A 57,671-nucleotide genomic window follows, 5' to 3' on the forward strand; every position below is an offset into this window, starting at 1 on the left:
CAGCGGCGGCCTGCTGGTACTGCCCGCCGATCACCTGCTGATCGCCCGGCGTACCCGCAGCGATCGTGAAGTCATGGCCATCGCCCGCACCGTATGCGAGCAATGCCGCCTGTGTACCGAACTGTGCCCGCGCCACCTGATTGGCCATGAACTGCCGCCGCATCTGCTGGTGCGAGCGGTGAATTATCAGCAGGTGGCAACGCCCGAGATCCTGTTAAGCGCCCTGACCTGTTCGGAGTGCAGCCTGTGTGAAAGCTACGCCTGCCCGGTGGACATCTCGCCGATGCGCATCAACCGACTGCTGAAGGAACAATTGCGCCAGCAGGGTGCACGCTACAGCGGCGAACTGCGCGATGCCGATCCGATGGCGCAATACCGCATGGTGCCCACGGCGCGGCTGGTAACACGCCTGGAGCTCACCCCGTGGGCACACGCCGCGCCGTTCAGTGCGCAAGATTATCAACCAGCGCAGGTATTGCTGCCGTTACGCCAACACATCGGCGCGGCGGCGATCCCGACGGTGGCTATTGGGCAAACGGTGGCACACGGCCAGTGCATTGCCCACATTGCCGAAGGCGCGCTCGGCGCCCCCATCCACGCCAGCATCAGCGGTACCGTGACCGACATCAGCACCACCGCCATCACCCTCGCCAAAGGATAAGCCATGTCACAAGCCATTGGAATTGTTGAACTAAGCAGTATTGCCAAGGGCATAGAGGTCTGTGACCTGATGCTGAAAAGCGCCAACGTTGAGCTGTTGGTGAGTAAAACGCTCTGCCCCGGCAAGTACCTGCTGATGGTGGGGGGCGATGTAGGGGCAGTAACGCAATCGGTGCAAAGCGGCACCCAGCACAGCGGCCATCTGTTGGTCGACAGCATCGTACTGCCCAATCTCCACCCTTCAGTGCTGCCCGCGCTGAACGGGCTAAACCCGGTGGAAAACCGCCAGGCCGTTGGCGTGGTGGAAACCTGGAGCGCCGTGGCCTGCATCACCGCCGCCGATCGGGCGGTGAAAGCGGCGCATATCACGCTGGTGCGCATCCATATGGCGTTTGGCATTGGCGGCAAATGCTATCAGGTGATGTGCGGCGATATTGCCGACGTCAACAATGCGGTGGAAGTCGCCAGCCAGAGCGCGGGCGAAAACGGCCTGCTGATATACAGCACCGTGATCCCGCGCCCACATGAGGCGCTGTGGCGCCAGTTGATTCAGGGGGCATGATGGAACAACCAACGGCAACCGAACGGGTGATTCAGGAATACGTACCGGGGAAACAGATCACCCTGGCCCATCTGATCGCCAACCCTAACAAGGCACTCTATAAAAAACTCGGCCTGAGCGACGCCAGCAATGCCATCGGCATTCTGACCATCACCCCCAGCGAAGCGTCGATCATCGCCAGCGACATCGCCACCAAATCCGGCGCGGTAGAGATTGGTTTTATCGATCGCTTCACCGGTGCGGTGGTGTTCGCCGGCGATGTGTCGGCGGTGGAATATGCGCTGAAACAGGTGATCTACACCCTGGGCGACATGATGAAGTTCACCGCTTGTAACCTGACCCGGACCTGACGCCATGAAGCGCATCATGCTGATCGGCCCCAGTCAGTGCGGTAAAACCTCGCTGATCCAACGTTTGCAAGGGGAAACGCTGAACTACCAAAAAACCCAGGCCATTGTCTGGCAGGACTGCGCGATCGACACCCCCGGCGAATACCTGGAAAACCGCTGCCTGTATAGCGCCCTGCTCGCCAGCGCCTGCGAGGCAGATGTCATCGGCCTGGTGCAGAACCTGGATGCGGAACAGAGCTGGTTTGCCCCGATGTTCGCACAGGTTTTCACCCAACCGGTGATCGGCATTATCAGCAAGGCTGACACCCTCACCCATTCGAATCAATTGGCCTGGGCGACAGACCGTCTGTATCAGGCCGGTGTACCGAACGTGTTTATTACCTCGGCGCAGACCGGTGCCGGAATGGCCGATCTGATCCGTTTTTTAAATCCCGATGGAGAGTCGTATGCCCGGTAAAATTATGGCGATTAACGCTGGCAGTTCTTCACTGAAGTTTCAGCTCTTTTCCCAACCCGCAGAGCAAGTGATCTGCCAGGGGCTGATTGAGCGCATCGGCATGCAGGACGCCGTTTTCACCCTGCGCGCCGGGGAACACCAATGGCGCAACACCCTGCCGATCGCGGATTGCCATCAGGCCGCCGTGCATCTGCTTAATGCGCTGATCGAACATCATATTGTCACTTCGCTCACGGAAATCTGCGGCGTTGGCCACCGGGTGGCGCACGGCGGCGAAGCCTTCTGCGATTCGGTGGTAATTACGCCGGAGGTGCTGGATAAAATCGAACAACTCGGCGCGCTGGCGCCGCTGCACAACCCGGTCAATGCTCAGGCGATCCGCGTTTTCCAGCAGGCACTGCCCCACGCCCGTTGCGTTGCGGTGTTTGACACCGCCTTCCACCAAACGCTGAGCGATATCCATTACCTCTACCCGCTGCCCTGGCGCTATTACGCGGAGCTTGGCATCCGCCGTTATGGCTTCCACGGCACCAGCCACAAATATGTCAGCATGGTGTGTGCGCAACGGCTCGGCCGCCCGCTGGAACAGCTGCGCATTATTTCCTGCCATTTGGGCAATGGTTCCAGCATTTGCGCCATTCGCGATGGCCGCTCGGTCAATACCTCCATGGGCTTTACCCCACAGGCCGGGGTGATGATGGGCACCCGCAGCGGCGATATCGATCCTTCCATCCTGCCGTTTATCCAGCAGGCGGAAGGGAAAAGCGCGCAGGAGATCAACCTGTTGATCAACAATCAGTCCGGCTTGCTGGGCGTATCCGGCGTATCACACGATTACCGTGATGTCGAACAGGCTGCCGCCACCGGCAACCCCAGAGCGCAACTGGCGCTCAAGCTGTTCGCTGAACGCATCCGGGCGGTGATCGGCAGCTATATCGTGCAACTGGGCGGCATCGACGTATTGATCTTCACCGGCGGCATCGGCGAGAACGCCCGCAATGCGCGCCAGCAGATCTGCCATCAGCTAGGCTTTCTCGGCATCGAACTGGATGAGGAGAAGAACAATGCCAATCAGCCGTTTATCCAGCGCGACGGGGCACCGGTGCAGATCGCGATCGTGAACACCAACGAAGAGCTGATGATCGCCCGCGACGTGGTGCGCGTAGCGCTCAATAACCCACAGCCGCAATCCGCCTGATAACCTGATGAGAGCGACGATGAAAAGTGGAAAAGTTTGGCTGGTCGGTGCCGGGCCTGGGGATGCCGCGCTGATCACCGTTAAGGGCCTGCACTGTATTCAGCAGGCGCAGGCGCTGGTTTACGATCGTCTGGTGAGCGCCGATCTGTTGCAGGAAGCTCCCAGCAATTGTGAAATGATTAACGTTGGCAAAAACCCCGATCACCATCTGGTGCCACAGCCGCAGATCAATCAACTGCTGATTGACTGTGCGCGGCGTGGCCTGAACGTGGTGCGCCTGAAGGGCGGCGATCCTTACGTGTTCGGGCGCGGTGCCGAAGAGGCCGAAGCGCTGGCGCAGGCACAGATCCCATTTGAAGTGATCCCCGGTATCAGTTCGGCCATCGGCGGGCTGGCCTATGCCGGCATCCCGGTCACCCACCGAGATTATGCTTCGGGTTTTCACGTGATTACCGGCCACCTGCGCCAAGGGAATCAGCCGCAGGATTGGGCCACGCTGGCCAAGCTGGAGGGCACCTTGGTGATCCTGATGGGTATGACGCAGTTGGCCAGCATCTGCCAGCAGTTGATCGCCGGGGGCAAAGCGGCTACTACTCCGGCAGCGGTGGTGATGTATGCCAGCCACCAACAGCAGCGAATCGCGGCCGGTACGCTGGCGACCCTGGTCGATCAGGTTACCGCGCAGGGCTTAACCGCGCCGGCGTTGATCGTGGTCGGCCAAGTGGTCAACCTGCGTGAAGTGCTGGCGTTTATGCCTGAGCAGTTCTCTCTCCCCACAGCGGTATTAACATCTCATGAGTGAACATGGCGGTAACGTGCTGGCAATGGCGCTGAAAACCGGCCTGGATCCGGCAGATATTCTCGATTTCAGCGCTAATATTAATCCGCTGGGTATGCCCGCCAGCCTGAAAGCGGCGATTGTTGCGCAGCTCAACAGCGCCGAATGCTACCCCGATGTCGAATACCGCCAGTTACATGCCGCCTTGGCGCGGGCGCACCATTGCCAGCCAGAAAATATTATCGCGGGCAACGGCGCGACTGAGCTGATTTACGCCGTGGTGAATCGCTTGCGCCCGCGCACGGCGCTGCTGTTGACGCCGGGTTTTGCCGAATATCGCCGGGCGCTACGGCGGGCAAAATGCCGTATTCAGCATTATCCGTTAGAGGAAGAGAACGGGTTTCAGCCCGATGAACGCTTGCTACAGGTGCTGGTCGAACTGCGCCCCGATTGCCTGTTTTTGGCTACCCCCAATAACCCGACGGGGCTGATGCCCGATCCCGTGCTGCTGCAAGCTATCCTCACCTGCTGCCAACAGCATGACATTGCGCTGATCGTCGATGAAGCCTTTATCGATTTTCTGCCAGGAATGCCGGGGTTTATTCCACAGATCGCCGACTATTCGCAATTGTATATCCTGCGCTCGCTGACCAAGTTTTTTGCCATTCCTGGGCTGCGGCTCGGCTATCTGGTCAGCAGCGATCTGGCGGGTATCCGGCAGATGAAGCAGGCACGGGAGCCTTGGACGATTAACACCTTTGCCGCCTTGGCGGGGGAGATCATCCTCGACGATCGCCACTATATTCAGCAAACCCATCAGTGGCTGGCGCAGCAGCGCCCATGGCTATTTGATGCGTTGGCGGCCATCCCGCAGTTGCGCGTTTGGGCAGGTGCGGCAAACTATCTTTTCCTACGCTGCCTGCGCCCGGAATTCGATCTGCAACAGGCGCTGTTGCAACAGCAGATTCTGATCCGCCACTGTGCCAACTACCCCGGCCTTTCTGCCGATTACTATCGGGTGGCAATAAAGGGCGAAGCCGCCAACCGCAGGCTGATCGTGGCATTGCGGCAGGTTTTTGCCGATGGCTGAGGCACGCTGCCCCGCGTCTTGCGGTGAACTGCTTCAGGGCTGGATCCTCGGCGGTGAAAAACTGGTTTCCTGCCCGGTAAACTGGTTCAGCCACGTTACGGTAAACGACGGGCAACCGGGCAACCACGAGCGCCCGCTGATGCGCCAAATGCTGATAAGCGTGCTGGAACACTTTGGCCACCCCGGCAGCGCTGCGCGCGGTTTGCGCATTGATTTCACCTCCAGCATCCCGGTAGCAAAAGGGTTGGCCAGTAGCACCGCCGATATCGCCGCCACCGCGCAGGCTACCGCTCGCCATCTTGGCCAGTCGCTGGATGAACCCACGCTCGCCAAGCTGTGCGTGCAACTGGAACCCACCGACAGCACGCTGTTCCGCAAGCTGACATTATTCGATCACCAAACGGCCGCTACCCAGATCCCCAGTGATTGGTTACCACCGCTGGATATTCTGCTACTGGAAAGCCCGTATACCCTGAACACCGCCGACTATCATCGCCGCGATCGCCAGCAGGCGCTGTTGGAAAATGCCGCCATGCTGGAGCGAGCTTGGGCGCTATTTTCCTTAGCGATAAAAACGCATAATTGCGGCAAATTGGGGGAAGCCACCACCCTCAGCGCACGCGCCAGCCAGCGGTTGCTGCCCAAACCGCTGTTCGATGAGTTATTAGAGATCAGCGAAAGCTGCGGGATTTACGGCCTGAACGTGGCGCACAGCGGCAGCGTGGTGGGGTTGCTGTTTGATGCCGAGCGGCACGATAGCGAAAAACTGTGCTGGCAACTGCAACAGCGGCAGATTGGCCGGGAATATCCCAAACAGCATCGGCTTAGGTTGATTGCTGGCGGGGTGCGTTAGAACACGGCTAATGCGGCAAGGTTGCCGTTTCATACACCAAACCCTCACGCTTACCCAACCTCGGGTAGCTGTAGGATTTGGTTGGGAAACGAAACGGGCAGTTATGCCGCCGAAGCTATCAGAACAGGCCGCTGAGTAAACCAATCCCCAGTAAAGATGAACCGCTACCAATCACCCCAGCCCACCAGCGGTTAGTGCTGGAAAGCGTCAGCAGATAACCGCTCCCCAAGCCAACCAGATGCAGCCCCGCAGTCGCCATCACCATGCCGGAAAGTGCCGCGGCCGAGTGAGAAAGTTCAGCTCCATGCGCCAAGCCGTGGAAAATGGCAAAAGCGCCAATGATCAACGCGCCGGTTACCGCAGACAACTTCAGCCGCAGCGCCACCATCACGCCCACCACCAGCAGCGAGGCGGCGACAAGGTATTCGGTAGCCGCCACCGTCACGCCCGCCATACCGATCAGCGCACCCGCCAACAGCAACCCGGCAAACGCCAGCGGCGCAAGCCACCATTTCCGGGTGTTCATGGCGCTCCAGACGCCCACCAGAATCATCGCCACCAGGTGATCCATCCCGGTCAGCGGATGGATAAAGCCTTCGGTGAAGCTTAAAACGTGATGAGTACCACCATCATTCCCAACGTGGGCGCAAGCCAGCATCGGGAACAACGCCAGTACGGATACAGCCACAGCTTTGACATTAATACGCATAGTAATCACCTGTTGTTCATCCTATAAGAAACCATAAAAATTGACTCACCCCTAACGTGCTGCGGCGATCAACGCCTGCCCCAGTGCCAAACCACCATCACCGGCAGGCCACTGCGACGGCAGCAACACCTGTAAACCTTCCAGCTGTTGCACCAGCAGTTGGCGCAACAGTTGGTTATGCAAGACCCCGCCCGACAGCGCGACGGTGTGAATATCATGCTGCTGTGCCGCCCGCCGGGCCAAGGCAGCAAAACCCTGCGCCAGCGCCCAATGGAAGGCATAAGCACGCCGGGCTGGTGTAGACCGATAGCTCAGCCACTGTGGCCAAAAAGAGGCTAAATCCAGTTGTTGGCCGCACAGCGGCAGAGAAACCGGCGGCTGATGGTGCGGGCTTTGCTGCGCCAGCGCTTCCAACAGGCACGCGGCCTCCCCCTCCCAGGAGATCTGCGGCGGAACGATTTGCAGCGCGGCAGCCACCGCATCAAACAGGCGCCCGGTAGAAGACGCCAAAGGTGCATTGATCTGGCGCTCAATCGCTCGCGCCAGCACGTTGCCCTGTGGCTGCGGGATACTTGCTGCTTCCGGCATAGCCTGCCAGCCAGGGACAAAGCGCAACAGATGCGCCAGCAGGTTGCGCCACGGCTGCTGCGCTGCCAAATCGCCCCCCGGCAGCGCCACCGCAGGCAACCCGCCCAAATGTTCACAATGCTGATAATCCACCAGCAGGCATTCTCCACCCCACAGTTGCCCGTTAATACCGTAACCCAAACCGTCCAGCGCCAGCCCGATCACCTTGCCACCGTCACGCGGCCAGGCATGCTCCGCCAGGCAACTGACCAGGTGGGCATGGTGGTGAAGCGTCTCCACGCAGGGAAGCGCTAAACGTTCTGCCAACGCTTTGCCCTGCTGATGGCTGAGATAACCGGGGTGGGCATCAACGGCGATCGCCTGCGGCGCTACGCCGTAGATCTCACCAAACAGCGTAATCAGTTGCTGTTGCTGCTGGCGGGTAGCGTCATCGGCCAGCGAGCCAAGGTGTTGGCTGACCACGGCGCGATCGCCCCACAGCAGGCAAAAAGTGTTCTTGGTATCGGCACCCAGCGCCAGCACCGGTGGCTGCGCGCTAAAACCGGGTGGCAATGGCAACGCATCAGGGACATAGCCGCGCGCACGCCGCAGCATTTCAGTGCCATGCTGGTTCAGCCGCAGCACCGTATCGTCGGCACGCTGGACGATCTCGCGGTTATGCAGCAGCCAAGCATCGGCAATGCCTGCCAGCTCCTCAAGCGCCTGTTGATTGGTCAGTGCCGGGGGAAGGCCAGAAAGATTGCCGGAGGTCATCACCAGCGGGCGGGCAACCTGCTGGAGCAACAGATGCTGCAGCGGATTGGCAGGCAGCATAACGCCCACCTCGTTCAGCTCGGGGGCAATTTCCCGGCACAGCGGGCTGTCGGGGTGCGCTGGCACCAGCACCACCGGTGCCGCCGGGCTGCGCAGCAGTTTGAGCAACGGCGCAGTATCTGCCACCTGAACACAGGCTACCAACCAATTGGCATCCGGCATCATTACCGCCAGCGGCTTGGCCGGGCGACGCTTACGCAAGCGCAGGCGCTGCACCGCCGCTGAATTAGTGGCATCGCAGGCCAGATGAAAACCGCCGATGCCCTTGATCGCCAGGATTTCCCCCGCCATCAGCGCCCGCGTGGCCCGTTGCAGCGCGTCATCCGCGCTGGCCGTCACGTTGCCGCTGGCATCGCTCAGCCACAGCTGCGGGCCGCAGACCGGGCAGGCATTGGGCTGCGCGTGGAACCGGCGGTCGGCCGGATCGTCATACTCCGCCTGGCACGCCGGGCACAGCGGGAAAGGCTGCATGGAGGTATTGGGGCGATCGTAAGGCATCTGGCGAATGATGGTAAAACGCGGGCCACAGTGGGTGCAGTTGATAAACGGGTAGCGATAGCGCCGGTTGTGCGGCAAATTCAGTTCTGCCAGGCAAGCGTCACAGGTGGCCGCATCGGCGACAATATGGGTATCAATCTGCCCTGCGCCACTGCTGGCGATGGTGAAGTGCTGTGGTTCCTGTGGCCAATGCAGAGGCTGCTGGCTGACGCTGTCGATCCGCGCCAGCGGCGGGCATTGCAGCGGCAAGGCGCGCAGAAAATCCGCCACCTTGGGCGATTGCCACAGACGGACGATCACCCCAGCGCCGTCGTTGCTGACGTCGCCACGCAGCTCGAACCGCCGCGCCAGCAGCCAGACGTAGGGGCGAAACCCTACCCCTTGTACCTTGCCTTTCACCCGCAGACTGAGGCCATTAGTGTTGGTAGTTGTAGTATCAATATGCGCCATGATATCTAACTACCACTACAACAGGTGGGCACCGGTGTTGACGCCATTGAAGGCGCTTTCACGGTGCTACCTGATAAACGCCAAATCTTGAGCGTCCGGAAAACATGCTTATTCAAACCAACAAACAAAATAGAGCCCTTTATCAAAGAGAACGGGTTAAGCATTAAGCGATATCCCCCTCACCCTAGCCCTCTCCCTACAGGGAGAGGGAACTGGTTGGCTAACAAATCCGCGGTAGCGGCTCGTCCAATGGCAGATCCAAGCGGCGCGAAACGCCGAACAGCCCCACCACATTCACCTGCTGGCGCTCCAGCGTGTGGCCAATCACCGCCGCATCGCGCCCCAGCGGGTGCTGACGCAGTGCGGCCAACACCTCGGCTTCGGCTGCAGGTGCCACCACCAGCACCAACTTGCCCTCATTGGCAAAATTAAGCGCATCCAGCCCCAATAACTCGCACATCCCGCGCACTGCGGGTTTTAGCGGCAACGCCGCCTCAACGATCTCCATGCCGCAGCCGCTGGCGGCGGCAAACTCATGCAACACCGCCGTCACGCCGCCGCGCGTGGCATCCCGCAGCGCCCGCACACCGGCGATATGTAACAACGGCGCAATCAGCGGTGCCAGCAGAGCGCAATCGCTGGCCAGTTCACTTTCCAACCCCAGCCCTTCACGCAGGTTGAGAATGGTTGCACCGTGATCGCCGAGCGTGCCGCTGACGATAATGCTGTCGCCCTCGCGGATCTGATGGACACCCCAATCGACGCCGGCCGGAATCGCGCCAAAGCCGGTGGTATTGATAAAAATCTTGTCTGCCGCGCCACGGGGGACCACTTTGGTATCACCGGTGACGATCTGCATCCCGGCCTGCTGCGCCGTAGCGGCCATCGACTGCACGACACGCGCCAGCATGGCAAATGGCAACCCTTCCTCCAGGATCAGGCCGCAGCTCAGGTAGCGCGGCTGCGCGCCGCTGACCGCCACGTCGTTAGCGGTGCCGCACACCGCCAGCTTGCCGATGTCGCCACCGGGAAAGAAAATCGGGTCGATCACATAGCTGTCGGTGGATACCGCCAGCCGATCCCCGGCGCTACAAAGCTCGCTCAGCGCAATGCGCGCCTGATCTTCCCGCGCGTTCAGGGCTGGATTGGCAAAGGCTTGCAAGAACAGCTCTTCGATCAGGCTTTGCATCGCCCGCCCGCCGCTGCCGTGTGCCAGCGTGATTTCACGCTCATCGTTCGGTTGAAGCATCAGGCCGTCTCCCTGCGATACTGATAGTAAGCCGCACAGGCCCCTTCCGATGACACCATCAAAGCCCCAAAGGCGTTGCTGAGCGTACACTCTTTGCCAAACAGCGGGCAGGCGTCCGGCTTGCAGCGCCCGGTCAGCACATCGCCGCAGCGCGAACGCGGATCGTCCGCCACGCGCTGCGCCTGGGGCTGAAAGCGCCGCTCGGCGTCAAACTCGGCATAGTCCGGTGTTAACTGCACGCCGGAGTGGGCAATCTCCCCCAAGCCGCGCCATTCGCTGCTCGCTTTCAGGCAAAAGACTTCCGCCAGCGCCTGCTGTGCCAAACGGTTACCCTGCTCTGGCACAATGCGCCGGTATTGGTTCTCTACCGCGCTGCGGCCAGCACACAGTTGCTCCAGCAACATCGACAGCCCCTGCAGAATATCCAGCGGTTCAAACCCGGTGACCACCAGCGGTTTACGGTATTGCTCGGCGATAAAACCGTAAGGCGCATTGCCGATCACCATGCTGACGTGGCCGGGGGCCAGAAAACCGTCAATCCGCACATCGGGCTGCTGCAACAGGCTGCGCAAGGTGGGGATCAGGGTAATGTGCTGGCAGAACAGGCTAAAGTTGCTCAGCTTACGCTGCCGCGCCTGTTGCAGGGTCAAGGCGCTGGCGGGCATGGTGGTTTCAAAACCCAGCCCGAAAAACACCACTTCGCGCTGCGGGTGGTCTACCGCCAGCTGCAGGGCATCCAGCGGTGAATAGACAACGCGGATATCGGCGCCGTGCCGCCGGGCATCCAGCAGCGATCCGTTGCGCCCGCGCACGCGCATGGCGTCGCCATAAGTGCAGAAAATCACTTCCGGGTGCGCGGCAATCTCCAGGCAGCTATCAATGCGCCCCATCGGCAAGACGCAGACCGGGCAACCCGGCCCGTGGACAAACTCCAGGTTATCCGGCAGCAGCCGATCGATGCCAAACTTGAAAATCGCATGGGTATGGCCGCCGCACACCTCCATAATTTGCAGCGGCAAGCGTTGCTGGGCGGGCATTGAGAGCATCAACTGCGCGATGCGTTGCAACAGCGCCATGGTCAGCGCCGGATCGCGGAACTCATCAACGTAGCGCATCGCTGCCCCCCGGCATCGGTGATTCAAGCCCGACGGCGCGCATATGTTCCAGCGCCGCCAGCGTGTCCAGCGCCTCCTGTTCGTCGAGCAGGCTCATAGCAAACCCTACGTGCACCAGCACCCACTGGCCGATCAGCGCCTGCGGCGAATCCTCACACACCAGCGCGATATTGACCCCGAGCGACACGCCACACACGTCGACCGTTGCCAGTTGATGCAAATCTTCGCCAACCGCGATCACTTTACCGGGTACGCCAAGGCACATTATTGCGCCCCCAGCCAGTCGAGCCAGAGATCCATCCCCTCGCCGCCGGTGGCCGAAAGGGCAATCACCTGAATGGTGGGGTTAACCTGACGGGCATAGGCAATGCACCGATCAACGGAGAAATTAACGTAGGGCAGCAGATCGATCTTATTGATCACCATCAGCGTAGCGGCGGCAAACATATGCGGATATTTGAGCGGTTTGTCCTCCCCTTCGGTGACCGACAGCACCGCCACTTTATGCCGTTCCCCCAGATCAAAACTGGCCGGGCATACCAGGTTGCCGACGTTTTCAATAAACAGCAGGCTGTTGTCCTGCAGCGGCAGGCGATGGGCCGCATCGTGCACCATCTGCGCATCCAGGTGGCAGCCTTTACCGGTGTTCACCTGAATCGCCGGAACCCCCGTCGCGCGGATGCGTTCCGCGTCGTTGCTGGTTTGCTGATCGCCCTCGATCACCGCGCACGGCACTTTGCCCGCCAGAGATTGCAGGGTGGCCGTCAGCAGGGAGGTTTTGCCGGAGCCTGGGCTGGAAACCAGGTTCAGCACCAGGATATTCTGCGCGGCAAAGTGTTCACGGTTATGCGCCGCCAGATGGTTATTTTTGCTCAATACGTCCTGTTCAATCTGCAATAACCGGCGCTGCCCCATGCCGGGTGCATGGCTGCCTGCCTCGCCATGGCCATAATGCAGGTCTTGCGAATGTGGTTGTACCTGGGGGGCAAACGGCACCGCTTCAGCGGCAGCATAGTGGTGATGCACATCACCTTGATGGTGATAATGGTGGTGGTGATGGATCGTGACTGTCTGATGGGCATGCCCATGATGATGGTCGTCATCATGGTGGTGATGGTGCTCATCCCCTTCGATCGATGTTTCTCCGTGGCCGCAACCGCAAGTCGTACACATAAGGCTTAACTCCTTAAAATCATTCCACTTCTAATTGTTTTAATCGCAGGCTTTCGCCGCTCTCGATGCGCAAAGCGTGGCCGCCGCAGTGCGGGCAGCCGGCGTCATGCCGCTCAACCGCTACGCTGGTGCTGCAATCCCAGCACCAGGCACGCGCCGGTTGATAGTTCAGATGCAACTGGCAACCCTCTGCCAGCGTCTGGCGGCTGGCGCTGGCGAAGCTGAAGCGCAGGGCCTGTTCTTCAATGCAAGACAAGGCGCCGATCTCCAGCCACACCGCCGTGACCCGCCGGGCACCGTGCTGCCTGGCCTGCTGCTCAATAAGCTCCATGGTGCTCAGGCACAGGCTGATCTCATGCATCGGCTCCGTTCTCCCGTTGCAGGCGGAACAGCGCACGCCGCCGCGGATTGCTCGGGAGGCTGCCGTCTACCACCGGCAGCGATAGCGCCATGCGCGCGCTGTTTTCCGCCAGTGCCAGCGCCTGATCGGCCCGCAGTGAACTTTCCAGCGGCGACATCAACGAGCAGGCCAGATATTGCCCGCAGCCATCGATCTCGCCCAAGGTAAAGCTGACGTTGCCACAGGGCAGCGCCAGCGCCAGCTTTTCGCCGACCTGGCGCGGTTGCCACTGCTGCTGCGGGCCGGGGAGCACCAACAGGCTGAGCATCCAGGGCGTGAGCATGCAGCCGATCCACTGCTGTTCAAACAGCTGAAACCCACAGGCACGTATCGGGATTTGCGAATGGAAAAAGGGCAAATCGCGCATACCGTCGGCGGCGACGGCCTGAAACGCCGCTTCCAGCAGCGGAGCTGGGGTAGTTGGAAAACCGCTAAACGCATCGTGCATCGGCGGCCTCCTTGAGCATGACCGGCACACCGCTGGATTGCAGCGCCACCAGCACCTGCGCCAAAGCCGGTTCAAGCGCCTGAGTGACCCGCGGGCTGAGGCCAATGCCCGGCTCCAGCGAGGCGGGCACCACGCCCACCAGCGTTAAGCGCCGTGGGAACTCCTCGGTCAGGCGCAGCGCCATCAGCACGTCCGACAGCCCCAACTGATGCGGCGACACCTTGCGGGTAAACAGCGCGGGGATCTGTTCATCGTGCAACACCACCACGCTGCCCGCTGCATCGCCGGTCAGCACCGCATCGGCCACGATCAGATGATCGCGATCGGCCATCACTTCCATCAGTTCCATGCCAGAGGTGCCACCATCCAGCACCTCCACATAGGCAGGTAACACAAAGCGCTGTTCCAGCGCCTCAATGATGCGCACGCCGACCGCCTCATCGCTCAACAACAGATTACCGATACCTAGTACCAGAATACGCATTACAGCACCTTGACCCTGGTCACTTCATTGCCGGTGGTGTCTACAATATGCACAGCACAGGACATGCAGGGATCGAAGGAGTGAATGGTTCTTACCACCTCCAGCGGCTTGGCCGGATCGGCCACCGGTGTACCCACCAGTGAGCGTTCGTAAGGACCAGGTTCGTCATTATGGTTGCGTGGCCCGGCATTCCAGGTGGAAGGCACCACCGCCTGATAATTGGCGATCTTGCCGTCTTTGATCACCACCCAGTGGGACAACGAACCGCGCGGTGCCTCGATAAACCCGACGCCGCGAATTTCCCCAGTCAGCGGGATATTGGGGCGGATAAAGGTTTCGTGATCGCCTTTGCCGATGTTTTCTACCAGTGCCTGCCACTGTTGGCCGAGAGTTTCATGCAGCACGCAGGCATGCACCGTGCGCCCGACGATCCGCCCCAGGGTGGATGGCAGCTGTTCGGCGGTTAACGCCTGGCCGGTCAAGGTTTGGTAGGCGCCGTTGACGCGGCCGAAGTATTTCTGCGTCGGCTGATGTTCGGCCTGCAGGCTGCACATCAGCCAGCCCAACGGCCCCATCTCCACCGCTTTGCCGTAGAAGGTCGGTGATTTTACCCAGGAATATTTACCGTCTTCCTGCCAGCCGGTGTAGTTCGGGCGCGTCAGCCCTTCCCAAGGTGCTAGCGGCTGGTCGTCCTGATACCAGGCATGTTTGCCGCTTTCCTGAATGCCGTTCACCAGATAAGCATCGCGCTGGTTGGCGATCGGGCGGAACTTGCCGTTCTCCAAGAAGCCCCCCGGCAGCAGGTAGGTGTCGCCTTTGCGATCGGTCGGCAACTCCGGCAAGCACAGATAGCAATCCGCACCTTTACCCAGCGCCAGCCAGCCCGGATAGTGTGCGGCGATCACCGCGCTATCCACCAGGTAAACCTGCTCGATAAAGTCGCCGAGGCGATCGATAAAGGTTTTCAGGTACATCAGGCGTTCAAGGTTTAGCACGCTAGGGGCATCCAGGTTGATCGGGTTAGCCACCCCACCCACCGCCAGGTTCTGGATATGCGGCGTTTTGCCCCCCAGAATAGCGACCACCCGGTTGGCATCACGCTGGCACTCCAGCGCTTGCAGGTAGTGTGCAACGGCGATCAGGTTCACCTCCGGCGGCAGCGCCATGGCCGGGTGCCCCCAGTAGCCGTTGGCAAAAATGCCAAGCTGGCCGCTGGCCACCAGATCTTTAATCTTCTGCTGCACGCGGCTGAATTCGGCGGCGCTGTTGAGCGGCCAGCTCGACAGGCCACTCAGCAGATCGGCCGCTTTTTGCGGATCGGCCTGCAAGGCAGAGGTGACATCGACCCAATCCAGCGCCGAGAGCTGATAGAAATGTACGATGTGATCGTGAATGCTGTGGGCGGCCAGAATGATGTTGCGGATATACTGCGCATTGACCGGCACTTCCATGCCCAGCGCATTTTCCACTGCCCGCACCGACGCCAGGGCATGGGTGGTGGTACAGACGCCACAGATACGCTGGACGATCATCCAGGCATCGCGCGGATCGTTACCTTGCACAATCTCTTCCATGCCGCGCCACATGGTGCCAGAAGACCAGGCTTTCACCACCTTGCCGTCTTCAATCTCGCAGTCAATCCGTAAATGCCCTTCAATGCGGGTCACGGGATCAATGGTGATGCGTTGGCTCATGCTCTACCTCTATCTGGTTGTTTTCATGCTTGTGTTGCTGCGCAGGCAGCACCGGTAACAACCTGATCAACAGGATGTACGCACACACTTCTATCGCCACGAAGCCGATGGAGATCAGCAGTTCGCTGGCAGTCGGGAAATAGCCGTAACCGTTACCGGGGTTATAGGCCAACAGTGAGTAGTTCAGCCGCCACAAGGCCGCACCACAGATCATGCTCAGCGCACCGATAAACAGCAGGCGTGAATCTCTGCGATTTCGTTGCCAGCGGAACAGCAGCAACGGCAACAGCATCAGGCCGATTTCCAGCCAGAAAAACAGGGCAAAACGATCGAACTGCCACAGGTAGCCGGTCTTATGGCGATAAATCAGCTCGCCAAAGCGCAGCACGATAAACAGCAGCAAAATGACATCGATGATGTAGCTCATGCGGGTAAACAGCGGCGTTTCCCGCGCGCCCTTGCCCAATAACCCCGCCTGCACCAGTGAGCCTTCGAAGATGACAATCGAGAACCCCAGAATGCCCGCGGTCAGCAGCGAGAACAGCGGCAGCATTTCATAGCTCTGCCACAGCGGATGCACCTTGATACCTGCGGCAATCATCAACGATCCCATCGACGACTGGTGCATCGCGGGCAGCAGTGCGCCCAGGGCGATAATCAGGAACATGGCCTTATTCAGCCACTTCAGCGATACCTTCCAGCCCAGGCGTTCAAACAGCGCCGGCGCAAACTCCAGTGCCACCACGCCGATGTAGATCGTCATACAGACCGCCGTTTCAAACAGCACGGAGGAGGTGTTGAAGTGGCCGGGAATGTAGAAGTAAGGCAGGTTCCAGTAGCGGCCGACGTCAATGGTGATCGACAACCCACCCAGCGTATAGCCGAACAGGCTGGCCAATAGCGCCGGGCGCACCAGCGGATGGTATTCGCCACGGTTAAACACATACACCGCCCAGGCCAGCGCCCAGCCGCCACAGGCCAGACCGGTGCCCACCAACAGATCGAAGGCAATCCAGATCCCCCACGGGTAACCGCCGTTCAGATCGGTCACCGATCCCAGCCCCAGCACCAAACGCTTCAGGATCAGCAAGGCGCAGAGCACCACAAACGGGGCCAACAGCATTACCGGCCAACTCACCAGCCGCCCGCCAAGGGGCTGCGTTTTATGCGTCGTCATGTTCGTCTTCCTTCTCATCCTGACGCGCTTTACGCGTGTTGCGGTGCGCCAGAAAGGTGATGCCGGTCAGTGCGGCCAGCGGCAGCACCATGCCGCTGTACAGCGAGTGCTGCACATGTTCGGAGCGCGCGCCGGTCGACAGAGGCTCCAGCGGCGGCAGGCCCAGCTTCTCGAAAGGCACCCCGGTCAGCACCAGCACCTGCGTCCCGCCCCCCTCTTCTTCGCCATACAGGTGCGGCTGGTAGTGCGGGATCGTATGCTCATAGCGATCATCCCCTTGCAGCGTCTGCCGCGGGAAGCGGTAGCTTACGCCGGGCTTGAGCGCCAGGCGCCGTTTCGCCTCGGCCAGCAGTTGCTCGCGGGTGCCGAAGATCACCGCTCCGGTCGGGCACACTTCCACACAGCCGGGCAATCCGCCCTGATCCAGGCGTTCAATGCCTTTCTGGTTGCACAGTTCGCACTTGTGGATTTGGCCGAACGGGTTGTCGTAGTCGTATTTCGGCACGTTGAACGGGCAGCCGACCATGCAATAGCGGCAGCCGGTGCAGACATTGGGGTTGTAATGCACGATGCCGGTTTTCGGGTGCTTGGTCAGCGCCTGCACCGGGCACACCGAAACACAGTTGGGATCGACACAGTGCATGCACTGCTTTTTGATATAGGCATAGCCATCTTCTAATCGATCTTTATGCTGGCCGTTACCGCTGCTCCACACCTGAATGATGTTGTTGGTGTAGGGGCTGAGCTTGTCGTTGTTCGACCAGGTGGCTTCAGTGCCCGCGTAGGCATAGGTTTCGCCATGCGCTTGGTAATCGGTATGGTTGATCTGCTGGCATTTGCTCACGCAGGCCTGGCAGCCGACGCACAGGGTCGAGTCATACAGCATGCCCAGCGAATCGGGGATCGGGGCTTTGTTCTCGGCACCCGCCGCCGCCGGGGGCACCCCGCCCACCATGATCGCGCTGCAAGAGGCCAGTTTTAGAAAATTACGTCGATTCACGGCTTACTCCTTGCGCGGCGGTTGATCGTCATCTTTGCGCTGCTGTTTCTGCTGCCGCCCCAGTTCCCTTACCGTCATCAGGCTGACACCGGCCACCAGCCCGACGACGCCCCCCAGCAGGCCAACCGCCGAGGCGCTGACGTGCCCGCCTTCGGCATTCTGTACCGCCGGTTTAGCGTAACGCGGGGTGGGGTTTTCAACGTTTGCCAGTTGCGCAATGCCCTTGGTAAAGCCGATCCCCTGCTCATTGCAGCCGTAGCAAGGGTGACCTATGCCCACTGGCCAGATACCGCCGCCGACGTCGCAGAATTCCAACGTCGAGCAGTTGCCGTAGGTTTCCGGCCCTTTACAACCAAGATGGTAAAGGCACCAGCCTTGGCGGTGCCCGTCGTCACCGAACTCTTTGGCAAAACGCCCGGCGTCAAAGTGCGGGCGACGTTCGCAGTTCTCGTGGATCAGGCGGCCATAGGCAAAGTCGGGGCGGTTTTTCGCGTCCAGCTTCGGTGGCCGTTGGTAGGTGATGATGTGTGCCACCGTGGCCAGGAAGTTATGCGGGTTGGGTGGGCAACCGGGAATATTGATCACCGTTTTGCCCGGCAGCACCTCCTGCAGGCTGACCGCGCCGGTCGGGTTAGCGCCGCTGGCGGCAACGCCGCCCCAGGCCGCGCAGGAACCGATGGCGATCACCGCCGCAGCATGCTCCGCCGCTTTGCGGATGTGCTCGACGATCGGCTGGCCCGCCACCATGCAGTAGATACCACCGTCCTTCATCGGGATCGAGCCATCAACCACCAACACATATTGGCCTTTGTATTGCTCAATCGCGCGGTGCTTGTTCTCTTCCGCCTGTTCGCCAAAAGCGGCGGAGAGCACTTCGTGGTACTCCATGGAGATCACGCTGAGCAACAGGTTTTCGATCGTGGGGTGGGTCGCACGCAGTAATGATTCCGTACAGCCGGTACATTCCTGGGCACCGATCCAGATCACCGGTGGCCGCTGTGGTGCCCCTACCGACTGAGCTATTTCGGCAGCGGCCTTGCTATTGAGCCCCATGGTGGCGGCCAGAGCCGCACAAAGTTTCATAAAGTCACGGCGATTAACGCCATTTTGGAAAAATGACCGACTCTCCCTTAACATTATTATTTGTCCCCTGTATAAAACGCCGATAAATGAACGGGCGGTTAATTTTTTGTTATATGTAGGGTGGGCGGTGTTGATCTCTATCAACCTTTAATGGGTTAATTATTAATATTTTCATAACATGAGAAAAATCGCTTCAGCAAAAAATATTTAGCTTGCATCTCTGCACCGTTATCAGTAATAACTGCAAATAAACAAGAATAACTCTCATTATTGATTCATAACTTTTCCTGGCCGCGTAATAATTATAGAAATTTAACTATCACTTAGCGTAATAGCCTCAATAAGCTTATCAAAGCCATTCACTCTCCATTATTAGATTTGTTGTTTTTTTAGCGTAACGCACAACGCACTAAAAAATAAATTCAATTAAAACAGAATATTAAAAAAAACAGCAATAAGATAATAGCACCGAAAAATTGACCTCAAACAAACATTGGTCACGGTATCAAGGTATAGTAATGGTATTTACACCTCGCGTTATGGGTCGGTGAAAAACACCCTGATAGCGGATTGATAATATTCACTGGTGAAGCCATTAAATCCGCCATGACTCACCAGCCAACACTATTACTCCGTAAAAATATTCACCTCTCTTACGTAAATGACATTAATGCATCAGTCCAGAATTGCCCTAAGCCCAACACCAATGGGTAAATAAAACAGCTTGATTAAAACAGGCTTTAAGAGGGAAGCATTTATGAACGACATCCAGAACAAGGATCTTCTTAATCATCCAATCAGCCGGCGAAAATTACTTGAAACCAGCACGGCTGCCGGTTGCCTGCTGGCGGCGACGTCAGGATTGGTTTTACCGTTCCGTAAAACCACCGCCGCTGAAAACCAGCCTACCAGCGCACCACCGGCAGACAAAGTGGTCTGGAGCTCCTGTACCGTCAACTGCGGCAGCCGCTGCGCCTTGCGCCTGCACGTGCGTGATGATGAGGTGTACTGGGTAGAGAGCGACAATACCGGCAACGACGAATATGGCAACCATCAACTGCGCGCCTGCCTGCGTGGGCGCTCGATCCGCCGCCGCATGAATCACCCGGATCGCCTGAAGTACCCGATGAAACGCGTCGGGAAGCGCGGCGAAGGCAAGTTTGTCCGTATCAGTTGGGATGAGGCGCTGGATACCATCAGCGGCAAGTTGCAACACACCCTGGATGAATACGGCAATGAAGCGGTACACGTTCTGTATGGCACCGGGGTGGACGGCGGCAATATCACCAACTCCAACGTGCCTTACCGGCTGATGAACTCCTGCGGCGGCTTCCTCAGCCGCTATGGCAGCTACAGCACCGCACAAATCACCGCTGCCATGCCCTATCTTTACGGCGCACAGCAGGGCAATAGCCCGGATGATATCGCCAACAGCAAGCTGGTGGTGCTGTTCGGCAACAATCCGGCGGAAACCCGCATGAGTGGCGCTGGCGTAACCTACTATCTGGAACAGGCCAGAGAACGCTCCAACGCGCGCATGATTGTGATCGATCCGCGCTACACCGACACCGCCGCGGGCCGGGAAGATGAATGGATCCCGATCCGCCCAGGCACCGACGCCGCTTTAGTTGCGGGCATCGCCTATGTGCTGATTAGCGAGAACCTGGTAGACCAGGCATTCCTCGATAAATACTGCATTGGCTATGATGAGAAAACCTTGCCCAGCAGTGCGCCGAAAAACGGCCACTACAAAGCCTATATTCTGGGCCAAGGCGAAGACGGCGTAGCAAAAACTCCCGCCTGGGCGGCACGCATTACCGGCATCCCGGCTGCGCGCATTATCCAGTTGGCACGTGAAATCGGTATGACCAAACCGGCATACATCTGCCAGGGGTGGGGGCCGCAGCGCCACGCTAATGGTGAGCAAACCGCGCGCGCCATCGCCATGTTACCGATCCTAACCGGCAACGTCGGGATTAACGGCGGCAACACCGGCTGCCGTGAAGGATCCTTTGATCTGGGTGTGGAATGGTTTGACATGCTGACCAACCCGGTGCAGACCAAGATTTCTGTTTACACCTGGACCGACGCCATTGAACGCGGCACGCAGATGACCGCCAAACGCGACGGTATTCGCGGCAAAGACAAGCTGGACGTACCGATCAAGTTCATCTGGTGTTATGCCAGCAATACGCTGATCAACCAGCATGGCGATATCAGCCGCACGCACCAAATCCTGCAGGACGACAGCAAGTGCGAAATGATCGTCGGCATTGAGCACTTTATGACCTCTTCCGCCAAGTATTGCGATATTCTGCTGCCCGATCTGATGCCAACCGAGCAGGAAGACCTGATCCCCCATGAGTCGGCCGGGAATATGGGCTATGTGATCCTCGGCCAGCCTGCCACCTCACGCAAATTTGAACGCCGCCCGATTTACGAGATCCTGTCGGAAGTAGCCAAGCGTTTGGGTAAAGAGGCCGAACAGACCTTCACCGAAGGCCGTAATCAACAGGAGTGGATCCAATACCTTTGTGAGAAAACCCGTGAACGCAACCCGGATATGCCGAGTTACGAGCAACTGAAAACGGTGGGGATCTACAAGCGCAAATGCCCGCAGGAACACGTGGTGGCGTTCCGCGAGTTCCGCGAAGATCCGCAGGCCAATCCGCTGAAAACACCGTCGGGCAAGATTGAAATCTACTCCGAACGGCTGGCGGAGATTGCCGCTACCTGGGAGCTGGCGGCCGAAGACGTGATCCACCCGCTGCCGGTGTATGCCGCCGGTTTTGAAAGCTGGGAAGATCCAGCCCGCAGCCAGTTCCCGCTGCAGCTGTTCGGTTACCATTACAAGGCCAGAACCCACTCCAGCTACGGTAATATTGACGTGCTGCAGCAGGCCTGCCCGCAGGAGGTGTGGATCAACCCGCTGGATGCGCAAGCGCGCGGCATCCTGCATGGCGATCGGGTCCGGGTATTCAACAACCGCGGCGAAACCAGGATCCAGGCCAAGGTCACCCCGCGGATTATGCCCGGCGTCACCGCCATGGGCCAAGGAGCATGGCTGGTGGCCGACATGTTTGGCGACAGGGTCGACCACGGCGGCAGCGTGAATATTCTCACCAATCAGCGCCCTTCTCCGCTGGCCAAAGGCAACCCGCAGCACACCAATCTGGTCGAAATCGCCAAATTGTAAGGGGATTTGGGGCTGAACTGCATGGCTCAGCCCCTGTGTTTTCTGCTTGCTATATTTTCATTAATTCGATTTGTAGAAAAGCCGGATGCATCCACAGCCTGAATCTTTCTGCGATGGGTGTGATAGGGTATAAAACCGTCCAGTTTTCGATAACTATCATTATGTCAGTTGCACCGGTGCGTCCCTTCAGAGCGAAAAACCTTCCCGTTCGGGAAAATAACGCACTAGCGTTGGTTATACCTATTTTTATCAGTCCAATATCTAAGCACCCGTGACTCAGTGCTGATGCAATCCGCTTTATTTCCCTGTTGCTGCATAACTCGCCTACCCCCCCTTTCAGCAGGAGGTTTATATCTACTGATTTCTATACATTTCCTGACAATCACTGGGGCAGTAGTTTATTTTTACAAGCGTTAAACTTATCTATTAAATACCCATTTAGGGGTAAAAAAAGATATTTTTATCAAGCTTTCATCTTAATTTTACTCAGAAAATTGAATTTCAGTTATCACACAAAACAAAATATCATCTCCCAATATTTATCCCCCCCCTCTACAATCCATCGCATTAAGAAAGCAGTTACTATCTTAATAAGGCGGTGTTTTTTACATTCACCACAGAAGTACAGCAGGATATATACCCAGTAGAGATTATTCTCATGAAATTATTTTATAGACTAATTTCTTAAGAATGAAATTAAAAGATACGTAGCAAGATAGTGAGCTTAACATTCGCAACATGACCCTGCGTAAGATAGAACCATCACTCATCGCTTAACGTTTTTACTCAATTCTTCAATATATCCATATTAGCCGTAAGTATTTATTGCTTACATAACCCTATGTTACCTACGGCATACCTATGCCACGTAACCACTCCGAATAATCGGAATATTATTATCTCTCTATAAGGAAATTATGATGCGTAAGATTTTATCAACCATGACCCCAGTTGCTCTGTTGCTTTTGGCTACCGCTGGCGGTGCTCAGGCAGCATCTAACGCCCAAATCACCATCACTGGTACCGTTGTTGCTGCAACCTGTGACGTCAGCCTGTCCACCAACAACCTGGATCTGGGCAACCATACGCCAGCTGATTTTACTGCGGTAGCAACGCCAATCCCAGCCAGCCAGAAGGCATTCACCGTAGGTGTCAACAACTGCCAGACTCCTCTGTCCGCTGGCGATACCGCTAACCTGGTGGTAAGCGGCCAAACTCTGGGGGGTAACCCGAATATGTTTAACAGCACGGGCACCAACACCGGTGTGATGCTGCGCCTGGCTTCTGCTCCGGCAGGCACCTATATCACCAACGGTGAAAAACTGCTGGTAGCTACCGCTGGCGCAACTCCAGCACAGAGCGACTTCAACGGCAAAACTCTGAGCCTGCAGGCGGGCCTGGCATCTACCACCACTACCGGGGTGAATATCGGTGCTATCAACGCGCCGATCCTGTTCAGCTTTGCCTACAACTGATTTATCCCAGGGGGCGGTTCATGCCCCCTCATCCTCGCACTTAGGAATTGTTATATGTCCCGTATCTTCCCATTGTTCTCAATATTGTTTGCTGGATTTCCCCTGCTTGCCGTGGCCCAAACGGGTGGCTTTGGTATCAACGCAACCCGCCTGATTTATCCTCAGGGCGCTGACAGTATCAGTGTAACAGTGCGTAATACCATGGCCACACAACCGTACCTGGTGCAGGCCAGAATCAGCGGTTCGCAGGACGGGGCTCAGCCCGCTCCGTTTCAGACCAGGCCACCTCTGTTCCGCCTGGAGCCCAACAGCGTCAATCAGGTTCGCATTGTAGCGCAAGGGGCAACCTTACCGACCGATCGTGAGTCAGTGTTCTATTTCCATGCCAGCGCGATTCCCGCCAGCACGGCTCCCCAAGCGAATAACCAGCAGGCTGGGGTACATGGCGCGGCACAATTTGGCGTCGGGAACATCATAAAAATGTTCTACCGCCCAAACAATCTGCCTTCTTCATCCCTGGCAGCACAGCAGAATCTGCAGTTTTCCCGCGCTAAAGGGGGAATTCAGGTCAGTAATAACTCACCGTATTTTGTCAGCTTTGCCGAGATCAGCATCGGTGGGCAGGCACTCAAACTGGATACGCCTGCGGCCTTGATGCTGGCACCGTTCAGTAGCCATACCTACGCGACCAGCAAGACACAGGGCGCTGTGCAGTGGAAAACCATTAACGATGAAGGGGGAATCAGTGCGTTCAATCATAACCTGCAATAAAAGAACTCTTCTGCTGACAATCTGGGCGCTGTCGGCCCTGATTGGCCAGCCTGTTCAGGCAGTAACGCTCAATTTTTCCGCTATACTCAATCCAGGAACATGCACTTTCAGCCTGGATAAAAGTACGCTGGCGCTGGACTCTGTTCATCTGTCACAGTTTGCACCTGCAACCTTGCAGGCCGCCCAGCCTTTTACCCTCACCGTGCAGGATTGCAGCGGAACCGATGCCAGCCTGGCTCCGGTTGTTAACGTCAGCGGTGACGGCATCACACGCGATAGTAAATGGTTATTCCGTAGCAGCGACTCCAGCGCGTCCGGTGTTGGCGTCATGCTGGTGAAAACGGATGTCCCACCGGCTTATGGCAGTACAGAAGTCAAAAATGGAGACAATATCCCGCTGGCAGCAGCAGGGGTAAATCCCCCCGATCAGAACATCAGGTTTTATGCCGGAATCACCTGCGGCAGCCTGGCATGCACCAGCGACCCTATAACGCCGGGCACCTTGACGGCACGCATTCTGTTTAACCTGGCCTATCGCTGAGGCTGATATGTTCCTGATTGACCTCTATCGTCCGGTCGCGATTACCGGCTTATGTCTGCTGATCTCAGCCCCCACCCTGGCAGCACAGAATCCTGCCGGGGGGATCAGCCTGAACCAGACGCGAGTGATCTTTTTATCCACCGATAAAGCGCAGACCTTGGCGGTGAAGAACACCTCCAAGCAAAACTATCTGATCCAAAGCCGGGTACAACAGGCACCCGACGATAGCACTGCCGCGCCTTTTATCGTGACGCCGCCGATGTTTTCACTGCAACCCGACAACCAGCAATTGCTGCGGATTATCCCGCAGGGCGCTGCCCTGCCTGCCGATCGCGAGTCGCTGTTTTACCTTGCAGTGATCGCCATACCCGCTTCCGGCAAAGAGCTCCCCTCGGCACGGGTGTCCATGGGGGTGCGTTTTGTTATCAAGCTGTTTTATCGTCCGGCCGATCTCAAAATGACACCAGCCAACACCACTTGCAGCCTGCGGTTCAGCCCCGGTGTTAACGGCGTGCGTATCGAGAACCCGACGCCCTACTTCCAGACGTTGGGTCACCTGAAATTCAACGGCAAGCCGGTCAATCTCGATATTCAACCATCGATGCTGGCCCCGATGAGTACACAGAATTACACGGCTCAAGGGCAAGTCACACAGGCCGAATGGCAGACCGTGACTGATTACGGTGGCTTATCCACCCCGTGCCAACAGACCCTCTCTTCGCTATAGGAAACATCATAATGAACGCTTTACTTCGTTGGCATTTTATCGGCTGGGCCTTGTGCTTGTTCTCGATCGCTGCTGGCACGGCACACGCCCAGGCAGCTTCTGCGACACCTCAAGGGATCTCCTTTCAGGTGCTGCGCGTGATTTATCTTGAGAGCGATAAGAAAGGGGTCACCCTGACGGCCAGCAACAGCAACCCTTACCCCTATCTGATGCAGTCCTGGATCCAGCCTGTCGACACCGCCACCGGCAATGTGGCCGAGGGAAAGCATCCGGCTATGCCATTTATTGTCACCCCACCGCTTGCGCGCCTCGAAGCCAATAGCGATCTGACGCTGCGTATTCGCCGTAATGCCGTGGTGCTACCGGCCGATCGTGAATCCGTCTTCTTTATCTCGATGAAGGCGATCCCCGCCCAGGCGGCACCGGAACAACGCACGGAAGATAAGCAGATGGTCTTGACGGTCACCAACAATATGAAGGTGTTTTACCGCCCGGAAGGGCTGGTTAAGCGCGCCGTGGCCGATATGGCCCCCAAGCTGAAGTTCCGCCGTGACGGCAACCAGTTGATTGCTGAAAACCCCACCCCGTATTGGCTGACATTCTCACACCTGAAGGTAGGAACAGCGGCACTGGATAAAGCGCAATTACGCCTGATGGTTCCCCCTAAGGGCCAACAGCATTACACCCTGCCAAACACGGCCTCTGGCAACGTGACATGGCAACTGATTGATGAAGACGGTTGGAGTACCCCAGTCGAACAGCGCCCTCTATAAGTTTTTTGCAGTGACGTACGGACAATACCCTGACTTTCGTTATGGACGCGATAATTAATGACAACACGACATACTGATCTCACCTTGTTGCCAGTGCTGGCAGGAGCAACTCTCTTGGTAAGTGGTAGCCCCGCCGTGGCCCAAGACTATTTTGACCCAGGGCTACTTTCCTTAGGGGGGACTAACGCAGCGGCTGTGGATCTGAGCGCTTTTGGCACATCGGGGAAAACACCGCCAGGCACCTATACCGTCTCTTTGTTTATCAACCAGATAGATCAGGGGCAGCACACCCTGGTCTTCGAAGCGAATGCCCATGGTGATATTCAGCCACAACTCACGCCAGACTTCCTGCACAAACTGGGGGTGAATACGCAGGTTTTGCCGACCTTTGCCGGGCTAGCACCGGAAAACCCCGTCGACGACCTTGCGGCATTGATTCCTGAGGCAAAAATCCAGTTCGACTTAGCCCAACTCCGCCTGGATATCAGCATCCCGCAGGTGGCAATGCAGCCCAACGCGCAAGGGTCGGTTGATCCTGCCTTATGGGAGCATGGCGTGCCTGCGTTGTTATTCAACTATAACCTGAATGGCGGGCGCAACTGGCAGAGTGAACAGCAAGGTATGGGAAGCAACACCCAGACCAACCTGTTTGCCAACGTGCAAGGTGGTGCTAACTGGCAAGCCTGGCGCCTGCGCAGCAACATGACCTATTCACGCAATACCAATAGCCAGAGCAACGTGGCGGGGCAGACGACTCAGAGCACGCAATTTAGCAGCACTTACCTGCAGCGCGATATCCAGCCCTGGCGTTCGGAAATTCTGCTGGGGGAAAACAACACCGAAAGCGACGTGTTTGACAGCATCCCGTTTCGTGGGGTCAAGCTTAATTCCAGTGACGACATGCTGCCCACCAGCCTGCGCGGCTTTGCGCCGATCATCAGCGGCATTGCGCAAACCAACGCACGCGTCACGGTAAGCCAGAACGGTAACGTCGTCTATCAGACCTATGTGGCTCCAGGGCCATTCCGTATCAATGATCTGTTCCAGACCGGCCAAGCGGGTGACTTGCTCCTCACCATTCACGAGGCCGATGGCACCGTCCGCACCCAGACGCTGGCCTTCTCATCGCTCCCGGTGATGCGGCGGCAAGGCAGCCTGAAGTATGAAGTGACGGCAGGCCGCTACAACGGTGGCATTACGGTCGACTCGCAGCAGGCAGAGTTTGTGCTCGGCACCGCCATCTACGGCCTGCCACATGATATCACCCTGTATGGTGGCACACTGTTAGCCAAAGATTACACCTCCGTTGTGGCAGGTAGCGGCTTCTCCCTGGGCAACTTTGGCGCACTGTCGGCAGATATCACCGCCTCTAACACCAAACTGCATGGACAGGACGATCATCAGCAAGGGTATTCGTACCGCCTGCGTTATGCCAAAAGTATGCTGAGCACCGGTACAGCCGTGGATCTCACCGCCTACCGCTATTCAACGCGCAACTATTACAGTTTCTCTGACTTCAACAATCAGGGCTTCCAGCTCAGTGACGGCCAGGTGCCGTGGGCCTTGGAACGTCAGCGCTCCAATCTCCAGGTGCGGCTCAGCCAGCAACTGGATTCATGGGGCTCACTGTATCTGTCCGCTTCTCGTAACGATTTCTGGGGCAATGACAAGGTGCTGAACACGGTGTCGGCGGGTTACAACGGCAGCTACCGCGGTGTGAGTTACGGCCTGGCCTACAGCATTGACCGGCTGAACGGGGATGGCAGTTGGCCAGAGAACCGCCAGCTATCGCTGAACATGCAGGTGCCACTGAATCTGTTTGGTTCGTCACCGGCTCTACGTAACACCTATGCCAGTTACCAGATGACCCACGACAATCATGGGCAGGTGCAGCAGCAGGCCGGGATTAATGGCAGTGCGCTCGACAACCGCCTCTCCTACAGCGTGATGCAGGGTTGGTCTAACGGGCAAGGCAACAATAGCAGCACGCTGAATACCGGCTATCAAGGCAGCAAAGGCTCAGCCAGCATGGGCTATAGCTACGACAACCAGAATCGCTCACTGAACATGAGCGGTAACGGGGGCGTCGTCGTGCATCCAGAAGGGGTGACATTCAGCCAGATGCTGGGCAACTCCGTTGCTGTCGTCAGCGCACCGGGCGCCAAAGGCACCAGCGTGATGAATGGCGACATCCGTACCGACAGTCGCGGCTATGCGGTAGTGCCCTATCTGTCGAGTTATCAGCTCAACAGCGTCGGCCTGAACCCGGCCACCTTGCCGGACGATGTGGATGTGACGCAATCGAGCCTGAACGTGTACCCAACCAAGGGCGCAGTAGTAATGGCCAACTTTGCCACACAGGTGGGTTATCAGGTGCTGATGACGCTGCAGTTGGCTGGCAACACCCCGGTGCCGTTCGGGGCGCTGGTGGCCGTAGAAAACACGGCGGCCAACAAACCGAATACCGGCATTGTCGGCGAAGCGGGCCAGGTATACCTGAGCGGCCTGCCGGAACAAGGGAAACTCAAGGTGACATGGGGCAAAGAGGCAAACCAACAGTGCCAGGCCTCTTTCAACCTGAAAAACGCTTCAGCGCCATCAGCCAATAACCCGATACATATGCTGACCGTAGCCTGCCAGGGGCAATAACCCCGAAGGCCGCCAGAATCACTATAAAAAAGGAATATGACAAATATGAAAAACCTGCAAACACTGCCATCAATTCAGAAGAGCAATCACCACCGGGGTACTCTGCGCCTATTGACGGCGTTGACGTTATTATTGGTGTCTGTCCCCTCGTCCAGAGCCATCGATATCATCACTATCGGCAAAGGAAGCGGCATTGTTTGGGAGGGATACCCCTTTAGTGCAAATATGTCAGGTACTATCGGTAATGCCAGGTTGAACAATATCTATGGCATAGCCGCAATATCCAACAGCCCAAACGTCTGCATGGATGCTGCGAAACTTGAAGAAATTGGGGGTTATATGGCATTACCGATCGCTCCAGGGGTAGGGCTGATCCCCAGGGCGAGCGTAAGCGCGAGCTACCTTGTTGCCCCTTCCAGCACTCGGGAAACGCTAACCGGTATGATAGGGTTACCCCGCACAGAGGGGAGCACCAGTTCAGGGGCTTTCATCACGAATCCAACGATAAATCCTACCTCTGGATCCAGGCAGTGGTGTTTACCTCCACGGCCGAACAATGTGACTAATTTTTATCCCGTCAACTCTCTACGAACTGTGCAAATCACAGGCTCTTGGGCAATGGTGGCTAATGGCAGCCAAACCAGCCAGCAAGTCACCATTCCAGCCATGTACGCCGCAAGTCTTCAGGCAGGCTCTGCTGCCGCAGATCGTTCTCAACAGATTTTACCCAGCGCGATCACTCTGCGTATCTCTACTCTGATCTGCACCGTGGCGACCACCACCAATATCAACTTTGGTGGCGTACAGCGTAATAGCCAGGCGGGGAGTGAGCTGGCGCGCCTGACTTATCCAATGATGGTCTCCTGTTCGCAGGATTCGGACCGCATTGACGCCAATATCAACGTCCAGTTCCGTGCTGGCAGCGGCCTGTATTCAGCCACCCCAACCCGGTTGGCGCTGACCCAGGGCGGCGGCTATATCACCGGGGAAATCAACAATGGCGTTACTGGCAGCGGTGATTGCAACGGCACCACCGGCATTCCGTTTGATAATACCCAGCTTAAAGTGGGCAATATCGCCAGCAGCGAATCGACAAAAGTGATTAATAATCAGGTTACCTGGCGTTTGTGCTCAGGGGGTGCCAGCCTGCCGCTGGGGCCTGTTGATGCCTCAACGGATATGCTGGTCACGTTTAACTAAGCACCTGCTTATTCTGCTACTAGCAGCGTAACGGAAATATCTCGATATCAATTAGCCTGGAAAATACGGTATTGTTTCTCCGTTTTTTCCAGGTTTTTTCTGGTAGAAATAAGGAACATCTGCAGATTAAAACCATTAACAATATAAAAAGAATGGAGTCGTATCAGAATGAGTGAGAATACGGAAAATACCATCGCAACACTCAGTACCCATAATATCAATAACCCGGCTCAGGGTTGGATCAACGGCTTTTTAGGTATGTTGATTTTCAGCGGGTCTTTGCCCGCAACGCGCGTAGCGGTGCTTGAGTTTGACCCGACTTTCCTGACGGCAATCAGAGCAGCCCTTGCGGGCATACTGGCCGTTGCTGCACTGTTGATAATCAAGCAGAAACTACCGCAAAGGCATGAAATCCTGCCACTGGCGTTTGTCGCGCTCGGCGTGGTGATCGGTTTTCCTTTACTGACGGCACTCGCGCTGCAACATACCACATCGGCACATTCCCTGGTCTATATCGGCCTTCTTCCGTTGGCAACCGCCTGTTTTGGCGTGATACGCGGCGGAGAACGACCAAAACCTGCTTTCTGGCTATTTTCCATACTTGGCAGTGTGCTGGTGGCTGGTTTTGCCTTGAGCCAAGGTTCCGGCAGTTCATGGCTTGGTGACGTGCTAATGGTTGCCGCCGTTCTCCTTTGTGGCATGGGCTATGCCGAAGGTGCAGTACTTACGCGTAAACTGGGTGGATGGCAGGTGATTTCTTGGGCCCTGGTAATCTCTTTACCGCTAACGGCGGTAGTTACCGTACTTTCAGCCCCCAGCGCTTGGCCAGTGGTCAGTCACGCAGCCTGGATATCTTTAGCTTATGTCTCGCTGTTCAGCATGTGGATCGGTTTTATTTTCTGGTACCGCGGCCTGGCACAAGGCGGCATTGCTACAGTTGGTCAGTTGCAGTTGCTGCAACCCTTTTTTGGCCTTGCGCTGGCAGGGTTGGTATTACATGAAACCGTTCAGCTTTCGATGATCGCCGTTATGGCCGGTGTATTGGTAGGCGTCTTTGGAGCGAAAAAGTTTTCCTGATTGTCATAATTGAGCGCCAGCGCGGAATACGGTGCTGGCGTTGTTTATTGCGGTGAGCTGATGCCAGAATGAGGCGGTTTAATGTTTGGACAACGCATTTTATTTTTCGCTTACCGTAAGCAAAGCGCTAGTCAACGATTAAACTGCCAGACGGAGGTGTGCAAACTTCTCACGAAGGGCTTTGGGAGAAACTTCGATTTTATCCGATGATTGACCCGTTTCAATCGCAGTAGAAGTCACTACAGAACGAACAATCTGCTCACGGGAAGGTTTGATATAAGATGACACCGCTTTTTTAGTACTACTCATCACAACTCCCATCTGCATGCCATATCACTAGGGCACATCATAAGCTAGAAACGTTGCTGCTGTGCCAGCATTTTACTGGGGCAGCAGAGCTTCCCTAAATCGCCGCTCCTGATACCACAAAAAATCACACTCCCCCACTAACCACACCACATCAAATGCTCTCGCAGGCTGCGCGTCTCTTCCGGCAACTCTGCCAGCACGGTTTTATAGCGTGCCTCTTTGGGGTAGCCGCGCATGGCTTGCAGCAGCAGGCGCAGCGCGCTGTCCCAGACGATCCCCTGCAAATCGCTATACGGCCATAAATCCGGTTCGGCGATAAACGGCACCAGGTAGTCGATCCCTAACTTGACGCTTCTGCCATCGCGCACCTCGTTCCAGCGATCAAACTCGACGTGCTCCGCGTAACGGTTAAGCAGCAGATGCGCCTCCAGGTTAAACAAGGAGTAGTGGAACGGCACCGGGCGCTCCAGCTCCATGGTCTGTTTGCCATCCTGATCGATCTGCGCCGCCATGCGCTGGGTGATCCCCTGCTGGATAATCCGCGCCACCAGCCCTTTATCGCCATAAAACAGCGCGTTTACCGCACGCTGTGCGTCGTACCAGGTGCCGTGGTTGTTGTGCCACACATATTCAGAGTGACCAACCTCGCTGTGATACATCCAGTGGTTAAAATCACGGAACCACTGATGCAGGCCGATAATATCGTCGGTATCCAGCACCCCGGCACTGCTGATCAGACCAATGGTGTCGATCACCATCCACATCAAACGGGTATCGATCAGCCCAGTGCCGCGCCCGGAAACAATGCCCGGGATCGCCTGGCCATAGTTCAGGTGCGGGTTCATCAGGGTATCGGCATGAAGAAACCAGCAACGGATCTGTTCAGCCGCCGCCAGCGCATACTTGCGCTGCTCGGTGAAATACCACGCCAACCCCAGCGTCAGGCAACGCTCACACATGCGGATCACCCGCGTAGTGTCGGTATCATTGTTCTGACACTGCGGATTGGTATGCCCATCGCGCCGGATATAGGGCAAGCCGTTGGGCCGCCGCGGGTTCGGCCACCAGTAGGTTCCCAGGCTGTAATAATCATGAGGATCTCCACTCACCGGCCGCAGCTTCTTATTGACGACCGTTTCCAGCGGCTGGCCGCGCAGCGTGTCGGCTTCGCTGACCAAACGGGCCAGCGCGGCCTGCAACGGGGAAAAAGGCTGCTGCAACCGATGCCGGGCATTTTCCAGACAAGTGACATCCAACGTATATAACTTCATTCTGGTCCTTATATTACTCAACACATTCAGGAACACGCTGCCCGCTCACAGCGTCAAAAATATGAATACCCGCCAGCTTGGGTTGCAGCCACACCGTTTCCCCTTCCTGCACGTCGAGGCGCTGTTTGAATACCGAAGTGAACGCGCCACCGCCGGTGTTGCAGAACAGTTGCATATCCGAACCGGTATTTTCGATCGCCGTAATGGTGGCTTTCAACGCACCGCTGTGTTCGCTTTCATGCACCACGTTGACCTGCTCCGGGCGAATGGCGTAAACCACTTGCTGCCCTGCCCGCACCTGCAGGCCAACCGGCAGGCGCAGCCGGGAATCATCCGCCAAGCGCAGCAGGGTTTCATCGCCCTCCATCACAATTTCCCCTTTCAACTGGTTGATTTCCGGCGAGCCGATAAACCCGGCCACGAACAGATTGGCTGGCCGATCGTACAGCTCCAGCGGGCTGCCGACCTGTTCAATCCGCCCGTCGCGCAGCACCACAATCATCTGCCCCATGGTCATGGCCTCGATCTGATCGTGAGTCACGTAGACCGAGGTGGTTTTCAGGCGGCGATGCAGCTCGCGAATTTCACCACGCACCTGGGTACGCAGTTTGGCATCCAGGTTGGAAAGCGGTTCGTCGAACAAAAACACCTGCGGGTTACGCACAATCGCCCGGCCCATCGCCACCCGCTGACGCTGACCACCGGAAAGATCTTTCGGCAGGCGATCGAGCAGCACGCCGAGCCCGAGCAGGTCTGCCGCTGCTTCCACCTTGCGGTTGATTTCCGCTTTCGGCAGCTTGGCCATTTTCAGTGCAAAGCCCATATTCTCCCGCACCGACATTTGCGGGTAGAGCGCGTAGCTCTGGAACACCATCGCAATATCGCGCAGCTTGGGTTCCACGTCGGTGACGTCTTTTTCATTGATCGCCACCTGCCCGCCGGTGATCTCCTCCAGCCCGGCAATCATACGCAGCAGCGTCGACTTGCCGCAGCCGCTGGGGCCGACCAGCACGCAGAACTCACCGTCAGGAATGGTCAGCGAGACATCTTTGATGACATGCGCATCGCCATATGATTTACAGACATTGCTCAATACAACGGATCCCATGTGTCGCTCCTTATCCTTTCACTGCGCCGGACATAATCCCGCGGTTGAAATGTTTTTGCAGGCCAAGATAAACGATGATGCTGGGCAGCATCGCCAATAACGTGATGGCAATAAAGATGTTCGGGGTGATGCTTTCGTCGGTGCGCAGGGTGCTGAGGATCACCGGGATGGTGTTCAGGCTGTCCTGATTCACTACAATCAACGGCAGCAGATACTGGTCCCAAATCATGATAAAGCCGAAGGTAACCACGGTGCCTAACGCCGGTTTTACCAGCGGCAGGATCACGTGGAAGAAAATCTGCCATTCGTTGGCGCCGTCGATGCGCGCTGCCTCTTCCAGCTCTTTGGGGATGGCGGCCATAAACTCGCTCAAGACGAAAATGGAGAAGGCCCACCCCACCACCGGCATAATCATCCCGAGGTAGCTGTTATACAGCGAGGCATCGATCACCGGCAGCCGCCAGTTGATGATCATATACAGCGGAATGGCGATCACCTCTTCCGGTAACATCATGGTCGAGAGGATCACCAGGCTGACCAACGACACGCCGATAAACTTTTTACGGGCCAGCGCGTAGGCCGCTAGCGCACTAACCGAAACCTGCAGAATAGTGCCGAAAAACACCACTACCATCGAGTTCAGCAGATATTGCCAAACGCCGATCTCCTGCCAGGCAAAGATAAAGTTTTGCAGCGAGAAGGCGTTCGGCCACGGCAGCAATTCACCCGGTTTGACCGGCGCGGCGCTGAATGCGGTGGCAACAATGCCCCAGAACGGGCCAACAAATACCACCAGCAACAGCGCATAGATCATCCAGCGGCCAACGGCGTCCCAACGTTTACTCAGCATAATGGGCTCCTTAATAACGGGTAATGCGCTTTTTCAGCGTGAGATGGCACAGGGTCAGCAACACAGTGAAGGCAAACAGCAGGAACGACACCGCCGAGGCATAGCCGTAATCAAACTGTTCAAAACCGAGCTTGTAGATGTGCGTCATGATCATTTCGGTGGAGTTGGAAGGCCCGCCGCCGGTGGTGGCATACACTTCGGCAAACACGCGGAAACCGCGGATGAAAGACAGCATCAGCACCACCGAAAGCGCCGGGATCATGCCGGGCAGCGTCACGTAGCGCAGGCGGTTCCACCAACTGGCCCCGTCGACATTGGCGGCGTCATACAGATCGCGGCTGATCCCGGCCAACCCGGCGATAAAAATCACCATGTTGTAGGGCACCGCTTTCCAGATGTGCAACAACATGATCACCCACAGCGCCTGATCGGAACTCGCAAGGAACCCCTGATCGGCAACGCCGAACCAGCTCAGCACCTGGTTGATCACGCCGTTTGGCGTCGGGTTAAACAAAATGCGCCACATTTCGGCGACGATCGCCGCACTGGTCACCGCGGGCAGAAAAATGGCGGTGCGAATAAAGCGCAGGTGGCGCGCCGGCCCTTCCAGCAGCATCGCCAGGAAAAAGGCCAGCACCGCCCCGACTACCATGGTCACGATCACATACAGGAAGGTATTGAACACCGCCGAATGCAGGCCGGCATCCGCGAAAGCACGGGTAAAGTTGGCAAACCCCACCCACTCATCTGCTTGATTAAAGTTCACCTTGTAAAAACTCATCACCAAGCCTTGCAGCATCGGGATAAATTTAAACCAGGTGAAAATGACCAGGGCCGGGGCCAGGAAGATCCACGGCACCAGGTTCCGTTTCTGGCGGGAAGTCAGCATGGTTATCATCGCTCTCAAGGAGTTAACAAGGTGCCTTTCTGGCTGTAATGCAGGTCAGTTAAGCAAAAAACCGCATAATTATGCAGCAGATGCTAAAGGTGCAGCCCCCTCTCCCTGTGGGAGAGGGCCGGGGTGAGGGCTTGTAGTACAGTGATCTTCCCCTCACCCTAACCCTCTCCCCGAAGGAGAGGGAACTGGCTAGCCTTAACTGACCGGCATTACCCCTCCTGGCGCCGTTTAAGGTATTACTTCGCCAGCACGTTCTGCTTTTCCAGCTCGGCGTTGACTTTGCCGTTGGTGGCTTGCAGCTCAGCAGCAATGTCACCGTTGCAGTCCGCCAGAATGCGGTTGAAGCCTTCGGCGGTGATCTGGCGGATTGGCGTCCAGTTAGGCACCTGCGGCACATAGCGCCCCTGTTCGGCATACAGCGTGGCAAAGGTGGCCCAGCGCGGATCGCTGTAAACTGCCTGGGTATCCACCCGCTTGTTCACCGGCAAACGCACTACCGGGATATTGCTGCTGCCTTTACCCATGCCGATCTCCTGCCCTTCCTGGGAGATCATGAATTCGATGAACTTGCGGGCCGCCTCCTTCTTCTGGCTGCTCTTCATCAGGAATACCGTGGTGCCCTCTGCCAAGGTGGCCCCGCTTTTCGGCCCCTGTAAAGGCACCACCTCAAAGGCGTCTTTCCCCGGATCTTTATCAAACAGCGCAATATGATAAGGCCCGCTGAAGAACATACCGCTCTGGCCGGAGCGGAAAGACGGGATCACGTCGGCGGTCGTGGCGTTAATCGCCCCCGGCTGCACCACTTTGTCGCACAGCATGCCGCGCATAAACTGCAGCGTTTCCACCGCTGCCGGTTCATCCAGCGAGGCTTTAAACTTGCCCGGCGCAGATTCACGAATAAAATCGCCACCGGCCTGCCAGAGAAACGCACTCATAAACCAACTGGCGTAACCGCGCGTGGTGGAAGCAGGCAGAATAAAGCCGTAGGTATCGGCTTTACCGTTGCCGTCCGGGTCTTGCGTCGTAAAGGCCTGCGCCAGCTTTGCCACATCTTCCCAAGTTTTAGGCTGCGGCATGCCCAGTTTCTCGCGCCAGTCTTTGCGCACAAACAGCGCAAAGGTTTGAGCGGAGGTCGGTACCCCGTAGTATTTGCCATCGGTATAACGGGTGCTTTGCCAAGCGAGCGGATAGATGTTGTCGTGCCCGGCAATGCTTTTCGGGTCGATCTCATCGGCGATACCGAGCTGAATAAACTGCCCAATCGCCACCGCATCGTTAAAAATCAGGTCCGGCAAGGCATTGCCTGCCGCAGCCCGCGCCAGACGCTGTTCAAAGTCGGTGGTGGCGTTGAAATACTCGATTTTGATACCGGTTTTTTTCTCAAAGGTTTCTGCTTCTTTCTTGTAGATGTTCTTTGAGTCGTTGCTGGCACGGATCCAGACATTCAGGGTCTCTTCGGCATAAGCCTGAGTAGCCCCCAAACCGAGTACAGATAACAATAATAAGGATTTAATTTTTATCGCAGACATTTTTATTCACATCCTTTTTAAGAGATTTAATGGTGATGAAAACGGAGTGAACCCAATAAACTCATATTTTAAATAAATACCTAACCATTAAATCGAATGCCATTTTTAAACACAATGCCATAAAAATAGAAATATCGTTTCAAAATCAAAAAACCTGCTACAGATCACATCAAAAAGTGACAACGAAAGTGACAAAATAATTTATTTATTTAAAATCAATAAATTAAAAAAACACTAATATTGGTTAAAAAATAAAATAATGTTGATGGTTATCGCTTTTCGTGATGAATAACACAACTTTTAGGGTTATTTTAAATCTCAGAGTTAAATTTGAAGTACGTCACAAAAAAAATCATGCGCTCTCTTACACTGCGCCACTACCAGCTTGAAACATTATTTCAATTTGATTTTTCCTGAAAAGAAAGAGCATTGAAAATGCATCACGGTATATTTCCTAACTTCGCAGTTAGCGGATATTTATTGCCCAAATAAAATAAATAATCACATCCTCTGATGAATGGAGAAAATTATGCGATCGATAACAATGGCTTTATTGTCCCGTGGCTCTTGGCTAGCATTGGCCGTTGCCGCTGTGCTGCACGTTAACGCCACCCACGCCGCAGAGGCCCATCCGCTGATCCTTAAGCTGGACGATTTACAGTACAGCCAGCAGCAACTGGCCGCGCAAAATCCGGCGTTTATCGGTGCCTACAACGCACTCATCGCCAAGGCAGACAAGGCGCTTGGCAAACCGCTGTATTCGGTCATGGATAAGAGCCTGACGGCGGCCAGCGGTGACAAGCATGATTACTTCAGCTTCCCCCCCTACTGGTGGCCCGATCCCGCTAAAAAAGATGGCCTGCCTTACGTGCGTAAAGATGGCGAAACCAACCCCGCCGCCAACAGCGATGCCACCGATAAGAAACGCCTCAACAGCATGAGTGACGACGTCTGGACGCTGGCGCTGGCCTGGCAGTTCAGCCAAAAGCCGGCCTATGCCGAAAAGGCACGCGATCAGCTCGTCAACTGGTTTATTAACCCGCAGACCCGCATGAACCCGAACCTGCAATATGCGCAGGCGATCCCTGGGATTAACGATGGGCGCGGTATCGGGCTGATCGACAGCCGGGCACTGGTGGAAGTGATCGACGCGGTTGAGCTGCTGCGCCCGGCCAAGGTGCTCAGCGAAGATGATTACCAGAAAATCAAACAGTGGTACGGCGATTTCTACCGCTGGATGACCACCAGCCAGAACGGTTTCGAAGAGGACAACTGGCATAACAACCATGGCACCTATTTCGACCTACAGGCCGCCTCCTTTGCCCTGTTCAGCGGCAACCTTCCTGAAGCGAAGAAACGCCTGCAAATCACCCAACTGCGGCGTATTGCTGCGCATTTTGATCGTGAAGGCCGCCAGATGGCGGAACTTGAGCGCACTCGCCCATGGCATTACAGCAACTTCCACCTTGAGGCTTACAACAAGCTGGGGCGTTTGGGCGAGGTGGCGGGCGTCGACGTGTGGAACTTCGCCCTCGATGACCACAGCCTGCGTAAAGGCTACAGCTACATCGCCGGGTTTGTTAACAGCGAGGCGCAGTGGCCCTGGAAAGACATCGACAAAATGGATGCACAAAAGGCCTTGGTCAATATGGTGAGCGCCGCCCGCGCCTGGCCGGATGACAAACAGTTCAGCGAAAAGGCCCAATGGCTGATGGCAAGTTATCCAGATGATATCACGACGCTTATCACCCCATTAAAACACTGATGCTCGGGAATAGGGATTAACAGCGATGAAGCAGTTCACCACGCAACAACTTATTCTCCTGAAAACACGGGCGGCGCAGCAGCCACAGGTGATTGAGCACGTGAAAGCGCAAAACGCCGTGGTGCTCAACACCCCGGTTCAAGTGCCAGAAACCGCCATAGCCACCTGGAATCTTTACTATTTCTGCCCGGATCACGGCGTGCGGCTGGTATGGGATCGCGATTGCCCCACCCACCATCGCTGCCCGGTGGATGGGCGGCTGTTTAGCGGTGAACCCTATGACGGCGCCTGGTGGCGCGAGATGAACGGCCTGAATGCCAAGGCCTGCCATCAGTTGGGGCTGCTGTGGCAACTGACCGGCGTGGCGGAATATCGGGATAAAGTCACGGCAATCCTGACCGCCTACGCGACGTTCTACCCCGATTACCAGGTGCACGGTAATATTCCTTACAACGGGCCGGGCAAAATGAATGCGCAAACCCTGTGCGAAGCCAACTGTCTGCTGGATTTTGCGTTAGGGTTTGATTACATCGCAGAAACGCTGTCGCCTGAACAGCACGACTACATCGCATCCCGCCTGCTGCGTTGCGGAGCGGAGTTTCTGGTGGCCCACCGCACACCGCAGTTGCACAACCATGAAGTGAAGATCGGCAGCGCTATCGGCGTGCTGGGGTTTATCCTGCAGGATGAGGCCTTGCTGGAGTTTGCCGTTAATCAGCCTTACGGCCTGCGTTACCAGCTTGAGCACGGGCTGTTTGACGAGGGGTTATGGTTTGAAGGCTCGATCCACTACCACTTCTATGCGCTCCAGGGCTTTCTGGCGTTTGAAAAGCTGGCCAAGGGCAGCCGCTGGAGCCTGCTGGATGCCCCCTTCTACCGCAAAATGCTCAGCTTCCCGCTGCAGTTGCTGATGCCGGACGGCAGTTTCCCACGCATTAACGACTGCATCTACGGTCAGGAAAAGCTCGATCACAGCGATGTCTATGAGTTTGCCTGGTACTGTTACCAGGATGAGGTTTACGCGGCGGCGCTACAGGCGATTTACCGTGATACGCCGCGTGCCAATATCGACGCGCTGCTGTACGGCAGCGAACTCCCCTTACAGCCGTTGGAGGCGATCCCGCAGCAGCATCTGCATGCGCCGAGCTGCGGGATCACCATCTGGCGCAACCCGGCCAAACGCCGGGCGCTGCTGGTGAAGCACACGCCCTACGGCGGTGAACATGACCATTACGATCGGCTAAGCCTGCTTCTGTTCAATCAGGGCAAAGAGATCCTGCCCGATCTCGGCACCACCGGCTACGGCGCACGGATGCACTACGCCTACTATAAGAACAGCGCCACCCATAACACGCTGGCGGTGAATCAAACCAACCAGCCCCCGGCCGTGCCGCAGGTGCTGCATTATCACCAAGCCGAGGCGTTCTGCTGGCTGGATACTGAAGTTGACTGGCGCCAGGCACCACCGGCGCTGGACAGCCATACCCGGGTGGAGTGGGACAGCCAGGCCTACCGCGATATCCGTTTTCGCCGCCGCCTGCTGTGGCTCGAGGGCGCGCTGATCGACATCAGCAACATAGACAACCCGCATCGCCAGCAGTTGGACTGGACACTGCATCTGCCGGGTAAAGCGCTGGACGCCACGGGGGACTGCGCGCCATTCAGCCAGCATGGGCCGTTAACGGTGATGCACGATGCGCAGGTGACGCCGCTGCTCAACAGCCAGCCGCGCCACTTTGCGGTTTCGCGCGATGGGCAGGCGCTGTGGCTGCACGGTGACGCCATGCTGTGGCAAGGCTCCGCTCCCGCCAACCCGGCGGTGACCGATTTAAGCTATCTGACGCTGCGCAGCCACCAGCCAAGGGCAGAGTTTATTTGCGTATGGGATTTTGACAATAAACAGCCGGTGACCGACATGCAGGTGAAGCGGGATAGCGGCGGCCTGCGCATCCAGATGCGGCGCAGTGAGCTGACCCTGATCGTCGAAGTTAACGACGATGCCAGTCAACTGCCCCAGATGCATGCGCGGTAAGATTGTTTTGGGTATACAGAATGCGGGTATCTTTGCCACAATCAGAACTTGCGTATCAGTGGAGCAATAACATGACAACGGGCATTGTGATCGCCGCCGCCGGGCGGGGTGAACGCTTCACTCAGGCCGGTGGCACGGGGAATAAACTCAACGCCGCACTGCAGGGCAGCACGGTGTTTGAACAGACGCAGCGCCAGGCGCTGGCGTCCGGCCTGCCGGTGCAGGTGGTGACCCGGCCGGAAAACCTGCCGGTACAGCACGCCTGTGCCGCGCATCAGGTGCCGGTCACGTTGCTGGCGAGCGGTGGGCTGGGGGAATCTATCGCCGCGGGCGTTGCGGCCACCTCCGGCTGGCACGGCTGGCTGATTCATCTGGCGGATATGCCCTTCGTTACGCCAGCGGTGTTTCTGCAGGTTGCAAGCGCATTACAGCATCACAGCATTGTTCGTCCGGTCTGCCAACGGCAGCCGGGCCACCCGGTAGGTTTTTCTGCCGTCTGGCGCAACGCCTTGTGTGCCCTATGTGGCGATCGTGGCGCCCGCGATCTCCTCAGCCGCGAACCGGTTTACCTGCTGCCTATCGATCAGCCTGGCATCGTACAGGATATCGATCTGCCGTCACAATTACCGCCTAGCTCGTAAGTTGATGCGGTTATCAACCTGATAATTCCCTTACCAGATTGATAAATTATCGCCGCATAGCCCGATCCTTTGCCCATCAGAACCGCTCTGATTCTGCCAAAAACCAGTATCAACTCACGAAATTTACATTATCCCCGCGAATCAACCGATTATGGCCTGTAAGTTGCTGTTACCCCTCTAGCGATTTTTTCTATCATCAGGGGGCCAATATGGCTTTAGGAGTGTCGCTTAAACGCGTTGATGCAGAGGCCAAAGTCACCGGCCGGGCACGCTACACCGACGATCTCAGCATGCCCGGCATGCGCTATGCCAAATATGTGCGCAGCCCCATCGCCCATGGCTTGGTTACGCGCATCGATACGCAAGCCGCCCTGCAATTGCCGGGGGTAGAAGCCATCTTCACCTACCAGGATGTGCCACAGCAGTGCTTCCCAACGGCCGGCCACGCCTGGTCGCTGGATGCCAGCAAGCACGACGTCGCAGATAAACAATTGCTGACCGGCCATGTGCGCCATCACGGTGATGGCGTGGCGATCGTGGTCGCCTGCGATCCGCTGACGGCAGAAAAAGCCGCTCAGTTAGTCGAAGTTGAATACCAGGAACTGCCGGTGATGATCAACGCCACCACCGCGCTGGCGGCCGATGCCCCGCGGCTGCACGGCGGCAACAGCAACGTGCTGAAACAGCACGCGCTAAAAGGTGGCGATCCGGATACTGCATTGGCTGCGGCAGAGGTATTGGTTGCAGGCCATTACCAAACGCAGGTGGTACAGCATTGCCATCTGGAAGGGGTGATCTCCTACGCCTATATGGACCAACTGCAGCGCATAGTGGTCGTCTCCAGCACCCAAATCCCCCATATTGTACGCCGCGTGGTTGGCCAGGCGCTGAACCTGCCATGGTCGGCGATCCGGGTGATTAAGCCCTATCTCGGCGGCGGCTTTGGCAATAAGCAGGATGTGCTGGAAGAACCGATGTGCGCGTTTCTGACCTGGAAACTCGGCGGCGTGCCGGTCAAGATCGAACTGAGCCGAGAAGAGTGTTTTTTGGCCTCCCGCACCCGGCATGCGTTTGCGGTCAGCGGCAAGCTGGGCGTGAGCAATGACGGCATTCTGCAGGCCTACAGCCTGGATGTGCTGTCTAACACCGGTGCCTACGCCTCTCACGGCCACTCCATCGCCGCCGCGGGAGCCAATAAAATTGCTTATTTATACCCGCGTATCGCCCTTGGTTATCAAGCCACCACCTATTACTCCAACCTGCCCAACGCCGGGGCGATGCGCGGCTATGGCGCACCACAGGTAACTTTTGCCCTGGAATGCATGATGGACGAGGCAGCCGCTCAGCTAGGCATGGATCCTCTTGAGCTGCGGATGAAAAATGTTGCCCGCCAAGGGGATACCAACCCGCTGAATCATAAAAAAATCCATAGCGCCGGTATTCTTGAATGTCTGCAAAAAGGCCGCGAACTGTTTGAATGGGACGCCCGCCGCGCCGCCTGCCTGAATCAAAGCGGGCCGATCCGCCGTGGCGTTGGCGTGGCGTGCCTGAGCTATGCTTCCAACACTTATCCGGTGGGCGTGGAGATCGCCAGCGCCCGCCTGCTGATGAATCAGGATGGCACCATCAACCTGCAGATTGGTGCCACGGAAATTGGCCAAGGCTCCGATACGGTGTTCGCCCAAATGGCGGCAGAAACCATCGGCGTGCCCTCCTCTGCCATTTATGTTATCTCCACGCAGGATACCGACATCACCGCCTACGATCCCGGCGCGTTTGCCTCGCGGCAAAGTTACGTTACCGCCCCGGCCATTCGTCAGGCCGCAACTGAACTACGCACCAAAATCATCCAGCATGCGGCCTACATGTGCGGCCAGCCCGCATGGGCACTGGATATCGTCAATGGTGAGGTGGTGTTTAAAACCCGGCCGGAACAGGTGCTGTTCTCGGTGCAGCAGGTTTCCATGAGCGCTCATTACGATCAGGAGATCGGCGGGCAGCTGATGGCCGAGGTTTCCTGCAAAACCCGCAGCAACCCACCGGCTTTTGGCTGCACCTTTGTCGATCTCACCGTTGATATCCCGCTGTGCAAAGTCACCATCAACAAGATTATCAATCTGCACGATTCTGGGCAGATCCTTAACCCGCAGTTGGCCGAAGGCCAGGTACAGGGCGGGATGGTCATGGGGATTGGCTGGACGCTGTTCGAAGAGATGATCGTTGACGAGAAAAGCGGCATCGTGCGCAACCCCAATCTGCTGGATTACAAATTCCCTACCATTCTCGATCTGCCCGACCTGGATTGCGCCTTTGTTGAAACCTATGAACCGCAATCCGCCTACGGGCACAAGGCCTTGGGTGAACCGCCGCTGATTTCGCCCGCCCCGGCGATCCGTAATGCCATCTGGCTGGCCACCGGCGTGAAGATAGATGAGTTGCCGCTCACGCCGAAAACGCTATACCGACATTTTGCGCAAGCAGGCCTGATCGAGTAACAGGAGAACAGCATGTACGACATCGCACACTATTATCGAGCGGCCAGCATAGGCGATGCCGTGCAGCAATTGGCGGCCGATCCCCAGGCAAAGCTGATTGCTGGCGGTACCGATGTGTTAATCCAACTGCACCATATGAACGACAAATATCGCCACCTGGTGGATATTCATGATTTGGCAGAATTGAACGGCATCAACCTGCTGCCGGATGGCACGCTGCGCGTCGGCAGCGGCACCACCTTCAGCCAGATTATCGACTCCCCATTGGTTCAACGTTACGTCCCCGTGCTGGCCGAAGCCGCCGCTACCATCGCCGGGCCGCAGGTGCGTAACCGTGCCACGCTGGGCGGCAATATCTGCAACGGAGCCACCAGCGCCGACTCGGCGTCACCTTGCGTAGTGATGGAGGCCGAGTTGGAGATCGCTACCGTTACGGGCGCGCGCCGCACGCCGATCCTCGGGTTCCATACCGGCCCCGGCAAGGTGGCGCTGGAGCACAGTGAAGTGGTGGTAGCCTTGCTGTTTCGGCCACAGCATTACCAACACTATGGTGCCAGCTACTTCAAATACGCCATGCGCGACGCGATGGATATCGCCACCATCGGCTGCGCCGCCGCCTGCAAAGTTGAAAACGGTCACTTCAGCGCGGTAAAGATCGCCTTTGGCGTCGCGGCGCCAACGCCGATCCGCGCCCCCCACGCCGAAGCCGCCGCGCTTGGCCGCCCGGTTAATGCACAAACCCTCGCCGCCGTGCGTGAGGCCGTATTGCACGACGTACAGCCGCGCTCATCCTGGCGGGCCAGTAAAGAATTCCGCCTGCACATCATCCGCACATTGGCAGAACGCGTTCTGGCCCAGGCGGCTCAGCGCGCCGAAGGAGCGTTATCATGATGATCAATTGCACAATCAATGGCCGCCGGTATCAGTTCACGGTGGATCCCCGCTGGTCGCTGATGGAGTTACTGCGCCAGCAGGGGCTCAGCAGCGTCAAACAAGGGTGCAGCGTGGGTGAATGCGGTGCCTGTACGGTGCTGATCGATGGTATCGCCACCGACACCTGTATTTATCTGGCGGTTTGGGCCGATGGCAAATCGATTCGAACGGCTGAAGGCGAGGTGAAAAATGGCGAACTCTCCGCCGTGCAGCAGGCATATGTGAATACGGGGGCTGTGCAATGTGGGTTTTGTACGCCGGGGTTGGTGATGGCGAGCACTTCGATGGTGGAACGCTTTCGCGGCAAGCGCCTTACCGAGCAGGAGATCCGTCGCGGTCTAGCCGGGAATTTATGCCGCTGCACCGGCTACAGCGCGATCGTGAAAGCGGTTCAGCAGGCGCAGTTACTGGATGAGGAAACGCCGGGTTGATTTGCTGTCTGAACTCATCGGCAGCGTCTGCCCGGTTTCATACCGCTGACGCTGCCACTACGGCTAATGGTGGATCTTCGCCAACTCTTCGGCAGAAAGGCCGGTCAGTTCCATCACCAGCGTGCGATCAAGACCGTTAGCCAGCATGGAGCGGGCGATTTTCAACGTGGCTTCACGCTCCCCTTCCTGACGACCTTCCACACGGCCCTTCTCAATGCCTTGTTGTTCAAGCTTCTGTGCAATAGTCATTAATACCTCCTCATGCTGTGGTGCACGACTTGCCAATTCACGGATAAAGGCTGCCGGTACGGCCGTGTCACCCACCTGCAGCACATAGTTCATCAGTGATAGTAGCTGCTCATTCGTAGTGTATCCGGTCAGCAACAATGTGACCAGTTGTTCCAGCAGGTCGGCCAGGTCCCGTTGGCGCACATGCTTTTGCAGCAGTTCCAGAATCGCCATACGGCGGTGTTGCATGATGTCATCATCTGAAATGACGGTAACGTCAACCAGCGGGAAATGGCCAGCATAAAGCTGCCTGGCCAACTCGGGTTCACTGAACGCCTCCAGCCAACTCATGGAATAAGGGTAAGGCGTGACCCGCCCATGGTAAAACAGGATCGGGATCACCAGCGGCAGTCGATCGTGACCAGCCGCCAGATGGCGCTGCATCGCCGCAATCGCATAACGCATCAGACGGAATGCCATATGCTTATCGGGAGAACTTTGATGCTCGATCAGAGCATAAACGTAGCCGTCCCCTTCCCCCGCTCTCAGCGAATAGAGAACGTCAGAGTAATAGGCACGAAGATCGTTCTCGATAAAACTGCCGGACTCTAACTTTAACGTGCTGAGATCGCAAAATCGCCGCAGCGCTGGCGGTAAATGCAATTCCAGAAAGTCGCGGGCGGTGTCTAGGTGGGTAAGAAACTGTTTGAATACCGCATCATGCAGAGAGGGGGTGGTGGTTTTTTTCATGTCGGCCATCCTGGACTTAACATGCCCTGAATTTACGACAGGCTGCCATGCGTTCATATTCCGACCAGCAAGATCCTGGTACTGGTTCGCAAAGTCTCTTGATCAACAACGCTGACCAAGAGACCGTATTTAGCGAAAAGAGAGGAAACAGATGAATTCAGCGATCAAATCGCCCAGCCCCCGGCATAGAACGCCACCAGCGCGGCCGCGATAATCACCGTGCCGATATTCAGTTTGCGCCACTCGTTCGAGCATACCCGGCCAATCACCAGCGTGCTGAAGCCCAACATAATGCCGGTGACGATATTACAGGTCAGCACGATAAACACCGCGCACACCAGGCCAGACATTGCATCCACAAAGTCGTTGAAATCCAGTTTGGTGACGTTGCTCAACATCAGCAGGCCGACATACATCAGCGCGGGGGCGGTAGCGTAGCCGGGTACCAGATAGGATAACGGTGACAGAAACAGCATCAGCAGGAACAACACGCCCACCACCGCCGCAGTGACGCCGGTTTTGCCCCCGGCCGCCGTTCCCGCTGCGGACTCAATATAGACCGCAGCCGGTGAAGCGCCGACCAGGGCAGAGAACATACTGCTCATCGAGTCGGCGGTTAACGCCCGGCCACCGTTGATAATCTGCCCGTCCTGATCCAGCAGATTGGCCTGCCCGGCCACCGCGCGGATGGTACCGGTGGCATCAAACACCGCCGTCATCACCAACGCCAGCACGCTCGGCAACACCAGCGGATTCAGCGCGCCTTTGATGTCCAGGCTGAAAATCAGCGATTGCCCATCCGGCCCGCTCAGGCTCGGCAACGCAAAGAGCCCCTGATATTTCACGTTCGGATCAAAGATCAGGCCAACGATGGAGATACCGACGATCACCAATAAAATTCCACCCGGCACGCGCAGCTTCTCCAGCCCGAGGATCACCGCCAACCCCAGCAGCGACATCATCACCGGGAAAGAAACAAACGATCCTAGCGCCACCGGTAAACCATCCAGTGGGTTCTTGATCACCATGCCGACACCGTTGGCAGCAATCAGCAGCAGGAACAGGCCGATGCCAATCCCGGTGCCATGGGCAATGCCCATCGGCAGATTGCGTAAAATCCACGAGCGCACGCCGGTCACCGAAATAGCGGTAAACAGCAGCCCCATCAGGAAGATCGCCCCCAACGCCACCGGAATGCTGATATGCTGGCCCAGCACCAGGCTGAAAGCGGTAAACGCCGTCAAGGAAATGGCACAGCCGATCGCCATTGGCAGGTTGGCCCACAGCCCCATCACCAACGAGCCAACACCGGCCACCAGGCAGGTGGCGACAAACACCGCAGCGGGGGGGGAAACCAGCCTTGCCCAACATGCCGGGCACCACAATCACCGAGTAGACCATCGCCAGAAAGGTGGTCAACCCTGCCAGCACCTCCTGCCGTATACTGCTACCCCGCGCGCTAATATTAAAATAGGCATCTATCGAACGGGTTGCTTTCTCTGACGTCACTTGCGAAAAATGATTAGACATTGCTATACCCTCTTAAGGTCTGCATTCGTTATCAGCTACGTTTCTTTAAGTGCGTTCATAGACCAACCGGCCATCCACATAGGTGCGATAAATCGACCGGTCATCCCCTAGCGTCATCATGACAAATAGCTTATCGATCAAGGTGTTTGAGTTGTCATAGCGCAGCTGTTGCAGCGGCGTGGCCGTTGGTTCCAGCACCACGAAATCCGCCTCTTTCCCAAGGTTGAAATTGCCTATGGTTTCTGCCAGCCCGAGCGCATCGGCACCGCCCAACGTAGCCAGATAAAACGCCTCATAGGCCGACAGCCGATAGTTTTGCAGTTGCATCACCTTGTAGGCTTCGTTCAGCGTTTGCAGCATATTGAAGGTGGTTCCCGCGCCGATATCGGTGCCCATCCCCACCTTGACCCTTTTCCGCCAGGCGTTTTGCAGATTGAACAAACCGCTGCCGAGATACAGGTTGGAGGTTGGGCAAAACGCGATGGAGGAATGGGTATCACGCAGGCAATCCCATTCGGCATCCTCCAGGTGAATACAGTGGGCAAACACGCTGTTTTTGCCGGTCAAACCGTAATGATGGTAAACATCCAGATAGCTTTTACGCTCCGGGTACAAGGCTTTCACCCAGGCGATTTCTTCTTTGTTTTCCGATAAATGGGTATGTAGATAGGTATCCGGATACTCCTGGCGCAGCCGCTGGGCTACCGCCAGCTGTTCTGGCGTCGAGGTCGGCGCAAAGCGCGGCGTGATGGCGTACAGCAGGCGGCCATTGCGGTGCCAGCGCTCAATCAGCGCTTTGCTCTGGGTATAGCTGCTTTCTGCGGTGTCCAGCAGATAATCCGGCGCGTGGCGATCCATCATCACCTTGCCAGCAATCAACCGCATATTGATGTGGTGCGCCGCCTCAAACAGCGCCTCAACCGATTCCGGGTGCACGGTGCCAAACACCAGCGCGGTGGTGGTGCCATTGCGCAGCAGTTGCTTGATGAAAAAGGCCGACATTTCGCGGGCATATTCCAGGTCGTTATAGCGTTTTTCTGCCGGGAAGGTGTGCTTGTTCAGCCAATCCAGCAACTGCTCGCCATAGGCCCCCACCATTTCACATTGCGGGTAATGAATATGGGTATCAATAAACCCTGGTACGATCATTTTGCCACTGTAATCACGCACCCGAATGCTGGCGGGGATGCGCTGATGCCCATCGGCCCAGGTGCCAAACCAGTCCACACGGCCATTACGGATTAACAATAAGCCGTCTTTAATAAAACGCAGATGGCCTTCGATTTCTTCAGGGCACTGCACGGTACGGGTAATATCCAGGAAACTGCCCCGCACGGCCTTGATTGAGGATTCACACTCCATACACACATTCCTTTTAGCAATAAACGGGTAACGTTAATCCGTATTCTTTTCCGCTGAGGTGATTTCCAGTTCAGGGGTATCGACGCAGCGGCCTTCGTTATTATTCAGCGGGATCAGCAAGTTCAGGAAAATAGCCGTCAGGCCACCGGCACAGATCGGGTTTTCCACCAAAACGTAAATTGAGGCAGGTAATACGCGGAACACTTCCGGATCGTAAGAAACGCCAAGGCCAAGCCCCAGAGAGGTGGCAACAATAATGGTTTCCCGGCGGTTTAATCCGTTGGAAATAATGATGCGGATCCCGGCGATGGCGATCATCGAAAACATCAGCGTCATCGCACCGCCTAGAACCGGTGCCGGGATAGTGGTAAAGAAGCGGCCAATCACCGGGAATAACCCCAGAATAACCAGAATCACCGCGATAAATTTACCAACGTGCCGCGACGCCACGCCGGTCATTTGAATCACGCCATTATTCTGGGCAAAGGTGGTCAGCGGCAATGACCCCAGCATGGTGGCAATTACCGATACCAGGCCATCGGCAAGAACGCCGCCGCTCAGGCGCGAGGTATATTCCGCCCCTTTAATGGGCCGGTTGGACACCATCGCGGTGGCGGTAATATCCCCCACCGCTTCCAGCACGCTCAGCAAATAGATGGTGCCCGCCACCAGGAAGGCATGCAGATCAAACGCGAAGCCATATTTAAACGGCACCGGCACGGTGATCACCGGCAGGTTCTGCATCACCGAAAAATCGACCATGCCTAAACACAGCGCCACGACATAACCGACGATAATACCGATGGCAATGCCGCCCATGCGCAACAGCGCGTTTTGGCAGCAGTTAAAGGCGATCACCACCAGCAGCACCAACAGCCCTACGCCGATACTTTCATAGTTGCCAAAGGTGCCGCTGCTTTTAGCCGAAAAACCGCCGCCAAAGTCGATAATGCCCACCTTGATCAGGCTCAGGCCGATCATCAGCACCACAATGCCGCTGACCGTTGGCGTAATCACCCGTCTCAGATAAGGCAAAATAAACGAGGAGCCCACCACCAGAAAAGCGCCGACGAAAGAGACGCCGAGCAAGGTAGAGAGCATCGCCTCCACATGCAGGCCGTCGGCTTTCATGGTGCTGCCCAGGGCGATCATCACCGTGACAAAAGAGAAGTTAACCGATTGGATCGACAATAAGCCGGAACCTATGTGGCCATAGCGATTCACCTGTAGCCAGGTGCCAATACCCGAAGCAATCATCGCCATTGAAACCAGATAGGCGGTAATGTCCGGCGGTAAGGCCAGTGCGGTACCGACAATTAATGCCGGTGCCACCATCGGCACAAAAATAGCCAGCAAATGGGTAATAGCACTAATAACACTTTGGTTAAACGGCGGCTTATCATCGACTTGATAAATAAGATCGCTGCTTGCGGTAGATATATCAGACATCCCTTTACTCCCTTTCAGTAAATTTGATCATCTGATTCAATAGACACGCGTTAACTGCTCCACGCCCTGCACTTTCGCCATATTGATTCCACGGGGCAGCCTGAGCTTTTTATTTCGCTCATTGTCTTTATGGCGGCAATAACAGTATTGAATCGCTTCTGCCCGCCGCCTTTTTAATTACCGATTAAAGACGACGGACATCTGGGCTCACGCTGACAGCTTATTTAACCCCTTCAGGACTTTTTCCGGTGTGAAATGCCATTCCCGCAGCCAGACGCCGCAAGCGTCATGAATTGCCATAGCGATAGCCGGAGCCGCGCCGTTAACGCCGATTTCCGAGATCGACTTGGCGCCGTATGGCCCCACGTGGTCGTCGCTTGGCACCAGGAAAGCCTGAAAATCGCTCGGGATATCGCCAATTTTCGGCGCGCCGTAGCTTTGCAGGTCACGGGTGATCGGCACCCCTTGGCGATCGTAGATAATCTCTTCCGACATGCTGTGGCCGATGGCGCGCAGTGAAGCGCCGTAAATCTGCCCCAGCGCCAGTTCCGGGTTGACCGGCGTGCCGCAGTCCAACAGGGCGTAGAACTTATCCAAACGGATCTCTCCGGTGCGGGTATTCACCGCCACTTCGGCGAAGTTGGCACCGAACGGGAAGGCAAAATCAGAAGAGATATAGCTCGCAGTGGCCACCAATGTGCCGAATCCGGTACCGGTTTCCGCTTTATGGGCGATCTGCGCAAATGACACTGCGCCTTGTTTACCGCGCACCACGCCGGGGGCCACCAGTGCCACATCGGCCTCAGGCTCACCCAGCATCTGCGCACCGTGGAACAGGATTTTTGCCTTAAGGTTTTCTGCCGCGTTTTTCGCCGCATTGCCGGAGAAGCAGGTGCCGGAAGAAGCGTAGGCCCCTTTATCAAACAGGGCGTGATCGGTATCACCTGAGATCACGTGTACATCGGCAAACGGGCAACACAGCACTTCAGCCGCCAGCTTGCCAACCACCGTATCCAGCCCGGTGCCGATATCCGCGCCGCCAGAGTGAACGATAAAGGTGCCGTCCGATTCGAGCTTAATCATGCAGTTAGCCTGTTCGATATCCGGGATGCCGGATTTCTGCATGATAATCGCAACGCCACGGCCAATCTGCCAGTCGCCGTTTTTCGCCTTCGCTGAGTTCCAGCGGATCAGTTCACGCCCTTTACGCAAAATCGGCTCCAGCGCACAGCTGGCGGCGCGGGGCACCGAGGTTGGCATTTTGCCTTCGCCGATCGCCCCGAGGATCTTCAGCTCCTGCCCTTCCACCACCCGGTTGAGCTCAATAATCTCTAGCGGATCGCGCCCCAGTTTTTCGGCCAATTCGGCCAAAATCATGGTCAGGGCGAAGTTGCCTTTCGGCGCACCGTAGCCCTGATAGGCACCGTTCGGGCAGATATTGCTGTAATAGGTGGTGACCTGGAAATTGACGTTTTCACACGGATACAGCGGCAGCGACAGCGCCGGGCCGTTGCTGGGCACCGTCAGCGCGTGGTTGCCATAAGGGCCGGTATTGGCGAGGAAGTTCATGTCGATCGCCGTCAGGCGGCCATCCTTTTTCGCCCCGATCTTCACCTTCACTTTCGCCACGTGGCGCGAGGTATTGCTGATGAACTCCTCTTCGCGGGTGTAGTGAAAATAGACCGCGCGGCCGGTCACGCAGGTGGCCCAGGCGCAGACCTCTTCCAGCAGAATGTCCTGCTTGGAGCCAAAACCACCGCCCACGCGTTCTTTGATCACGTGCACTTTATGTTGCTTCAGCCCGACAATGCGCGCCACCTGGCGGCGCAGGTGCCATGGCACCTGGGTTGAGGCGTGGATCACCAGCCGATCGCCATCCATGTAGGTGTAGCAAACGTGTTTTTCTGCCGGGCATTGCTGCACCTGCTTGGATTCATAAGTGCGCTCCAGCACCACATCCGCTTCGGCAAAACCCTTTTCCACATTGCCAATCTGCCCATGAACTGCGGCAGCAATATTGCGATGCGGTTTGGCACCAATCGGGAAATTGATCGTCAAATGTTCGCCTGCACGCTGTGCAGAGCCTCGATTCTGCTCGGCCAAATCGGCCGGAGCACCGTTGACGTAGACAATCGGCTCGTCATGCACCAGCGGTGCGCCTTCCGCCATCGCGTCGTCAATCGACATTACGGGCTGCAACACCTGATATTCGACCTCAATCAACCCCAGCGCCGCCTGCGCGATCGCTTCGCTCTCGGCCACCACCGCCGCGACCCGATCGCCCACGTGGCGCAGCTTCTGGCCAAACATCCGGCGATCCAGCGGCGAAGGTTCCGGCGCGCTCTGCCCACCAGGGGTGTAGTAAATATCCGGGCAGTTGAGGTGGGTGATCACATGCACCACCCCTGGTAACGCCTCGGCTTTGCTGACGTCCAGACGGGTAATCAGCGCATGAGGGTGCGGGCTGCGCAGCATCTTGATGATGCAGGCATTACGCGCCACGCGATCTTCAACGTAGCAAGGCTTGGCCTGCACCATTTTTGCCGCGTCCACTTTCGGGCACAGCTTGCCAACCACGTTGAGATCGCTGCGAAATTCGGGGGCTGCCGGTGCCTGAAACTCAGGGTCATTACGCCGCGCCACCGCCAGGGCCACCACCTGATAAAACTGCTGGTAACCGGCATCGCGGCTGAACAGCCCCGACAGCGCATCGTCGATCTGTGCGCGCGTTGGTGCTGCAATGCGCTCCAGCAAATCCGTCAGGATCAGCGCCGCCGCCGGATCGTTATAGCCGGACTGCACAACCCCGACGTCCACCATCGCCTGCTGCACCAGGCTCAGTTGATTCCAGCTCCCTAGCGCTTCGGCGGTGGTGACCACCGCGCCGTCAAGCTGAGCGGCGATCAGCAAAGAGGCGTTAACCACCACGCCGTTGTACATGATGGCATCCGAACCGGCAAAGCCGAATCCATCATCGCTGTTGCGTACCGCATGCATTCCCAGCTTAAACAGCAGTTGCTGCACGTTTTCGCCGGGTTGGCACTGCATCACCTGCTCGCTGTCATTAAGCGTAAAGCGAATGTTGATCATTGTTTCCCTCCTGACGCCTGGCAACTGGCGAGCAGATCGGCCACCACGACGCCGCTGATGTAGCGTTTATAGGCCACGCTACCGCAGAGATCGGTTTGGGGAGCTACCGCTTCGGCGACCACTTTTTCCAGCGCCGGGCCGCTCAGGCCCATTTGTTCGGCATCACGCAGGCGGCTTGGCTGCGCGACGACACCGCTCAGAGCGATACGGACCTTTTGCTGCGCATCGCAGGAAACAGCGGCGGTCAGCACCGCCAGCCCGGCCGCCGAGCGGGCAACCTTGCGCGTGGCGCAACGGCGATAGGGGTCTGGCAACACCAACTCCAGTAATAATTCTTGCTGAGCGCCTGCCAGATAATCCTCCAGTTCCAGGGTGTTACCGTCGCCAATCACCACCTTGGCGCTCAACGCCAGCAACACCGGCAGCAACACCGAGTCTTTGGGTGCCGCGGCGATCTCCCCCCCCAGCGTGGCCTGATTGCGAATATGGCGGGAATAGACAAAGCCCAGCGCCTCTCGCAGCGCAGGCGGGGTCAACGCCGAATCAATCAGTTTCTGTAAGGGAATGGTGACACCGATATGCAGCGCACCCTGCTGCCAGTTCAACTGGTCGAGCCCCAACGCTGTCAACGCAATGGCGATCTTTTTCTCGGTTTTAGTGGGTGCGGCGTTCAACTTGCTGCCACCGCCGAAGTACACCGCTTCATCAAGAAACTGGCGTTTCAACTCCAGCGCCTGCTGCACCGATCCCGGCCGATAGAATTGCTCAATCATTTTTCACCCCATCAAGGTCAACCGCCCCGTTATCCGGGGCGGCAACCTGCTTAGTTCAAGGCGTCCATACGTTTCCAGAGCTGGGCAGCAACCTTGCGCGCCTCGGCGTAGATTGGTTCAACATCGAATGGGAATTTGCCGTTCTGATAAACCATATTGCCCTCCACCATCACGCTGTTCACGCTGCTCGCCCCCATGCCGAAGGCCATGTGGCCGCCGATATTCTGCGCCGCCAGCGGCGTAGGTGACGGGTAATCACAGATGGTGAGATCCGCTTTGTAACCTGCCGCCAGGCAACCGAACCGGGCACCAAAGTTGCGCGCCAGTAGTTGATTGCCGTTTGCCAGGAAGCGGGCAAAGCTGTCCGGCCACAGCGCTCCGCCGGCATCGCGGTGCTTGAAGTAGGCAAATTTCAGCTCTTCAAACATATCTGAACCAATGCCGTCGGTGCCGAGCGCCAGGTTGCGGTACTGCGCCAGTTGATGGTTGTAACCAACATGGTTATTCATGTTGGAACGAGCGTTGTGTACCAGGAAGGCATCGTGCTGGTTAATCAGCTCGATGTCGGCAGCGGAAAGGTACAGGCCGTGAGCCACCAGCGTTTTAGCACCGAGCAGATCGTACTGGGCCAGGCGTACCATCAGGTCTTGGCCGTATTTGTCATGGCTATGTGATACATCATAACGGTCTTCGGCGGCGTGAATATGCAGCCCGCGCCCGGTGCTCTGCATCGCTTCGCGCAACATCGCCAACCCGTCATCGGTAACGGTGAAGGGCGCGTGAGCACCGATATGTGCCTCCACCAGATAAGGTTCCTTACCGGCGGCTTTAGCGCTGTCGATCAGATTAGCAAAAGCGATATTCTCCTCAACGCCGGCCCGCAATTCACGGTTGCCGCCGTTGCGATCGGTGGTTTCAAAGCAGGTCATGCCACGCAGCCCGGCTTTGATAAAGCCTGCACGCAGGGTTTTCAGCGATCCGGCGATAAAATTCGGCGAGGCGTGGTGGTCGATCACTGCGGTACAACCGCTCTTGATGGCTTCCAGCGAGCAGATCAGGCCGCTGTAATACAGCGACTCCTCATCCAGCGCGCGATCGAGACGCCACCACAGGTTTTTCAGCGTGGAGATAAAATCCGGGCATGGCGCAATGTTGGCCATAATGCCGCGTGACAAACCGGAGTAAAAGTGGTTATGCGCACAGACGATCCCCGGCATCACTAGCTTGCCGTGCATATTACGGGTTTCCGCCTGCGGATATTTTGCCGCCAGCCCCTGACCCACCTCTTTGATCAAAGCCCCTTCAATGGCGATGTCGATCCCGTGCTGAACGCTGGCCGGCTCAAGCTGCACGGCAGTGGCATTAGTTAAAATCAGCATGATTACGCCTCCACCTGACCCAACAGATAATGATGATGGGCATACACATGGTTGATGATGTGGCACATCGTCTCCAACTCCTGCGGCACCTGCCTGATCTGGCCGTTATCGCCTATCTGCAGTTGATAAACATTGTCCCCCAGGCGCACGCTAACCTGCTGACCGTTCACCAGAAAACCGGCGTTGGTACTGTTGGCAAAATCCTGCGGCAGGTTGAAAACGGTGACTTTGTCTTTGTAGGGCTTGCCCTGCCATGGGCAGAACTGGGCGCAGTTGCCGCATTCGTTGCAGTAGGCATCCAAATGCAGGGTCTGGAAACGATCACGGAAGCCCGGTATCGCGATCGACACGTTGGCGCGGTTCGGGCAGACGTCGACACATTTGCTGCACACGTAGTTGCATTCCAGGCAACGCTGCGCTTCCTGTGCCACAAAGGCTTCGCGATCCGTTTTATCCACCACCGAGACCGCAATCACCCCTTTGCGGCGATAGACCTCCACCGGATCGACATTCGACCAGTATTTGTCTTGGTGATGGGTTTTGACATTTTCCCGTGCCAGCACCGTTTCTGCCGCGCTGCGGGCGCTGCCGATGGCGGCGACGATCGATGACGGGCCGCGCTGTACATCGCCAATCAGGAACACATTCGGCCGGGTGGTTTCACCGGTGACGGTATTAACCTGCGGGTAACCGGCGGCATCCAGCGGCACCCCCAGCTTGCACAGCACCTCCTCATCGGCCTGTTCGCCAATCGCGGTGATCAGTGCATCAAACTGCAGCGTAAGCGTTTGTTCGGTCGGCACCGGGCGACGGCGCCCCTGCTCGTCTGGCTCACCCAGCGCCATCACTCTGGCGGTTAAGGTGCCATTGGCAGCGAAATGTTCCGGGTTGGTGAGGAACATAAACTTCACTTGGTCTTCCACCGCTTCCAGATACTCTTCACGATAGGCAGGCATTTCGTTCAGCGTGCGGCGGTACAGCACCGTGACCTCCTGCACGCCAGGCACTTTCAGCGCAGCACGGGCGCAGTCCATTGCCGTATTGCCTGCACCGACCACCGCCACGTGTTTACCCAGGTTCATCGGCTTACCCTGGTTGAAATTGCGCAGGAACGGCAAGGATTTGTAGACGTTGCGGTTATCACCCGCCAGCTTCACACCGCTGTTTTTATCAGTGCCGATGCCGATGAATACGTAATCGAAGCCCTGCTGTTGCAGCTTATCGACCGTCAGTTCAGGGTCGCAGTCATAAACAAACTTCACGCCATGCGCGGCAACAAACTCAATATCATGCTCAATGGCCTCGGCCGGAATACGAAAATGTGGAATGATGTTTTTCACCACGCCACCGGCATTCGGCTCACGCTCAAACAGCGTGACCTGATAGCCCGCGCGCGCCAGGAAGTAACCAGCGGACAGCCCCGCAGGGCCAGCGCCTAAAATCGCCACCGGGTGTTTGCTGCCGGAGCCCGCTGGCTTGTGCCAGCGGCGCTGGTATTCGTCCCAGCCCTTCTCCAACGCCACCTTTTTCAGCTCACGGATGTTCAGCGCACTGTCGTAATCGATGCGCGTACAGTTGTACTGGCACTGGTGATCGCAAATATGGCCGGT

The 57,671-nt window shown here is 57.0% G+C and carries 49 protein-coding genes and 1 pseudogene (2 of these 50 running past the window's edge); 23 read left to right on the forward strand and 27 right to left on the reverse strand.

Annotated elements, in window-relative coordinates; translation table 11 throughout:
- The 8 genes in view from WG891_RS16515 to WG891_RS16550 are tightly spaced (at most 19 nt apart) and all read left to right on the forward strand, a layout consistent with a single transcriptional unit that may run on beyond the window.
- On the forward strand, positions 1 to 661 hold the end of the coding sequence (locus WG891_RS16515) for a 4Fe-4S dicluster domain-containing protein (protein ID WP_337263760.1). 677 nt of this gene lie to the left of the window's left edge; 661 of the gene's 1,338 nt are visible here — the last part of the coding sequence; the start codon falls outside the window, past its left edge; the stop codon is at positions 659 to 661.
- 3 nt (positions 662 to 664) lie between these two features.
- Positions 665 to 1,222 (forward strand): BMC domain-containing protein, encoded by a 558-nt coding sequence (locus tag WG891_RS16520; RefSeq protein WP_337263759.1) that lies wholly within the window; start codon positions 665 to 667, stop codon positions 1,220 to 1,222.
- The gene (gene eutS / locus WG891_RS16525; protein WP_337263758.1) at positions 1,222 to 1,572 is read left to right on the forward strand and encodes an ethanolamine utilization microcompartment protein EutS; all 351 of its coding nucleotides are present in this window, start codon (positions 1,222 to 1,224) and stop codon (positions 1,570 to 1,572) included. The genes WG891_RS16520 and eutS overlap by 1 nt, the downstream gene beginning before the upstream one ends.
- A 4-nt stretch (positions 1,573 to 1,576) precedes the next feature.
- Positions 1,577 to 2,029, forward strand: a complete 453-nt coding sequence (locus tag WG891_RS16530) for a EutP/PduV family microcompartment system protein (RefSeq protein WP_337263757.1) — start codon at positions 1,577 to 1,579, stop codon at positions 2,027 to 2,029.
- Positions 2,019 to 3,227, forward strand: a complete 1,209-nt coding sequence (locus tag WG891_RS16535) for an acetate/propionate family kinase (protein WP_337263756.1) — start codon at positions 2,019 to 2,021, stop codon at positions 3,225 to 3,227. Before WG891_RS16530 ends, WG891_RS16535 begins: the two co-directional genes overlap by 11 nt.
- 19 nt (positions 3,228 to 3,246) lie before the next feature.
- Complete coding sequence (cobA, locus tag WG891_RS16540) at positions 3,247 to 4,029, forward strand: uroporphyrinogen-III C-methyltransferase (protein WP_337263755.1); 783 nt, start codon at positions 3,247 to 3,249, stop codon at positions 4,027 to 4,029.
- Positions 4,022 to 5,095: a threonine-phosphate decarboxylase CobD gene (gene cobD, locus WG891_RS16545; protein WP_337263754.1), complete on the forward strand. Its 1,074-nt coding sequence runs from the start codon at positions 4,022 to 4,024 to the stop codon at positions 5,093 to 5,095. The genes cobA and cobD overlap by 8 nt, the downstream gene beginning before the upstream one ends.
- On the forward strand, positions 5,088 to 5,948 hold the full coding sequence (locus tag WG891_RS16550; RefSeq protein WP_337263753.1) for a GHMP family kinase ATP-binding protein: 861 nt from the start codon (positions 5,088 to 5,090) through the stop codon (positions 5,946 to 5,948). The genes cobD and WG891_RS16550 overlap by 8 nt, the downstream gene beginning before the upstream one ends.
- 118 nt (positions 5,949 to 6,066) lie before the next feature.
- Here WG891_RS16550 and WG891_RS16555 read toward each other — a convergent pair whose 3' ends face one another.
- The 13 genes from WG891_RS16555 to hybO all read right to left on the reverse strand — a co-directional run bounded on the left by WG891_RS16555 (position 6,067) and on the right by hybO (position 18,883).
- Entirely contained in the window at positions 6,067 to 6,657 is a 591-nt protein-coding gene (locus WG891_RS16555) for a HupE/UreJ family protein (RefSeq protein WP_337263752.1), read from the reverse strand.
- A gap of 51 nt (positions 6,658 to 6,708) precedes the next feature.
- Entirely contained in the window at positions 6,709 to 9,006 is a 2,298-nt protein-coding gene (gene hypF, locus WG891_RS16560; protein WP_337263751.1) for a carbamoyltransferase HypF, read from the reverse strand.
- 220 nt (positions 9,007 to 9,226) lie between these two features.
- Positions 9,227 to 10,255: a hydrogenase expression/formation protein HypE gene (hypE, locus tag WG891_RS16565; protein WP_337263750.1), complete on the reverse strand. Its 1,029-nt coding sequence runs from the start codon at positions 10,253 to 10,255 to the stop codon at positions 9,227 to 9,229.
- Positions 10,255 to 11,370, reverse strand: a complete 1,116-nt coding sequence (gene hypD / locus WG891_RS16570) for a hydrogenase formation protein HypD (RefSeq protein WP_337263749.1) — start codon at positions 11,368 to 11,370, stop codon at positions 10,255 to 10,257. The genes hypE and hypD overlap by 1 nt, the downstream gene beginning before the upstream one ends.
- Positions 11,357 to 11,635 (reverse strand): hydrogenase maturation factor HybG, encoded by a 279-nt coding sequence (gene hybG / locus WG891_RS16575; RefSeq protein ID WP_337263748.1) that lies wholly within the window; start codon positions 11,633 to 11,635, stop codon positions 11,357 to 11,359. Before hybG ends, hypD begins: the two co-directional genes overlap by 14 nt.
- Positions 11,635 to 12,543, reverse strand: a complete 909-nt coding sequence (gene hypB, locus WG891_RS16580) for a hydrogenase nickel incorporation protein HypB (protein WP_337263747.1) — start codon at positions 12,541 to 12,543, stop codon at positions 11,635 to 11,637. The genes hybG and hypB overlap by 1 nt, the downstream gene beginning before the upstream one ends.
- 19 nt (positions 12,544 to 12,562) lie before the next feature.
- The gene (gene hypA / locus WG891_RS16585; protein WP_076942113.1) at positions 12,563 to 12,904 is read right to left on the reverse strand and encodes a hydrogenase maturation nickel metallochaperone HypA; all 342 of its coding nucleotides are present in this window, start codon (positions 12,902 to 12,904) and stop codon (positions 12,563 to 12,565) included.
- The gene (gene hybE, locus WG891_RS16590) at positions 12,897 to 13,391 is read right to left on the reverse strand and encodes a hydrogenase-2 assembly chaperone (protein WP_337263746.1); all 495 of its coding nucleotides are present in this window, start codon (positions 13,389 to 13,391) and stop codon (positions 12,897 to 12,899) included. Before hybE ends, hypA begins: the two co-directional genes overlap by 8 nt.
- Entirely contained in the window at positions 13,375 to 13,875 is a 501-nt protein-coding gene (locus WG891_RS16595; protein ID WP_156293924.1) for a HyaD/HybD family hydrogenase maturation endopeptidase, read from the reverse strand. The genes hybE and WG891_RS16595 overlap by 17 nt, the downstream gene beginning before the upstream one ends.
- Positions 13,875 to 15,569, reverse strand: a complete 1,695-nt coding sequence (hybC, locus tag WG891_RS16600) for a hydrogenase 2 large subunit (RefSeq protein WP_156293925.1) — start codon at positions 15,567 to 15,569, stop codon at positions 13,875 to 13,877. Before hybC ends, WG891_RS16595 begins: the two co-directional genes overlap by 1 nt.
- Positions 15,547 to 16,746 (reverse strand): Ni/Fe-hydrogenase cytochrome b subunit, encoded by a 1,200-nt coding sequence (hybB, locus tag WG891_RS16605; protein WP_337263745.1) that lies wholly within the window; start codon positions 16,744 to 16,746, stop codon positions 15,547 to 15,549. The genes hybC and hybB overlap by 23 nt, the downstream gene beginning before the upstream one ends.
- Positions 16,733 to 17,746: a hydrogenase 2 operon protein HybA gene (hybA, locus tag WG891_RS16610; RefSeq protein ID WP_337263744.1), complete on the reverse strand. Its 1,014-nt coding sequence runs from the start codon at positions 17,744 to 17,746 to the stop codon at positions 16,733 to 16,735. The genes hybB and hybA overlap by 14 nt, the downstream gene beginning before the upstream one ends.
- Positions 17,747 to 17,749: 3 nt before the next feature.
- Positions 17,750 to 18,883, reverse strand: coding sequence for a hydrogenase 2 small subunit (hybO, locus tag WG891_RS16615; RefSeq protein ID WP_337263743.1), 1,134 nt, complete (start codon positions 18,881 to 18,883; stop codon positions 17,750 to 17,752).
- 703 nt (positions 18,884 to 19,586) lie between these two features.
- On the opposite strand from hybO, the gene ynfF reads away from it, so the two are divergent.
- The 9 genes from ynfF (at position 19,587) to WG891_RS16660 (ending at position 31,238) form a co-directional block, all read left to right on the forward strand.
- Positions 19,587 to 22,025 (forward strand): selenate/tellurate reductase subunit YnfF, encoded by a 2,439-nt coding sequence (ynfF, locus tag WG891_RS16620; RefSeq protein ID WP_337263742.1) that lies wholly within the window; start codon positions 19,587 to 19,589, stop codon positions 22,023 to 22,025.
- A gap of 920 nt (positions 22,026 to 22,945) precedes the next feature.
- Positions 22,946 to 23,500 carry a fimbrial protein gene (locus WG891_RS16625; RefSeq protein WP_156293929.1) on the forward strand — a complete coding sequence of 185 codons (555 nt, stop codon included), beginning with the start codon at positions 22,946 to 22,948 and terminating at the stop codon, positions 23,498 to 23,500.
- A 54-nt stretch (positions 23,501 to 23,554) separates the two neighbouring features.
- On the forward strand, positions 23,555 to 24,271 hold the full coding sequence (locus WG891_RS16630; RefSeq protein WP_337263741.1) for a fimbrial biogenesis chaperone: 717 nt from the start codon (positions 23,555 to 23,557) through the stop codon (positions 24,269 to 24,271).
- Positions 24,246 to 24,812, forward strand: a complete 567-nt coding sequence (locus WG891_RS16635; protein WP_337263740.1) for a fimbrial protein — start codon at positions 24,246 to 24,248, stop codon at positions 24,810 to 24,812. Before WG891_RS16630 ends, WG891_RS16635 begins: the two co-directional genes overlap by 26 nt.
- Before the next feature lie 7 nt (positions 24,813 to 24,819).
- Positions 24,820 to 25,539 (forward strand): fimbrial biogenesis chaperone, encoded by a 720-nt coding sequence (locus WG891_RS16640; RefSeq protein ID WP_076942125.1) that lies wholly within the window; start codon positions 24,820 to 24,822, stop codon positions 25,537 to 25,539.
- Between the two features lie 11 nt (positions 25,540 to 25,550).
- Entirely contained in the window at positions 25,551 to 26,312 is a 762-nt protein-coding gene (locus WG891_RS16645) for a fimbrial biogenesis chaperone (protein ID WP_337263739.1), read from the forward strand.
- 114 nt (positions 26,313 to 26,426) lie between these two features.
- Positions 26,427 to 28,961 carry a fimbria/pilus outer membrane usher protein gene (locus WG891_RS16650; RefSeq protein WP_337263738.1) on the forward strand — a complete coding sequence of 845 codons (2,535 nt, stop codon included), beginning with the start codon at positions 26,427 to 26,429 and terminating at the stop codon, positions 28,959 to 28,961.
- A gap of 618 nt (positions 28,962 to 29,579) precedes the next feature.
- On the forward strand, positions 29,580 to 30,161 hold the full coding sequence (locus WG891_RS16655) for an adhesin (protein ID WP_337263737.1): 582 nt from the start codon (positions 29,580 to 29,582) through the stop codon (positions 30,159 to 30,161).
- Between the two features lie 168 nt (positions 30,162 to 30,329).
- Complete coding sequence (locus tag WG891_RS16660) at positions 30,330 to 31,238, forward strand: DMT family transporter (RefSeq protein ID WP_337263736.1); 909 nt, start codon at positions 30,330 to 30,332, stop codon at positions 31,236 to 31,238.
- A gap of 138 nt (positions 31,239 to 31,376) precedes the next feature.
- Here the strand turns inward: WG891_RS16660 and WG891_RS16665 are convergent, their stop codons facing one another.
- The 6 genes from WG891_RS16665 to WG891_RS16690 all read right to left on the reverse strand — a co-directional run bounded on the left by WG891_RS16665 (position 31,377) and on the right by WG891_RS16690 (position 37,203).
- Positions 31,377 to 31,547 carry a hypothetical protein gene (locus WG891_RS16665; protein ID WP_337263735.1) on the reverse strand — a complete coding sequence of 57 codons (171 nt, stop codon included), beginning with the start codon at positions 31,545 to 31,547 and terminating at the stop codon, positions 31,377 to 31,379.
- A gap of 137 nt (positions 31,548 to 31,684) precedes the next feature.
- Positions 31,685 to 32,818 (reverse strand): alginate lyase family protein, encoded by a 1,134-nt coding sequence (locus tag WG891_RS16670; RefSeq protein WP_337263734.1) that lies wholly within the window; start codon positions 32,816 to 32,818, stop codon positions 31,685 to 31,687.
- Between the two features lie 13 nt (positions 32,819 to 32,831).
- Positions 32,832 to 33,926 (reverse strand): ABC transporter ATP-binding protein, encoded by a 1,095-nt coding sequence (locus WG891_RS16675; RefSeq protein ID WP_337263733.1) that lies wholly within the window; start codon positions 33,924 to 33,926, stop codon positions 32,832 to 32,834.
- A 10-nt stretch (positions 33,927 to 33,936) separates the two neighbouring features.
- A complete protein-coding gene (locus WG891_RS16680) occupies positions 33,937 to 34,776 on the reverse strand; it encodes a carbohydrate ABC transporter permease (RefSeq protein ID WP_156293938.1) in 840 nt (279 codons plus the stop codon).
- A 10-nt stretch (positions 34,777 to 34,786) separates the two neighbouring features.
- Positions 34,787 to 35,674: a carbohydrate ABC transporter permease gene (locus WG891_RS16685; RefSeq protein ID WP_337263732.1), complete on the reverse strand. Its 888-nt coding sequence runs from the start codon at positions 35,672 to 35,674 to the stop codon at positions 34,787 to 34,789.
- Positions 35,675 to 35,910: 236 nt separating this feature from the next.
- Positions 35,911 to 37,203 (reverse strand): ABC transporter substrate-binding protein, encoded by a 1,293-nt coding sequence (locus WG891_RS16690; RefSeq protein WP_337263731.1) that lies wholly within the window; start codon positions 37,201 to 37,203, stop codon positions 35,911 to 35,913.
- A 529-nt stretch (positions 37,204 to 37,732) separates the two neighbouring features.
- Between WG891_RS16690 and WG891_RS16695 the strand changes: the two genes are divergently transcribed.
- From WG891_RS16695 to xdhC, 6 genes are all read left to right on the forward strand, one after another.
- Positions 37,733 to 38,968, forward strand: a complete 1,236-nt coding sequence (locus tag WG891_RS16695; protein WP_443006167.1) for an alginate lyase family protein — start codon at positions 37,733 to 37,735, stop codon at positions 38,966 to 38,968.
- A gap of 25 nt (positions 38,969 to 38,993) precedes the next feature.
- Positions 38,994 to 41,000, forward strand: a complete 2,007-nt coding sequence (locus WG891_RS16700; protein ID WP_337263730.1) for a heparinase II/III domain-containing protein — start codon at positions 38,994 to 38,996, stop codon at positions 40,998 to 41,000.
- A gap of 71 nt (positions 41,001 to 41,071) precedes the next feature.
- Complete coding sequence (locus WG891_RS16705) at positions 41,072 to 41,641, forward strand: nucleotidyltransferase family protein (RefSeq protein ID WP_337263729.1); 570 nt, start codon at positions 41,072 to 41,074, stop codon at positions 41,639 to 41,641.
- A gap of 209 nt (positions 41,642 to 41,850) precedes the next feature.
- Positions 41,851 to 44,136, forward strand: coding sequence for a xanthine dehydrogenase molybdenum-binding subunit XdhA (xdhA, locus tag WG891_RS16710; protein ID WP_337263728.1), 2,286 nt, complete (start codon positions 41,851 to 41,853; stop codon positions 44,134 to 44,136).
- Positions 44,137 to 44,148: 12 nt separating this feature from the next.
- Positions 44,149 to 45,027, forward strand: coding sequence for a xanthine dehydrogenase FAD-binding subunit XdhB (gene xdhB / locus WG891_RS16715; protein ID WP_337263727.1), 879 nt, complete (start codon positions 44,149 to 44,151; stop codon positions 45,025 to 45,027).
- On the forward strand, positions 45,024 to 45,500 hold the full coding sequence (gene xdhC / locus WG891_RS16720; RefSeq protein WP_076942140.1) for a xanthine dehydrogenase iron sulfur-binding subunit XdhC: 477 nt from the start codon (positions 45,024 to 45,026) through the stop codon (positions 45,498 to 45,500). Before xdhB ends, xdhC begins: the two co-directional genes overlap by 4 nt.
- Before the next feature lie 63 nt (positions 45,501 to 45,563).
- Here xdhC and WG891_RS16725 read toward each other — a convergent pair whose 3' ends face one another.
- The 8 genes and pseudogenes from WG891_RS16725 to ygfK all read right to left on the reverse strand — a co-directional run.
- On the reverse strand, positions 45,564 to 46,478 hold the full coding sequence (locus WG891_RS16725; RefSeq protein ID WP_337263726.1) for an Rpn family recombination-promoting nuclease/putative transposase: 915 nt from the start codon (positions 46,476 to 46,478) through the stop codon (positions 45,564 to 45,566).
- 164 nt (positions 46,479 to 46,642) lie between these two features.
- Positions 46,643 to 48,008 (reverse strand): annotated as a pseudogene (locus WG891_RS16730) (NCS2 family permease).
- 45 nt (positions 48,009 to 48,053) lie between these two features.
- The gene (gene guaD, locus WG891_RS16735) at positions 48,054 to 49,370 is read right to left on the reverse strand and encodes a guanine deaminase (RefSeq protein WP_337263725.1); all 1,317 of its coding nucleotides are present in this window, start codon (positions 49,368 to 49,370) and stop codon (positions 48,054 to 48,056) included.
- A 33-nt stretch (positions 49,371 to 49,403) separates the two neighbouring features.
- On the reverse strand, positions 49,404 to 50,819 hold the full coding sequence (locus WG891_RS16740) for a nucleobase:cation symporter-2 family protein (RefSeq protein ID WP_337263724.1): 1,416 nt from the start codon (positions 50,817 to 50,819) through the stop codon (positions 49,404 to 49,406).
- Between the two features lie 207 nt (positions 50,820 to 51,026).
- A complete protein-coding gene (locus WG891_RS16745; protein WP_337263810.1) occupies positions 51,027 to 53,906 on the reverse strand; it encodes a molybdopterin-dependent oxidoreductase Mo/Fe-S-binding subunit in 2,880 nt (959 codons plus the stop codon).
- Positions 53,906 to 54,682, reverse strand: a complete 777-nt coding sequence (gene ygfM / locus WG891_RS16750) for a molybdopterin-dependent oxidoreductase FAD-binding subunit (RefSeq protein WP_337263723.1) — start codon at positions 54,680 to 54,682, stop codon at positions 53,906 to 53,908. Before ygfM ends, WG891_RS16745 begins: the two co-directional genes overlap by 1 nt.
- 50 nt (positions 54,683 to 54,732) lie before the next feature.
- Positions 54,733 to 56,061: a putative aminohydrolase SsnA gene (gene ssnA / locus WG891_RS16755; RefSeq protein WP_337263722.1), complete on the reverse strand. Its 1,329-nt coding sequence runs from the start codon at positions 56,059 to 56,061 to the stop codon at positions 54,733 to 54,735.
- 2 nt (positions 56,062 to 56,063) lie between these two features.
- Positions 56,064 to 57,671: the 3' portion of a putative selenate reductase subunit YgfK gene (gene ygfK / locus WG891_RS16760; RefSeq protein WP_337263721.1), read on the reverse strand. It continues 1,500 nt past the right edge of the window; only the last 1,608 of its 3,108 coding nucleotides appear in the window; its start codon lies off the right edge, out of view; the stop codon is at positions 56,064 to 56,066.

The sequence above is a fragment of the Serratia sp. MMO-28 genome, from assembly GCF_037199905.1.
In the GTDB taxonomy this organism is placed as follows: domain Bacteria; phylum Pseudomonadota; class Gammaproteobacteria; order Enterobacterales; family Enterobacteriaceae; genus Chania; species Chania oryzae.

Excerpts from the sequence above, each read along its gene's own strand:
- WG891_RS16520 (WP_337263759.1), top strand. The coding sequence starts at position 665 with ATGTCACAAGCCATTGGAATTGTTGAACTAAGCAGTATTGCCAAGGGC.
- eutS (WP_337263758.1), top strand. The coding sequence starts at position 1,222 with ATGGAACAACCAACGGCAACCGAACGGGTGATTCAGGAATACGTACCG.
- WG891_RS16530 (WP_337263757.1), top strand. The coding sequence starts at position 1,577 with ATGAAGCGCATCATGCTGATCGGCCCCAGTCAGTGCGGTAAAACCTCG.
- WG891_RS16535 (WP_337263756.1), top strand. The coding sequence starts at position 2,019 with ATGCCCGGTAAAATTATGGCGATTAACGCTGGCAGTTCTTCACTGAAG.
- cobA (WP_337263755.1), top strand. The coding sequence starts at position 3,247 with ATGAAAAGTGGAAAAGTTTGGCTGGTCGGTGCCGGGCCTGGGGATGCC.
- cobD (WP_337263754.1), top strand. The coding sequence starts at position 4,022 with ATGAGTGAACATGGCGGTAACGTGCTGGCAATGGCGCTGAAAACCGGC.
- WG891_RS16550 (WP_337263753.1), top strand. The coding sequence starts at position 5,088 with ATGGCTGAGGCACGCTGCCCCGCGTCTTGCGGTGAACTGCTTCAGGGC.
- WG891_RS16555 (WP_337263752.1), bottom strand. The coding sequence starts at position 6,657 with ATGCGTATTAATGTCAAAGCTGTGGCTGTATCCGTACTGGCGTTGTTC.
- hypF (WP_337263751.1), bottom strand. The coding sequence starts at position 9,006 with ATGGCGCATATTGATACTACAACTACCAACACTAATGGCCTCAGTCTG.
- hypE (WP_337263750.1), bottom strand. The coding sequence starts at position 10,255 with ATGCTTCAACCGAACGATGAGCGTGAAATCACGCTGGCACACGGCAGC.
- hypD (WP_337263749.1), bottom strand. The coding sequence starts at position 11,370 with ATGCGCTACGTTGATGAGTTCCGCGATCCGGCGCTGACCATGGCGCTG.
- hybG (WP_337263748.1), bottom strand. The coding sequence starts at position 11,635 with ATGTGCCTTGGCGTACCCGGTAAAGTGATCGCGGTTGGCGAAGATTTG.
- hypB (WP_337263747.1), bottom strand. The coding sequence starts at position 12,543 with ATGTGTACGACTTGCGGTTGCGGCCACGGAGAAACATCGATCGAAGGG.
- hypA (WP_076942113.1), bottom strand. The coding sequence starts at position 12,904 with ATGCATGAGATCAGCCTGTGCCTGAGCACCATGGAGCTTATTGAGCAG.
- hybE (WP_337263746.1), bottom strand. The coding sequence starts at position 13,391 with ATGCACGATGCGTTTAGCGGTTTTCCAACTACCCCAGCTCCGCTGCTG.
- WG891_RS16595 (WP_156293924.1), bottom strand. The coding sequence starts at position 13,875 with ATGCGTATTCTGGTACTAGGTATCGGTAATCTGTTGTTGAGCGATGAG.
- hybC (WP_156293925.1), bottom strand. The coding sequence starts at position 15,569 with ATGAGCCAACGCATCACCATTGATCCCGTGACCCGCATTGAAGGGCAT.
- hybB (WP_337263745.1), bottom strand. The coding sequence starts at position 16,746 with ATGACGACGCATAAAACGCAGCCCCTTGGCGGGCGGCTGGTGAGTTGG.
- hybO (WP_337263743.1), bottom strand. The coding sequence starts at position 18,883 with ATGTTAAGGGAGAGTCGGTCATTTTTCCAAAATGGCGTTAATCGCCGT.
- ynfF (WP_337263742.1), top strand. The coding sequence starts at position 19,587 with ATGAACGACATCCAGAACAAGGATCTTCTTAATCATCCAATCAGCCGG.
- WG891_RS16625 (WP_156293929.1), top strand. The coding sequence starts at position 22,946 with ATGCGTAAGATTTTATCAACCATGACCCCAGTTGCTCTGTTGCTTTTG.
- WG891_RS16630 (WP_337263741.1), top strand. The coding sequence starts at position 23,555 with ATGTCCCGTATCTTCCCATTGTTCTCAATATTGTTTGCTGGATTTCCC.
- WG891_RS16640 (WP_076942125.1), top strand. The coding sequence starts at position 24,820 with ATGTTCCTGATTGACCTCTATCGTCCGGTCGCGATTACCGGCTTATGT.
- WG891_RS16645 (WP_337263739.1), top strand. The coding sequence starts at position 25,551 with ATGAACGCTTTACTTCGTTGGCATTTTATCGGCTGGGCCTTGTGCTTG.
- WG891_RS16655 (WP_337263737.1), top strand. The coding sequence starts at position 29,580 with ATGGTGGCTAATGGCAGCCAAACCAGCCAGCAAGTCACCATTCCAGCC.
- WG891_RS16660 (WP_337263736.1), top strand. The coding sequence starts at position 30,330 with ATGAGTGAGAATACGGAAAATACCATCGCAACACTCAGTACCCATAAT.
- WG891_RS16665 (WP_337263735.1), bottom strand. The coding sequence starts at position 31,547 with ATGAGTAGTACTAAAAAAGCGGTGTCATCTTATATCAAACCTTCCCGT.
- WG891_RS16670 (WP_337263734.1), bottom strand. The coding sequence starts at position 32,818 with ATGAAGTTATATACGTTGGATGTCACTTGTCTGGAAAATGCCCGGCAT.
- WG891_RS16675 (WP_337263733.1), bottom strand. The coding sequence starts at position 33,926 with ATGGGATCCGTTGTATTGAGCAATGTCTGTAAATCATATGGCGATGCG.
- WG891_RS16680 (WP_156293938.1), bottom strand. The coding sequence starts at position 34,776 with ATGCTGAGTAAACGTTGGGACGCCGTTGGCCGCTGGATGATCTATGCG.
- WG891_RS16685 (WP_337263732.1), bottom strand. The coding sequence starts at position 35,674 with ATGATAACCATGCTGACTTCCCGCCAGAAACGGAACCTGGTGCCGTGG.
- WG891_RS16690 (WP_337263731.1), bottom strand. The coding sequence starts at position 37,203 with ATGTCTGCGATAAAAATTAAATCCTTATTATTGTTATCTGTACTCGGT.
- WG891_RS16695 (WP_443006167.1), top strand. The coding sequence starts at position 37,733 with ATGCGATCGATAACAATGGCTTTATTGTCCCGTGGCTCTTGGCTAGCA.
- WG891_RS16700 (WP_337263730.1), top strand. The coding sequence starts at position 38,994 with ATGAAGCAGTTCACCACGCAACAACTTATTCTCCTGAAAACACGGGCG.
- WG891_RS16705 (WP_337263729.1), top strand. The coding sequence starts at position 41,072 with ATGACAACGGGCATTGTGATCGCCGCCGCCGGGCGGGGTGAACGCTTC.
- xdhA (WP_337263728.1), top strand. The coding sequence starts at position 41,851 with ATGGCTTTAGGAGTGTCGCTTAAACGCGTTGATGCAGAGGCCAAAGTC.
- xdhB (WP_337263727.1), top strand. The coding sequence starts at position 44,149 with ATGTACGACATCGCACACTATTATCGAGCGGCCAGCATAGGCGATGCC.
- xdhC (WP_076942140.1), top strand. The coding sequence starts at position 45,024 with ATGATGATCAATTGCACAATCAATGGCCGCCGGTATCAGTTCACGGTG.
- WG891_RS16725 (WP_337263726.1), bottom strand. The coding sequence starts at position 46,478 with ATGAAAAAAACCACCACCCCCTCTCTGCATGATGCGGTATTCAAACAG.
- guaD (WP_337263725.1), bottom strand. The coding sequence starts at position 49,370 with ATGGAGTGTGAATCCTCAATCAAGGCCGTGCGGGGCAGTTTCCTGGAT.
- WG891_RS16740 (WP_337263724.1), bottom strand. The coding sequence starts at position 50,819 with ATGTCTGATATATCTACCGCAAGCAGCGATCTTATTTATCAAGTCGAT.
- ygfM (WP_337263723.1), bottom strand. The coding sequence starts at position 54,682 with ATGATTGAGCAATTCTATCGGCCGGGATCGGTGCAGCAGGCGCTGGAG.
- ssnA (WP_337263722.1), bottom strand. The coding sequence starts at position 56,061 with ATGCTGATTTTAACTAATGCCACTGCCGTGCAGCTTGAGCCGGCCAGC.